Origin of the sequence: Stenotrophomonas sp. I18B00994, assembly GCF_014145825.1 — a bacterium.
Taxonomy (GTDB): domain Bacteria; phylum Pseudomonadota; class Gammaproteobacteria; order Xanthomonadales; family Xanthomonadaceae; genus Stenotrophomonas; species Stenotrophomonas maltophilia.
In genome coordinates this window covers 1-57544 of the sequence record NZ_JACIUW010000012.1, presented here as the reverse complement: position 1 = coordinate 57544, position 57544 = coordinate 1, and the positions used below count along the sequence as shown (strand labels likewise).

Annotated in this window: 46 protein-coding genes; 24 read left to right on the top strand and 22 right to left on the bottom strand. The window is 68.3% G+C overall.

Features of this window, described 5'->3' with window-relative positions; genetic code table 11:
• The first annotated feature begins 133 nt into the window (after nucleotides 1–133).
• From H4O10_RS14415 to H4O10_RS14375, 9 genes are read left to right on the top strand one after another with little or no spacing between them, the layout of a single operon-like run.
• On the top strand, nucleotides 134–1765 hold the full coding sequence (locus H4O10_RS14415) for a TldD/PmbA family protein (RefSeq protein WP_180845674.1): 1632 nt from the start codon (nucleotides 134–136) through the stop codon (nucleotides 1763–1765).
• 30 nt (nucleotides 1766–1795) lie between these two features.
• Entirely contained in the window at nucleotides 1796–3430 is a 1635-nt protein-coding gene (locus H4O10_RS14410) for a TldD/PmbA family protein (RefSeq protein ID WP_033834597.1), read from the top strand.
• Between the two features lie 21 nt (nucleotides 3431–3451).
• Nucleotides 3452–4786: a TldD/PmbA family protein gene (locus H4O10_RS14405; protein WP_005407529.1), complete on the top strand. Its 1335-nt coding sequence runs from the start codon at nucleotides 3452–3454 to the stop codon at nucleotides 4784–4786.
• The gene (locus tag H4O10_RS14400) at nucleotides 4786–5493 is read left to right on the top strand and encodes a DUF4159 domain-containing protein (protein WP_033834596.1); all 708 of its coding nucleotides are present in this window, start codon (nucleotides 4786–4788) and stop codon (nucleotides 5491–5493) included. The genes H4O10_RS14405 and H4O10_RS14400 overlap by 1 nt, the downstream gene beginning before the upstream one ends.
• Before the next feature lie 16 nt (nucleotides 5494–5509).
• A complete protein-coding gene (locus H4O10_RS14395; RefSeq protein ID WP_049455019.1) occupies nucleotides 5510–6493 on the top strand; it encodes a MoxR family ATPase in 984 nt (327 codons plus the stop codon).
• 7 nt (nucleotides 6494–6500) lie between these two features.
• Nucleotides 6501–7397 (top strand): DUF58 domain-containing protein, encoded by an 897-nt coding sequence (locus H4O10_RS14390; RefSeq protein ID WP_033834594.1) that lies wholly within the window; start codon nucleotides 6501–6503, stop codon nucleotides 7395–7397.
• Nucleotides 7394–8515 (top strand): BatA domain-containing protein, encoded by a 1122-nt coding sequence (locus H4O10_RS14385; protein WP_049455022.1) that lies wholly within the window; start codon nucleotides 7394–7396, stop codon nucleotides 8513–8515. Before H4O10_RS14390 ends, H4O10_RS14385 begins: the two co-directional genes overlap by 4 nt.
• Complete coding sequence (locus H4O10_RS14380; RefSeq protein ID WP_049455024.1) at nucleotides 8512–10677, top strand: membrane protein; 2166 nt, start codon at nucleotides 8512–8514, stop codon at nucleotides 10675–10677. Before H4O10_RS14385 ends, H4O10_RS14380 begins: the two co-directional genes overlap by 4 nt.
• The gene (locus H4O10_RS14375; protein WP_049455026.1) at nucleotides 10674–12482 is read left to right on the top strand and encodes a hypothetical protein; all 1809 of its coding nucleotides are present in this window, start codon (nucleotides 10674–10676) and stop codon (nucleotides 12480–12482) included. The genes H4O10_RS14380 and H4O10_RS14375 overlap by 4 nt, the downstream gene beginning before the upstream one ends.
• Nucleotides 12483–12541: 59 nt before the next feature.
• Here the strand turns inward: H4O10_RS14375 and H4O10_RS14370 are convergent, their stop codons facing one another.
• Nucleotides 12542–13216, bottom strand: a complete 675-nt coding sequence (locus H4O10_RS14370) for a hypothetical protein (RefSeq protein WP_033834590.1) — start codon at nucleotides 13214–13216, stop codon at nucleotides 12542–12544.
• Nucleotides 13217–13256: 40 nt separating this feature from the next.
• Nucleotides 13257–13775: a hypothetical protein gene (locus tag H4O10_RS14365; protein WP_049402868.1), complete on the bottom strand. Its 519-nt coding sequence runs from the start codon at nucleotides 13773–13775 to the stop codon at nucleotides 13257–13259.
• Between the two features lie 211 nt (nucleotides 13776–13986).
• Here H4O10_RS14365 and H4O10_RS14360 point away from each other — a divergent pair, with 211 nt between their 5' ends.
• The 3 genes from H4O10_RS14360 (at nucleotide 13987) to H4O10_RS14350 (ending at nucleotide 17876) form a co-directional block, all read left to right on the top strand.
• Nucleotides 13987–16476 carry a DEAD/DEAH box helicase gene (locus H4O10_RS14360; protein ID WP_049402869.1) on the top strand — a complete coding sequence of 830 codons (2490 nt, stop codon included), beginning with the start codon at nucleotides 13987–13989 and terminating at the stop codon, nucleotides 16474–16476.
• Nucleotides 16473–17495: a ribonuclease H-like domain-containing protein gene (locus tag H4O10_RS14355; RefSeq protein WP_049455028.1), complete on the top strand. Its 1023-nt coding sequence runs from the start codon at nucleotides 16473–16475 to the stop codon at nucleotides 17493–17495. The genes H4O10_RS14360 and H4O10_RS14355 overlap by 4 nt, the downstream gene beginning before the upstream one ends.
• Before the next feature lie 66 nt (nucleotides 17496–17561).
• Nucleotides 17562–17876 (top strand): I78 family peptidase inhibitor, encoded by a 315-nt coding sequence (locus tag H4O10_RS14350; RefSeq protein WP_005407518.1) that lies wholly within the window; start codon nucleotides 17562–17564, stop codon nucleotides 17874–17876.
• A 67-nt stretch (nucleotides 17877–17943) separates the two neighbouring features.
• On the opposite strand, the gene H4O10_RS14345 is transcribed toward H4O10_RS14350, so the two are convergent.
• Both H4O10_RS14345 and H4O10_RS14340 read right to left on the bottom strand, forming a co-directional pair.
• Nucleotides 17944–19932: a M56 family metallopeptidase gene (locus tag H4O10_RS14345; RefSeq protein ID WP_049455030.1), complete on the bottom strand. Its 1989-nt coding sequence runs from the start codon at nucleotides 19930–19932 to the stop codon at nucleotides 17944–17946.
• Nucleotides 19933–19935: 3 nt separating this feature from the next.
• Nucleotides 19936–20322, bottom strand: coding sequence for a BlaI/MecI/CopY family transcriptional regulator (locus tag H4O10_RS14340; protein WP_019661969.1), 387 nt, complete (start codon nucleotides 20320–20322; stop codon nucleotides 19936–19938).
• Nucleotides 20323–20514: 192 nt separating this feature from the next.
• Between H4O10_RS14340 and H4O10_RS14335 the strand changes: the two genes are divergently transcribed.
• A complete protein-coding gene (locus tag H4O10_RS14335) occupies nucleotides 20515–21612 on the top strand; it encodes a serine hydrolase domain-containing protein (RefSeq protein WP_049455037.1) in 1098 nt (365 codons plus the stop codon).
• Here the strand turns inward: H4O10_RS14335 and H4O10_RS14330 are convergent.
• The 3 genes from H4O10_RS14330 to H4O10_RS14320 all read right to left on the bottom strand — a co-directional run bounded on the left by H4O10_RS14330 (nucleotide 21571) and on the right by H4O10_RS14320 (nucleotide 25044).
• Entirely contained in the window at nucleotides 21571–22212 is a 642-nt protein-coding gene (locus H4O10_RS14330) for a hypothetical protein (protein ID WP_229295605.1), read from the bottom strand. The genes H4O10_RS14335 and H4O10_RS14330 overlap by 42 nt on opposite strands.
• 174 nt (nucleotides 22213–22386) lie before the next feature.
• Nucleotides 22387–23802: an XVIPCD domain-containing protein gene (locus tag H4O10_RS14325; protein ID WP_033834583.1), complete on the bottom strand. Its 1416-nt coding sequence runs from the start codon at nucleotides 23800–23802 to the stop codon at nucleotides 22387–22389.
• Nucleotides 23803–23925: 123 nt separating this feature from the next.
• Complete coding sequence (locus H4O10_RS14320) at nucleotides 23926–25044, bottom strand: SDR family oxidoreductase (RefSeq protein WP_033834582.1); 1119 nt, start codon at nucleotides 25042–25044, stop codon at nucleotides 23926–23928.
• 218 nt (nucleotides 25045–25262) lie between these two features.
• On the opposite strand from H4O10_RS14320, the gene H4O10_RS14315 reads away from it, so the two are divergent.
• Nucleotides 25263–25571, top strand: a complete 309-nt coding sequence (locus H4O10_RS14315) for a hypothetical protein (protein WP_005407511.1) — start codon at nucleotides 25263–25265, stop codon at nucleotides 25569–25571.
• On the opposite strand, the gene H4O10_RS14310 is transcribed toward H4O10_RS14315, so the two are convergent.
• The gene (locus tag H4O10_RS14310; protein WP_049455033.1) at nucleotides 25549–26604 is read right to left on the bottom strand and encodes a DNA topoisomerase IB; all 1056 of its coding nucleotides are present in this window, start codon (nucleotides 26602–26604) and stop codon (nucleotides 25549–25551) included. The two genes, H4O10_RS14315 and H4O10_RS14310, sit on opposite strands and share 23 nt — an antisense overlap.
• 111 nt (nucleotides 26605–26715) lie before the next feature.
• Here H4O10_RS14310 and H4O10_RS14305 point away from each other — a divergent pair, with 111 nt between their 5' ends.
• The 3 genes from H4O10_RS14305 (at nucleotide 26716) to H4O10_RS14295 (ending at nucleotide 33265) form a co-directional block, all read left to right on the top strand.
• Nucleotides 26716–27105: an I78 family peptidase inhibitor gene (locus H4O10_RS14305; RefSeq protein WP_005407509.1), complete on the top strand. Its 390-nt coding sequence runs from the start codon at nucleotides 26716–26718 to the stop codon at nucleotides 27103–27105.
• Nucleotides 27106–27279: 174 nt separating this feature from the next.
• Nucleotides 27280–31734: a glutamate synthase large subunit gene (gene gltB / locus H4O10_RS14300; RefSeq protein WP_049455035.1), complete on the top strand. Its 4455-nt coding sequence runs from the start codon at nucleotides 27280–27282 to the stop codon at nucleotides 31732–31734.
• 85 nt (nucleotides 31735–31819) lie between these two features.
• Entirely contained in the window at nucleotides 31820–33265 is a 1446-nt protein-coding gene (locus tag H4O10_RS14295; protein WP_033834580.1) for an FAD-dependent oxidoreductase, read from the top strand.
• On the opposite strand, the gene H4O10_RS14290 is transcribed toward H4O10_RS14295, so the two are convergent.
• Nucleotides 33251–35659 (bottom strand): response regulator, encoded by a 2409-nt coding sequence (locus H4O10_RS14290; RefSeq protein WP_049432634.1) that lies wholly within the window; start codon nucleotides 35657–35659, stop codon nucleotides 33251–33253. The two genes, H4O10_RS14295 and H4O10_RS14290, sit on opposite strands and share 15 nt — an antisense overlap.
• A gap of 167 nt (nucleotides 35660–35826) precedes the next feature.
• Here H4O10_RS14290 and H4O10_RS14285 point away from each other — a divergent pair, with 167 nt between their 5' ends.
• A complete protein-coding gene (locus H4O10_RS14285; RefSeq protein WP_033834579.1) occupies nucleotides 35827–36693 on the top strand; it encodes a methylglyoxal synthase in 867 nt (288 codons plus the stop codon).
• Between the two features lie 402 nt (nucleotides 36694–37095).
• On the opposite strand, the gene H4O10_RS14280 is transcribed toward H4O10_RS14285, so the two are convergent.
• The 3 genes from H4O10_RS14280 to ttcA are packed head-to-tail and all read right to left on the bottom strand — an operon-like array spanning nucleotide 37096 to nucleotide 39797.
• Nucleotides 37096–37875 carry a SprT family zinc-dependent metalloprotease gene (locus H4O10_RS14280; protein WP_033834578.1) on the bottom strand — a complete coding sequence of 260 codons (780 nt, stop codon included), beginning with the start codon at nucleotides 37873–37875 and terminating at the stop codon, nucleotides 37096–37098.
• A gap of 59 nt (nucleotides 37876–37934) precedes the next feature.
• Complete coding sequence (locus H4O10_RS14275; RefSeq protein WP_005411825.1) at nucleotides 37935–38840, bottom strand: recombination-associated protein RdgC; 906 nt, start codon at nucleotides 38838–38840, stop codon at nucleotides 37935–37937.
• A gap of 36 nt (nucleotides 38841–38876) precedes the next feature.
• On the bottom strand, nucleotides 38877–39797 hold the full coding sequence (gene ttcA, locus H4O10_RS14270) for a tRNA 2-thiocytidine(32) synthetase TtcA (protein ID WP_171956739.1): 921 nt from the start codon (nucleotides 39795–39797) through the stop codon (nucleotides 38877–38879).
• A gap of 90 nt (nucleotides 39798–39887) precedes the next feature.
• Here ttcA and H4O10_RS14265 point away from each other — a divergent pair, with 90 nt between their 5' ends.
• Nucleotides 39888–40091 (top strand): DUF465 domain-containing protein, encoded by a 204-nt coding sequence (locus H4O10_RS14265; RefSeq protein WP_005411823.1) that lies wholly within the window; start codon nucleotides 39888–39890, stop codon nucleotides 40089–40091.
• An 88-nt stretch (nucleotides 40092–40179) separates the two neighbouring features.
• Here H4O10_RS14265 and plsB read toward each other — a convergent pair whose 3' ends face one another.
• The 4 genes from plsB to H4O10_RS14245 form a co-directional block, all read right to left on the bottom strand.
• On the bottom strand, nucleotides 40180–42816 hold the full coding sequence (gene plsB, locus H4O10_RS14260; RefSeq protein ID WP_111118775.1) for a glycerol-3-phosphate 1-O-acyltransferase PlsB: 2637 nt from the start codon (nucleotides 42814–42816) through the stop codon (nucleotides 40180–40182).
• Nucleotides 42816–43769 (bottom strand): hypothetical protein, encoded by a 954-nt coding sequence (locus H4O10_RS14255; protein ID WP_049402878.1) that lies wholly within the window; start codon nucleotides 43767–43769, stop codon nucleotides 42816–42818. The genes plsB and H4O10_RS14255 overlap by 1 nt, the downstream gene beginning before the upstream one ends.
• Before the next feature lie 424 nt (nucleotides 43770–44193).
• Nucleotides 44194–44919, bottom strand: coding sequence for an orotidine-5'-phosphate decarboxylase (pyrF, locus tag H4O10_RS14250; protein WP_049452366.1), 726 nt, complete (start codon nucleotides 44917–44919; stop codon nucleotides 44194–44196).
• The gene (locus H4O10_RS14245; protein WP_049432499.1) at nucleotides 44916–45839 is read right to left on the bottom strand and encodes a 5'-nucleotidase, lipoprotein e(P4) family; all 924 of its coding nucleotides are present in this window, start codon (nucleotides 45837–45839) and stop codon (nucleotides 44916–44918) included. Before H4O10_RS14245 ends, pyrF begins: the two co-directional genes overlap by 4 nt.
• A gap of 101 nt (nucleotides 45840–45940) precedes the next feature.
• Here H4O10_RS14245 and H4O10_RS14240 point away from each other — a divergent pair, with 101 nt between their 5' ends.
• Nucleotides 45941–46597 carry a DUF480 domain-containing protein gene (locus tag H4O10_RS14240; RefSeq protein ID WP_088470644.1) on the top strand — a complete coding sequence of 219 codons (657 nt, stop codon included), beginning with the start codon at nucleotides 45941–45943 and terminating at the stop codon, nucleotides 46595–46597.
• 77 nt (nucleotides 46598–46674) lie between these two features.
• Here the strand turns inward: H4O10_RS14240 and H4O10_RS14235 are convergent, their stop codons facing one another.
• Together H4O10_RS14235 and H4O10_RS14230 are read right to left on the bottom strand one after the other, a co-directional pair.
• Complete coding sequence (locus H4O10_RS14235; protein ID WP_033834574.1) at nucleotides 46675–47199, bottom strand: GNAT family N-acetyltransferase; 525 nt, start codon at nucleotides 47197–47199, stop codon at nucleotides 46675–46677.
• 338 nt (nucleotides 47200–47537) lie between these two features.
• Nucleotides 47538–49514, bottom strand: a complete 1977-nt coding sequence (locus tag H4O10_RS14230; RefSeq protein WP_049402880.1) for a UvrD-helicase domain-containing protein — start codon at nucleotides 49512–49514, stop codon at nucleotides 47538–47540.
• Nucleotides 49515–49613: 99 nt separating this feature from the next.
• On the opposite strand from H4O10_RS14230, the gene H4O10_RS14225 reads away from it, so the two are divergent.
• Genes H4O10_RS14225 through H4O10_RS14215 form a run of 3 tightly spaced genes read left to right on the top strand, consistent with a single transcriptional unit; the run spans nucleotide 49614 to nucleotide 51744 of the window.
• Nucleotides 49614–50342 (top strand): SEL1-like repeat protein, encoded by a 729-nt coding sequence (locus H4O10_RS14225; protein ID WP_049452518.1) that lies wholly within the window; start codon nucleotides 49614–49616, stop codon nucleotides 50340–50342.
• A 40-nt stretch (nucleotides 50343–50382) separates the two neighbouring features.
• Nucleotides 50383–51114 (top strand): sel1 repeat family protein, encoded by a 732-nt coding sequence (locus H4O10_RS14220; RefSeq protein WP_049452519.1) that lies wholly within the window; start codon nucleotides 50383–50385, stop codon nucleotides 51112–51114.
• Nucleotides 51115–51123: 9 nt separating this feature from the next.
• On the top strand, nucleotides 51124–51744 hold the full coding sequence (locus H4O10_RS14215) for a thymidine kinase (RefSeq protein ID WP_033833540.1): 621 nt from the start codon (nucleotides 51124–51126) through the stop codon (nucleotides 51742–51744).
• A gap of 534 nt (nucleotides 51745–52278) precedes the next feature.
• Here the strand turns inward: H4O10_RS14215 and H4O10_RS14210 are convergent.
• The 4 genes from H4O10_RS14210 to H4O10_RS14195 form a co-directional block, all read right to left on the bottom strand.
• Nucleotides 52279–53883: a glucan biosynthesis protein D gene (locus H4O10_RS14210; protein WP_049452588.1), complete on the bottom strand. Its 1605-nt coding sequence runs from the start codon at nucleotides 53881–53883 to the stop codon at nucleotides 52279–52281.
• 105 nt (nucleotides 53884–53988) lie between these two features.
• Nucleotides 53989–54801 carry a bifunctional DNA-formamidopyrimidine glycosylase/DNA-(apurinic or apyrimidinic site) lyase gene (gene mutM, locus H4O10_RS14205; RefSeq protein ID WP_005407488.1) on the bottom strand — a complete coding sequence of 271 codons (813 nt, stop codon included), beginning with the start codon at nucleotides 54799–54801 and terminating at the stop codon, nucleotides 53989–53991.
• Nucleotides 54802–54820: 19 nt separating this feature from the next.
• Nucleotides 54821–55153 carry an EF-hand domain-containing protein gene (locus H4O10_RS14200; protein WP_049452586.1) on the bottom strand — a complete coding sequence of 111 codons (333 nt, stop codon included), beginning with the start codon at nucleotides 55151–55153 and terminating at the stop codon, nucleotides 54821–54823.
• The gene (locus H4O10_RS14195; protein WP_049452585.1) at nucleotides 55150–56352 is read right to left on the bottom strand and encodes a fatty acid desaturase; all 1203 of its coding nucleotides are present in this window, start codon (nucleotides 56350–56352) and stop codon (nucleotides 55150–55152) included. Before H4O10_RS14195 ends, H4O10_RS14200 begins: the two co-directional genes overlap by 4 nt.
• A gap of 151 nt (nucleotides 56353–56503) precedes the next feature.
• Here H4O10_RS14195 and H4O10_RS14190 point away from each other — a divergent pair, with 151 nt between their 5' ends.
• Nucleotides 56504–57325, top strand: coding sequence for an ATP-binding cassette domain-containing protein (locus H4O10_RS14190; protein WP_049452584.1), 822 nt, complete (start codon nucleotides 56504–56506; stop codon nucleotides 57323–57325).
• Nucleotides 57326–57544: the final 219 nt, after the last annotated feature.

Here is a 57544-nt window from a genome sequence, read left to right as displayed (position 1 = left end):
GCAGCCCTGCCGAAACACCCCCAACCATGACTGCAGTCACTTGTCCCCACGCCCCGCGCTGGCGAAAGTCGAGGAGTTGACGTGATCGGTCCGGCCCATTGCCAACCGCACGCAAGCGAGAGAGAGAAACGCTGTGCAACGACGTGAGTTCCTGGCTTTTTCCGGTCTGGGCCTGGCGGGCCTGCTGCTGCCGCATTCCCGTGCCATCGCCGCCGAGCAGCTGCTTGCCCCGGTCGATACCGCCCAGCGCAGGCGCCTGGCGGACGTGGCGCTGGCCGCCGCACGCACCGCCAAGGCCAGCTACTGCGATGTCCGCATCGGCCGCTATCTCAACCAGTCGGTCATCACCCGCGAACACCAGGTCGGCAATGTGACCAACCGCGAGTCGTCCGGCGTGGGCGTGCGCGTGATCGTCAACGGCGCCTGGGGCTTCGCCGCGACCCATCAGCAGACCGAGGCCGCCGTACGCGCTGCGGTCGAGCAGGCTGCGGCGATCGCCCGTGCCAACGCCAGCATCCAGACCCGGCCGGTGCAGCTGGCGCCGACACCCTCGGTCGGTGAGGTGCGCTGGCAGACGCCCGTCCGCAGGAACGCAATGGCGGTGCCGATCCAGGACAAGGTCGAACTGCTTCTGGCGCTCAACGCCGCCGCGCTGAATGCGGGTGCCGACTACATCAATTCCACCCTGTTCCTGGTCAACGAACAGAAGTACTTCGCCTCCAGCGACGGCTCGTTCATCGACCAGGACATCCACCGCATCTGGCTGCCGTTCACCGCCACCGCCATCGACAAGGCCAGCGGCAGGTTCCGTACCCGCGCTGGCCTGTCCTCGCCGATGGGCATGGGCTACGAGTTCCTCGATGGCGATGCGAGTGGCAAGGTGCAGCTGCCCGGCGGCATCACCGCCTACCGCGATTCCTACGACCCGGTCGAGGACGCCATCGCGGCCGCCCGCCATGCCCGCGAGAAGCTGAAGGCGCCGTCGGTAAAGCCCGGCAAGTACGACCTGGTGCTGGACCCGTCCAACCTGTTCCTGACCATCCACGAGAACGTCGGCCACCCGCTGGAGCTGGACCGCGTGCTCGGCTACGAAGCCAACTACGCCGGCACCAGCTTCGCCACCCTGGACAAGCGCGATGCGCGTTTCCGCTGGGGCAGCGACATCGTCACCTTCTTCGCCGACAAGACCCAGCCGGGCAGCCTCGGCGCCGTCGGCTACGACGATGAAGGGGTGAAGACGCAGCGTTGGGACCTGGTGCGCGACGGCATCCTGGTTGACTACCAGGCCACCCGCGACGAGGCCCATATCCTCGGCCGCGATGCATCGCATGGCTGCAGCTATGCCGATTCCTGGTCCAGCGTGCAGTTCCAGCGCATGGCCAATGTCTCCCTGGCGCCGGGCAAGCAGCCGTTCAGCGTCGAGGACATGATCAAGGACGTGGAGAACGGCATCTGGATCCACGGCCGCGGTTCGTATTCGATCGACCAGCAGCGCTACAACGCGCAGTTCGGCGGCCAGCTGTACTACCAGATCAAGGACGGAAAGATCGCCGGCATGGTCGAGGATGCGGCCTACCAGATCCGAACGCCGGAATTCTGGAATGCCTGCACCGCCATCTGCGATGAACGCGACTTCCGCCTGGGCGGTTCGTTCTTCGACGGCAAGGGCCAGCCCGGCCAGGTCTCGGCGGTCTCGCACGGTTCGTCCACCACCCGCTTCAACGGCATCAACATCATCAACACCGCGCGCAGTCTCGGCGCTTGAGCCACCCATCCTTCGACATGGAGAGCAGCCTTGCAAAGACGTGACTTCCTGGCCCTGACCGGGCTTACCGCGGGCGGGCTGATCGTGCCCTCCTTCTTCGGCAAGGTGATCGCCGCCGAACAGCTGCAGAGCTCGCTGGACCTGGGGCTGAAGAAGCGCCTGGCCGATGCGGCGCTGGCCGCCGCCCGCCAGGCCGGCGCCACCTACTGCGACGTGCGCATCGGCCGCTACCTGCGGCAGTTCGTGATCACCCGCGAGGACAAGGTGCAGAACGTGGTGAACACCGAGTCCACCGGCGTGGGCATCCGCGTGATCGTCAACGGTGCCTGGGGCTTTGCCGCCACCAATGCGCTGGGTACGGCCGATGTGGCCAAGGCCGCGCAGCAGGCGGCGGCGATCGCCAAGGCCAATGCCGGCGTGCAGACCGCGCCGGTGCAGCTGGCCAAGGCGCCGGGCGTCGGTGAGGTGAGCTGGCGCACGCCGATCCGCAAGAATGCGATGGACGTGCCGATCAAGGACAAGGTCGGCCTGCTGCTGGACGTCAACGCCGCCGCAATGGGCGCCGGTGCCAGCTTCGTCAACTCGATGCTGTTCCTGGTCAACGAGCAGAAGTACTTCGCCTCCACCGACGGCTCCTACATCGACCAGGACGTGCACCGTATCTGGGCGCCGATGACGGTCACCGCCATCGACAAGTCCAGCGGCAAGTTCCGCACCCGTTCGGGCCTGTCCTCGCCGATGGGCCTGGGCTACGAGTACCTGGATGGCGCCGCCGCGGGCAAGGTGGTCGGCCCCAATGGCGTGGTCAACTACAGTTCTTCCTACGACATGAAGGAAGACGCCATCGCCGCTGCCAGGCAGGCGCAGGAAAAGCTGAAGGCACCGTCGGTGAAGCCGGGCAAGTACGACCTGGTGCTCGACCCGTCGCACACCTGGCTGACCATCCACGAGTCGATCGGCCATCCGCTGGAGCTGGACCGCGTGCTTGGCTACGAGGCCAACTACGCCGGCACCAGCTTCGCCACCCTGGACAAGCGCGAACAGCATTTCCAGTACGGCAGCGAACTGGTCAACATCTTCGCCGACAAGACCCAGCCGGGCAGCCTCGGCGCAGTGGCGTACGACGATGAAGGCGTGAAGTGCAAGCGCTGGGACCTGATCAGCAACGGCAAGCTGGTGGACTACCAGACCATCCGCGACCAGGCCCACATCCTCGGCAAGACCGAGTCCGACGGCTGCTGCTATGCCGACTCGTGGTCCAGCGTGCAGTTCCAGCGCATGGCCAACGTGTCGATGGCACCGGGCAAGAAGCCATTGAGCGTGCCGGACCTGATCAAGGACGTGGAGAACGGCATCTACATCATCGGTGATGGTTCGTTCTCGATCGACCAGCAGCGCTACAACGCGCAGTTCGGCGGCCAGCTGTTCTACGAGATCAAGAACGGCCAGATCACCCGCATGCTGGAAGACGTGGCCTACCAGATCCGCACGCCGGAGTTCTGGAACGCCTGCACCGCCGTGGCCGACGAGCGTGACTACCGCCTGGGCGGTTCGTTCTTCGACGGCAAGGGCCAGCCGGGCCAGGTCTCGGCGGTCTCGCACGGTTCGTCCACCGCGCGCTTCAACGGCATCAACGTCATCAACACCGCACGCAGCCTCGGCTGATCGGTCAGGAGCCCTTACACCATGAGTATCTTCACCGAAGCCCAGGCCAAGGCCATCCTCGACAAGGTCATCGCCCTGTCCAAGGCCGACGAATGCACCGCCGTGCTGGCCGGCGCGATCGACGGCAACATCCGTTTCGCACTGAACAATGTCTCCACCAGCGGCATCGTCGACAACACCGAACTGGCGGTCACCGTTGCCTTCGGCAAGCGCGTCGGCACGGCCTCGATCAACGAGTTCGACGATGCCGCGCTGGAACGCGTGGTGCGCCGTGCCGAAGACCTGGCCCGCCTGGCCCCGGAAAACCCGGAGTTCATGCCGGCCATCGGCAAGCAGACCTACCGCGCCAGCCCCACCTTCAGCGAATCCACTGCCGCGATCGATCCGGCGTTCCGTGCCAAGGTTGCCGCAGATTCAATCGCGCCCTGCCGTGGCCATGGCCTGATCGCCGCCGGCTTCCTCGAAGACGGCCAGGGCTTCCAGGCCACTGCCAACAGCAACGGCAACTTCGCCTACCAGCGCACCACCAACTTCAATTACACCTGCACCGTGCGCACCGAGGATGGCCGTGGTTCGGGCTGGGTCGGCCGCAACCTGAAGGATGCGGCTGACTTCAAGGCGGACCAGGACATCCGCATCGCCATGCGCAAGGCCACCGAATCGGCCGAAGCCAAAGCGCTGGAACCGGGCAAGTACACGGTGATCCTGGAGCCGGCTGCGGCGGCCGGCCTGATCAGCTTCATGATGAACTTCTTCAGCGCACGCTCGGCCGATGAAGGCCGCAGCTTCCTGTCCAAGAAGGGCGGCGGCAACAAGCTGGGCGAGCAGGTCTACGACCCGCGCGTGACCATGATCGCCGACCCATGGCACCCGGACGCACCGGTGCTGCCGTGGGACAACGAGGGCCTGCCCCGCGAGCGCATGGCCATCATCGAGAACGGCAGGATCGCCAACCTGGACTACTCGCGCTTCTGGGCGCAGAAGCAGGGCAAGACCGCCAAGGCGTCGCCGGGCAACTTGCTGATGAGCGGTGGCGACAAGAGCACCGCCGAACTGGTTCGCGGCACCCAGAAGGGCATCCTGGTCACCCGCACCTGGTACATCCGCATGGTCGATCCGCAGACCGTGCTGCTGACCGGCCTGACCCGCGACGGCACCTTCTACATCGAGAACGGCCAGATCAAGCATCCGGTGAAGAACTTCCGCTTCAACGAATCGCCGGTGATCATGCTCAACAACATCGAAGAGCTGGGCAAGCCGGTGCGCGTGGCCGGTGATGAATCCAGCTACGTGATGATGATCCCGCCGATGAAGCTGCGCGATTTCACCTTCACTTCGCTGTCCGACGCGGTCTGATGGATCGCCGGGCCTGCCTGCGCTGGTTGGCCGCTGCCGCTTCGGCGGCGGCGCTGCCAACCTGGGCACAGGCAGGCCCGCGCAGTTCGCGCTACGACTTCTGGTTCACCCGCCTTCAGTACGACTCCGGTGACTGGGACGTGGACGCGCGCATGCCGTCCAACCTGATCACCTCGCTGATCGACTACACCTCGCTGCGCGTGGACCCGCAGGAACACGTGGTGGCGCTGGCCGACCCACGCATGCTGGAAGCGCCGTTCTGCTACCTGGCCGGGCACACGCTGGTGGAGTTCAACGCCGCCGAGCGGCAGAACTTCGTGCGCTACGTGCGCAATGGCGGCTTCGTCTTCGTCGACGACTGCAACCACGATATCGACGGCCTGTTCGCTACCTCGTTCGAGGCGCAGATGGGTCGCCTGTTCGGGCCCAGGGCATTGCAGAAGCTGCCCAACAGCCACCCGCTGTACCGCAGTTTCTTCCGCTTCCCGGATGGCCCGCCTGCCACCAGCTTCGAACTCAACGGCTGGGGCGACGACCTGGTGCACGACTACCTGAAGGGCATCGAGGTCGACGGCCGCCTGGGCCTGCTGTACAGCAACAAGGACTACGGCTGCGAGTGGGACTACGACTGGCGCAACAAGCGCTTCCTGGCCGAAGACAACACCCGCTTCGGCGTCAACATCGTGATGTACGCGTTGAACAACTGATAGGACCTGCACGCCCATGACCTCCCCCGACCTCGATTCCCTGCTGCCGCGCCTGGATGAGCTGCGCGCCGCGCTCGCACGCGCCGTGGTGGGCCAGAACGCCGTGGTCGAGCAGCTGCTGATCGGCCTGCTGGCCGGCGGTCACTGCCTGCTGGAAGGCGCACCCGGGCTCGGCAAGACCCTGCTGGTGCGCTCGCTCGGCCAGGCACTGGAGCTGCAGTTCCGGCGCGTGCAGTTCACCCCCGACCTGATGCCCAGCGACATCCTCGGCACCGAGCTGCTGGAGGAAGACCACGGCACCGGCCATCGCCACTTCCGCTTCCAGCAGGGCCCGATCTTCACCCACCTGCTGCTGGCTGACGAACTCAACCGCACCCCACCCAAGACCCAGGCCGCACTGCTGGAAGCGATGCAGGAACGCACGGTCAGCTACGCTGGTACCACCTACGCGCTGCCCGCGCCGTTCTTCGTGCTGGCCACGCAGAACCCGATCGAGCAGGCCGGAACCTACCCGCTGCCGGAAGCGCAGCTGGACCGCTTCCTGCTGCACGTGCTGGTGGATTACCCCAGCGAAGACGAGGAGCGGCAGATCCTGGAACAGACCACCGGCGGTGCCACCGACGCGGTGCCGAAGGTGATGGATGCCGACGCGGTGATCGCGCTGCAGGCCGCGGTGCGCCAGGTGCATGTCAGCCCGGATGTGCTCGCCTGGATCACCCGCGTGGTGCGCGCCAGCCGGCCCGGCGACGGTGCTCCGGCGGCGATCAACCAATGGGTGAAGTGGGGCGCCGGCCCGCGTGCCGGCCAGTCGCTGGTGCTGGCAGCGAAGGCACGCGCGCTGCTGCAGGGCCGTTTCGCCGCCACCCGCGAGGACGTGCAGGCGCTGGCCGCGCCGGTGATGCGCCATCGCCTGCTGCTGTCGTTCGCCGCCGAGGCCGAGCAGAAGCGTGCCGACGACGTGGTCGCCGCGCTGCTGCAGGCCGTGCCCTTCCCGGGTTGAGCCACGCGTGAACGCAGGTACGCCGTTGACCCTGCCGCCGGAACTGCGTGCGCGCTTGCGCATGTTGCGGCTGCGACCGCGCCTGGCCAGCGGTGCCAGTGGCATCGGCCAGCACGCCAGCCGCAGCCGCGGTGCCGGCCTCGAATTCGCCCAGTACCGTGCCTATGAGCCTGGTGACGAACTCCGCCAGATCGACTGGAAGCTGTATGCACGCTCGGACCGCTTCTTCGTGCGCGAGTCCGAGCGCGAAAGCCCGATCACGGTCTGGCTGCTGCTCGATGCCACCGCCTCGGCCGGCCAAGCTGATCGCGCGGTACCGCAGCGCACGCGCCTGGACCACATGCGTGGCGTGGCCGCGTGCCTGGTTGAACTGGCCCTGCAACAGGGTGATCGCTTCGGCCTGCTGGCGATCAATGGCGCTGGCCTGCAACTGGTGCCTGCGGCGAACGGCGCGCGCCAGCGTGATCGCGTGCATCTGCAACTGCACGCCCTGCAGGCGCGCGGCGCCTGGCCTGCGGCCGATCGCCTGCGCCCGCTGTGGGAGCGCGTGCGCCCGGGCGACCTGCTGCTGGCAATCGGTGATGGCTTCGACGACGCCGGCATCGTGCTGCTGGAACAACTGGCCAGCGCGCGCCGCGAAGTGGCACTGCTGCAGATCCTCACCGCCGACGAGCGCGACTTCCCGTTCGACGCCGGCCACCGCTTCCGCGACCCGGAGACCGGCGAGGAACTGCTGGGCGATGGCGCCGCGATCCGCGCTGACTACCTGCAGCGCTTCGCCGACGCACGCAGCGCATTGCACGCGCGCCTGCAGGCCAACGGGATTGCCAGTGCCACAGGCTGGCTCGACCAGCCGCTGGACCAGGCGCTGCAGGCGTTGTTTGGCCGTGGGGGCGATGCATGACCCTGCTGTTCCCGCTCGGCCTGGCCGCGCTCGCTGCAGGGTTGCTGCCGCTGCTGATCCACCTGGCCCGCCGCCATCCCTACACGCCACTGGATTTCGCCGCGCTGCGCTGGCTGCGCGCGCAGATACGGCCGCGCCAGCGCATCCGCTTCGATGACTGGCCGTTGCTGCTGGTGCGCCTGCTGTTGCTGGCCGCGCTGGCCCTGCTGCTGGCACGACCTGCGTTGACTGGCCCGACGGCGCCTCCCGCTGCATGGACCGTGGTAGCGCCGGGACTGGATGCTACGGCCCTGCGTGGAACGGCCGAGGATGGCAACTGGCACTGGCTGGCACCCGGCTTCCCCGGCATCGATCAGGCGCCATCTGCATCAACCGCCCCCCTGCCCAGCCTGTTGCGCGAACTGGACGCGCAGCTGCCCGTTGGCACCGCATTGACCGTGCACGTGCCCGATCCCCTGCCCAGCCTGGATGGGGCCCGCCTGCAGCTGTCGCGCGACGTGCAATGGCACACGCAGCCGATACCGGTCACTGCGCAACCGAGTGCCGCGACGTCGCCGCGCCTGCGCGTGCACAGCGATGCTTCGGCCACTGCCCAGCGCTGGTTGAACGCACTGCAGCGCGGGTGGGGCGTGCAGGCACCGCTTGCTCCGCTGCCGGCGGATGCCCTGCCGGAGCGCGGCGAGATCGGCGTGTGGAGCCGCAGCGATGCACTGCCGGCGAACTGGCAGGCGTGGCTGCGCGGCGGCGGTCGTGTCATGACTGCCGGCAAGCCTGCTGCCAGCGCGAGCATCCTGCTGCGCGATGCCGAGGGCGCACCGCTGCTGTGGCAGCAACGCATCGGCCACGGCTATCTGCTGGCGCTGCCGGGTGGCTGGAATGCCGCCAGCAACCCTGCGCTGCGCGATCCGCGCCTGCCACGTGCCCTGCTGCTGGCGCTGCAGCCGCCTACGGCCCCGCGCCTGGGCGATGCACGTGACCAGGCACCGCAGCGGGCCGCATTGTCTGCTGCAACACCACCGCTGCGTGAGCCCACGCCTTGGCTGTTGCTGGCCGTCGTGCTGCTGTTCGCGCTGGAACGCTGGATGGCCAGCAGCACCCGGCGCAGGGTGGCCGCATGAACACCCTGCAGCACGCCTGGCAACGCGCACGCCGCCGCCGTGCGCTCATCACCCTGCTGTTGGGCCTGCCATGGGCATTGGCCGCCGCGGTGCTGGCCCTGCGTCTTGCAGGCTTCGATATCGCCTGCGTCGTCGGCACGGTCAGCCTGCTCACCTGCGCGGTCTTCGTCACTGCGCGTGCCCGCCAGCTGGACCGGCAGTGGCTGCAGCGCCAGCTCGATGGCAGCGGTGCCAGCGAGGACAGTGCCGATCTGCTGTTCGCCGATGCCGCCACGCTCAATCCGCTGCAGCAGCGCCAGCGCACGCATGTGCTGGCCATGCTGGAATGCGCGATGCCGGAGCTGCGTCCACGCTGGCCGCGTGGGGCATTGGCGCTGTGCTGGATCGCAGGCCTGGCCATTGTTGTGCTGGCATTCGGCTGGCCACGTTCCAGCCCCGGCTCCGTGCCTGTCCGCACGCCGGCGCCTGGCAGCGCTGCTGCTGCGGGCCCGCTGCGCCTGCAGTCCACCCGCCTGCGCATCGACGCGCCAGCCTATACCGGCCAGGCCACGCTCACCCAGAATGCGCTGGATGCGAAGGTTGCCGCCGACAGCCGGCTGTCCTGGTCCCTGCGCTTCGACCGCGCCCCGGACAGGGCATGGCTGCAGTTCCACGATGGTCGCCGGTTGCCACTGAGCGAGCGCGAAGGACAATGGCAGGCGCAGGATGTGGCGCGTATGCCGCTGCTGTACCGCGTGGTGAGCGAACCGGCACTGGCAGAGACCGGCCTGCATCGGCTGGATGTGGTGGCCGACCGTGCACCCGGCGTGCGCGTACTGGAGCCCACGGCCAGCCTAGTGCTGGGCACGCCGGGGCAACGGCAGTGGGCACTGCGCTTCGAGGCCAGCGACGATTACGGTGTCGCGGCGCAGGCAACGCTGTCGATCACCACTACCCAGGGCAGCGGTGAGAACATCACCTTCGTAAAGCGCAGCGTCACGCTTGCCGGCAGCGGCGAAGCCACCGCGCGGCGTTTCGCCCACACCCTTGATCTGGCTGCGCTGGGCGCGCAGCCTGGCAACGATGTGATCGCCCAGCTGGAGGTACGCGACAATCATGCACCCACGCCGCAGACCGGGCGCAGCAGCAGCGTGATCCTGCGCCTGCCCAGCGCCGAAGTCGCGCTCGGTGCAGAGCTCGAGGGCCGCATCAAGAAGACCCTGCCTGCGTACTTCCGCAGCCAGCGGCAGATCATCATCGACGCCGAAGCGCTGATCCGGCAGCGACGCAGCCTGGCCGCCGAGGACTTCGTGAAGCGCAGCGATGCGATCGGTGTCGACCAGCGCATCCTGCGCCTGCGCTACGGCCAGTTCCTGGGCGAGGAAAGCGAAGGTGCGGCGAAGCCGCCGCCGACCAGCGACCTGCCCACCAGCGATGCGCCGACCGCAGACGGCCACAACGACGATCACGAACACGACCATGGCGCGCAGGCCGGCGCGCAAGACGACCATGGCCACGATCATGGCAGTACAGCCAACGCAGATATCCCGCCGGTGTTCGGCAGCGAGACCGACGTGCTTTCCGAATACGGGCACACCCATGACCACGCCGAGGCGACCACCCTGCTCGATCCGCAGACCCGCGCCACGTTGAAGGCCGCGCTGGACCAGATGTGGTCGGCCGAAGGCGAGCTGCGCCAGGGCCGCCCGGAGCAGGCGCTGCCATTTGCCTACAAGGCGCTGGGCTTCATCAAGCAGGTGCAGCAGGCCGAGCGCATCTACCTGGCCCGGGTCGGGCCGGAGCTGCCACCCATCGATGAAAGCCGCCGGCTGGGCGGTGATCGCGCCGGACTGGCCAGTCGTGAACTGCCGTTGGCCGCGCGAACCCCGCCGGACCCGGCCATCGTTGAAGCCTGGCAACGCCTCGGTGATGACAACGGCGCACCGGATCTCGATGCGCTGGCGGCCTGGCAGCAGCGCAACGCCGCCTACCTGCCCGATGCACTCGATCTGGCTGCGGCCATCGAGCAGCTGCGCATCGAGCCCGACTGCGGCGACTGTCGCCAGCGCCTGCGCGCACAGTTGTGGCGGGCGCTGCAGCGTCCGCTGCCACAGGCGATGCGGCGCAGTGCCGCCGATGTGATGGGCCAGCGCTACCTCGACGCGCTGGAGGCGCAGCCATGAACGCCTCCGCTGTGAACCTGTGGATTGCACCGGTACTCGCTCTGATCGTGGTCATCGCCAGCGTGCGCCAGCTGCGTGCGGACACTGCGCACCCCGGCCGCCGGTGGGTCGTGATCGCACTGCAGATCGTCGTCGCCACGCTGCTGTATTTCTGCCTGGCGCCCCCCACCCGCCAGCAGCCCGCAGGCGGGCTGGTCGTGCTTGGCGTCGATGCGGGCAAGGCCGGCGTACTCCCGGCCAGCGAAGGCCCGCTGTTGCTGTTGCCGGAAGCTGCCGATGTGCCCGGCGCACAGCGCGTACCCGACCTGGCCACCGCGCTGCGCCAGCATCCGGCCGCCACGCTGACGCTGGTCGGTGCGGGCCTGGTCGCACGTGACCGCGACGCGGTGCTGCCGCCGGATGTGCGTTGGCAGGCTGCACCGGAGCCGCGCGGCTGGATCGCGCTGCAGCCGCCGGCCGATGTCGCACCCGGTGCCCGCTTCGACGTGCAGGCACAGGCGCGTGGCGCGGCCAAGGCGAAGGCCGAACTGCTCGACCCGGCCGACAGCGTGGTCGATCGCACGGAGGTTGCCGACGACGGCCGCGTGCAGCTGAGTGGTGTCGCCCGCGCCGAAGGCCGCAGCGTGTTCCAGCTGCGCCTGCTCGATGCCGACGGCCATGTGGTGGACAGCGTACCGGTGCCGCAGCAGACCCTGCCGTCCGCACCGCTGCGCCTGCTGGTGCGCGCCGGCGCGCCAGGTCCAGAGCTGAAGTACCTGCGGCGCTGGGCAGCCGATGCAGGCATCCGTGTGCAGGTGCAGGCGGATACCGGGGCCGGACTCAGCATCGGCGATGGCGCGGTGTCGATCGATGCAGCATCGCTCACGCGCAGCGATCTGTTGCTGCTGGACGAGCGCAGCCTGGCGGCATTGAGTGCGGGCCAGCTGGCCGCCGTGCGCCAGGCGCTGCGCGATGGACTGGGCGTGCTGGTGCGCAGTGCGGGCGCACCTTCGGCCAGCGCGCGGCAACGCCTTCGCGATCTGGGCCTGCCAGTGCAGGGTGATGGCAGCAGCCACCCCCTCGAACTTCCCGGCGATGGCGAAAGCGCGATCCTCGCCGCACGCCGTGGCCCGCTCGCCGCTGGCACATTGCCGACCGGCTACGGCGAAGAGGCCGACCGCAGCTCGCACAGTGCCGCGCTGCCTTCGCTGGAAGCACTGGCGTTGCAGGCGCCGGGCAGCAATGCGCTGCTGCACGATCGGGGCGGCCAGGCCGTCGGCGGCTGGCGCGCGGTCGGCAAGGGCCGCATCGGCCAGCTGCCGCTGACCGACAGCTGGCGCTGGGTGCTGGCAGGCCGCGATGACCGCCACGGCGAACTGTGGAGCGACGTGGTTGCGACGCTGGCACGCGCGCAGGGCAGCGGTGATGCGCTGTGGTCACCACAGCCCATCAGCTGGGCAGGCGAACGGCAGGCGCTGTGCGGCGTGCAGGCGCCGCTGCAGGCCTTCAACCCGCGTGGCGACAGCGTGCCGCTGATCGCCGATGGTGCAACGTCGGCGCTGCGCTGCGCCGGCTGGTGGCCCCGTGAGGCAGGCTGGCAGCGCCTGCAGCATGGCGACGGCGTTGTCTGGCGCTATGTGTTCGACCCGAAGGACGCACCCGCACTGCATCGACAGGCGATGATCGATGCGACCACGCAGGCGTTGGCCTCCAGCACGTCGGCGAACGCGTCGGTGATGCAGCCCGTGCCGGGCTCACGCTGGCCGTGGTGGCTGGCGTTCGTGTTGTGCGCATCGCTGCTGTGGTGGCTGGAACGGCGGCGCTGACCCGGGGTCGGATCCCTTTCGCCCGCGAAAGGGCTCTGACCCCCTCCGTCAGGCGTTCTTCAACGCGAGCCCGCGCGCCGGTACACGCCGTTGAAGCGCACGTTCATGCCACCGCATTCGCTGTTGTCGGCCACGATCAGCACCTCGCCCAGCGAATGCACGCGTACCTTGCAGGTATCCTCGACGAACTCGACGTCGGCACCGCGCGGCGCGGCGCGCGCTTCCACCTGGCCCATGTTCGGTCCGTAGGGACGCTGCTCCGGCGTGGGGTTGGCGGAGGGCCAGTAGGCGTCCCCCTCCACATGCAGTTGCCCACCCTGCACGGTGATGCGCAGGCCGTTGTCGCCGTCCTTCCAGTTACCCGCCCAGTCCTGCAGCGACGGCACGGCCACCGGCAATGGCTGCAGCTTGCTGCGGTCCACCCAGCCGGCACTGCCACCCACCCTGTTCGGGAAGAACGCGCAGCGATAAGCGCCCAGGTCGCGCCCGGTCACCACCGTATCGCCGTTGACCACATAGCTGCGCTGTCGGCAGGCCGGCTCGCCCTTGGCCGGGCAGCCGTCCATGTCGCCAAGCAGGTACAGGCGCGGTGCATCGACCACCCGCGCCAGTGCAAACCGGCTCTGTTCGGACGGGAACGCGCCATTGCGGCAGGCGCCGTCATCGGCGATGCCGGAAGCGAAGGCGGAGGCCGGCAGCAACGCGGCCATCAGGCAGATCGAACGCAGGAACATGGCAGCACTATTGGTGGGGAAGCCGGCAGGATATACCGGCCTACTTCACCGGCGACGCATCACCCGCACCTTGCTCCTGGGAGAACCGCAGCGCACGCTGCTGCTGTTCGGCACTCAGCTCCGGCGGTGGCCGCGCCACCGCGGCCTGGATCTGCGAAGGCCCGCCGGTGAGTTTGTTGATCCCCTTGGCCGCCGCCATCACACCCTTGACCACGCCCATCATGATGTAGCCGCCACCCATGCTCACCTGCTCCGGCGATGGCGGTTCGCTCCAGTCACGGCTGAAGCGGTTGTCGCCGAACTTCACCGGGTTCTTGAAGCGGTAAAGATCCAGCGGCTCCTCTTCCGGCTTGAGCGCACGCACTTCGCCGAGGGTGGTGACGTTGTCCTGCGGCAGAGCGGTGGAGATCGGTGCGGTGGTTGCCGCCGAAGCATCCACCGGGGGAACGGGCGCAGGATCGGGCACCGCCACCGGCGTGGCCTGCTGCGCCTGCGCGATGCCGGCCAGCAGCATGCCGGCCAAGAGGGCTCCCTGCGTTCCACGTCGTGCCACAGCCATCCACCTGTTGGTTGCGTCCAGCGCCCAAGGATACGGATGCCGGCTTCAGATTTCGTTGCTGCACTGGCAGCTGTTCAGCCAGGGGAGATGCGGCGACGCCACGGGACGCGGGCACTGAACGGTTCACGCCCTCCGTGTGCGGTGTCTCACATCCTGAGACGTGAGTGTGGTGCCATGTGACCCCTCGCAATCCGTCCCGGCTCCATCTTCCATGGCCTACGAACTCGCCAAGCGCACCGCCGATGCCGAGCAGAAGCTCGCCACGCGCGACGGCCTGCCCGCCCGCGACGGCGCCCTGCTCAGCGCGCGCCTGCAGCGCCGCTACCAGGACCGCATCACCGGCAGCTTTGCCATTCCCGGCCGCGAAGGCCGCTATGCGCCCATTCCCGATTCAGTTCCGCCTGCCCTGGCCGCCGCCCTGAAGGCGCGTGGCATCGAACAGCTCTACAGCCACCAGGCCGAAGCCTGGGAGGCCAGCCAGCGCGGCGAGCACGTGGCCATCGTCACCCCCACCGCCAGCGGCAAGTCGCTGTGCTACACCCTGCCGGTGGTCAGCGCGGCAATGCAGGACAAGGCCAAGGCGCTGTACCTGTTCCCGACCAAGGCACTGGCCCAGGACCAGGTGGCCGAGCTGCTGGAACTCAACCGCGCCGGCGATCTGGGCGTAAAGGCCTTCACCTTCGATGGCGACACGCCCGGCGATGCACGACAGGCCATCCGCCTGCATGGCGACATCGTGGTGTCCAACCCGGACATGCTGCACCAGGCCATCCTGCCGCATCACACCAAGTGGGCGCAGTTCTTCGAGAACCTGCGCTACATCGTCATCGACGAAGTGCATACCTATCGCGGCGTGTTCGGCAGCCACGTCACCAACGTGCTGCGCCGGCTCAAGCGCATCTGCGCGTTCTACGGCGTGAAACCGCAGTTCATCCTGTGCTCGGCCACCATCGGCAACCCACAGGCGCATGCCGAGGCGCTGATCGAGGCCCCGGTGACTGCCATCACTGAATCCGGTGCGCCCAGCGGGCCGAAACAGGTACTGCTGTGGAACCCGCCGGTGATCAATCCGGACCTGGGCCTGCGCGCCTCGGCGCGCTCACAGAGCAACCGCATCGCGCGCATCGCGATCAAGTCCGGGCTGAAGACCCTGGTGTTCGCGCAGACACGTTTGATGGTGGAAGTGCTGACCAAGTACCTGAAGGACATCTTCGACCACGACCCGCGCAAACCGCCGCGCATCCGCGCCTACCGCGGTGGCTACCTGCCCACCGAGCGGCGCGAGACCGAGCGCGCGATGCGTGCCGGCAACATCGACGGCATCGTCAGCACGTCGGCGCTGGAACTGGGCGTGGATATCGGCAGTCTGGACGTGGTCATCCTCAACGGCTACCCCGGCAGCGTGGCGGCCACCTGGCAGCGCTTCGGCCGCGCCGGCCGCCGCCAGCAACCCGCACTGGGAGTGATGGTGGCCAGCTCGCAGCCGCTGGACCAGTATGTGGTGCGCCACCCGGACTTCTTCGCCGAGGCCTCGCCCGAGCACGCGCGCATCGCGCCGGACCAGCCGCTGATCCTGTTCGACCATATCCGCTGCGCGGCCTTCGAGCTGCCGTTCCGGGTCGGCGATGGCTTCGGCCCGATCGATCCGGAGGTATTCCTGGAAGCGCTGGCAGAGACAGAAGTGATCCACCGCGAAGGCGAGCGCTGGGAATGGATCGCCGACAGCTATCCGGCCAACGCGGTCAGCCTGCGTGCGGTGGCCGACGGCAACTTCGTGGTGGTCGACCGCAGCGATGGCCGCCAGCAGATCATCGCCGAGGTCGATTACTCCGCCGCCGCGCTCACCCTGTACGAGGGCGCCATCCACATGGTGCAGTCCACCCCGTACCAGGTGGAGACGCTGGACTGGGAGGGGCGCAAGGCCTACGTCACCCGCACCCACGTGGACTACTACACCGACAGCATCGACTTCACCAAGCTCAAGGTGCTGGACCGTTTCGATGGCGGCGTGGCCGGCCGGGGCGATTCGCATCATGGCGAAGTGCACGTGGTGCGCCGCGTGGCCGGCTACAAGAAGATCCGCTATTACACCCACGAGAACATCGGCTACGGGCCGGTGAACCTGCCCGACCAGGAACTGCACACCACTGCGGTGTGGTGGCAGCTGCCGCAGGCGCTGCTGCTGCGCGCGTTCGCCAGCAAGCAGGATGCGCTGGATGGCTTTCTCGGCGCCGCGTATGCACTGCACATCGTTGCCACCGTGGCGGTGATGGCCGATGCGCGCGACCTGCAGAAGTCGGTGGGCAACGGCGATGGTTCCTGGTTCGCGATCGCCGACCAGAGCGGCCGCGGCCAGCTGCGCGGCAGCGAGGGCGATCCCGGTGGGGTGGAGCTGCTGCAGGAGTTCGTGCCCACCGTGTACCTGTACGACAACTTCCCCGGCGGCGTCGGCCTCAGCGAACCGCTGTGGCAGCGCCAGGCCGAACTGGTGCAGCGCGCGCGCGAACTGGTGCAGCGCTGCGACTGCAGGGCCGGCTGCCCGGCCTGCGTGGGCCCGGTGCTGGCCGCGCAGGAAGACGATGAGACTTCGCCGCGCGCGCTGGCGCTGCGTGTGCTCGACCTGTTCGATGCCGACGCCTGCCAGCACGTGCCCGACGTGGTGGTGACCACGCGCGACCCGATGGAGCTGCTGGCACCGTGAGCCTGAGCCTGGACAAGCTGCGCCTGCTGCGCCGGCAGGCCGGCGACCCGAAGGCGAGCACACCGGCCGCGCCGGACGTGCCCCCTGCGCCACCGGCACCCGTGGCCGCGAACGATGCGCGGCGAACACCGGCCGAACGTTCGGTGTTCGCCTGGGTCGAACAGGAGATCCGCCACAAGCCGACCGGCGCTGCGGTCTCCACACCGGCACCCGCACCGCTGCGTCGGCCGGAAGTGGGCGGTCTGCATCGCCTGCTCGGCCTGCGTTCGCGCGGTGGAGCCGCGCCGGCGCGCGCCAGTGCACAGGATCGTCAGCTGCCCGGCGAGGAGATCGCGCCGGGCCTGTTCCTGATCGAATCGCTGCAGCCGCAACCAATCCCGACTGCGCCGCTGTCGTTGGCCTTCGCCAAGCGCGAGGACCAGCACGTAGCTGCGCGCGACCTGCTGTTCTTTGATACCGAAACCACCGGCTTGGCCGGTGGCACCGGCACGCGTGCCTTCATGATCGGCGCGGCCGACTGGCACGTGTGCCCGCAGCGTGGCGAAGGCCTGCGCATCCGCCAGCTGCTGATGTCCACCATGGCTGCGGAAGAAGCGATGCTGGCCACCTTCGCCAGTTGGCTGCAGCCCTCCACCGTGTTCTGCAGCTACAACGGCCGCAGCTACGATGCGCCGCTGCTGAAGGCGCGCTACCGGCTGGCGCGCCAACGCGATCCGATCACCGCGCTGGACCATGTGGACCTGCTCTACCCCACCCGTCGCCGCTATCGCGGCACCTGGGAGAACTGCAGGCTGTCCACCATCGAGCGCCAGCTGCTGCGCGTGGTGCGCGAGGACGACCTGCCCGGCTCGGAAGCGCCGGGCGCATGGCTGCGCTTCCTGCGCGGCGGCGACGCGGTGAACCTGCGCCGGGTGGCCGACCACAACCACCAGGACGTGGTGACCCTGGCCCTGCTGCTGCAACGGCTGGTGCACGAGGAGCAGCGCGAGCGCGAGACGCTGGCGCTGGTCGGGCAATAGGCCTTGACGCGGCCTGACGGTGGCAGCGGCGACACTGCCGCCACCATCCACGCCTGGAGCCCAACGATGCGCCTCAATCCCCTGGTCCTGCTCGCCATCCTGCCCTTGGCCGCCTGCAGTCATGCCGGCAGCAGCACCTCCCGTGATCCCGCGCCAGCGCCCGTGGCCGATGCCGCGCACGAATGCAAACCGGAGGCGCTGGACGCCTTCACCGGCAGGACCGCCGACGAAGCCACGATCAAGAAACTGGTGGCTGACAGCGGTGCGCGCAATGCACGGGTGGTCAAGCCGGGCATGGCGGTGACCATGGACTTCCGCCAGGACCGCGTGACCGTGCAGGTGGATGCGCAGAACCGCATCGAGCGCGCCAGCTGCGGTTGATGTTCCCAGGGTAGTGCCGGCCGCTTGCCGGCACCCCCCATTGCCGGCCAGCGGCCGGCACTACCGATCAGAGTCGCTCGGCCTTGCCACTGGCCAGTGCGCGCGCGATCACCTGCTGCGCCTGCTGCGATGCCTGCGCATGCACGCGTGCCTGGCGCTCGCCCAACGCGGCCTGTTGGCTGCCCAGCGCCGCCTGGCGGCTGGCCAGTTCAGACTGCTGGCTGGCCAGGCGCTGCATGGCGCGGGTGCGGCTGGCACGCGCGGTTTCGTTGTCCACTTCCTGCATCGCACGACGCGCCTCGGCGGCAGCCTCACGTGCGGCCTCACGTGCAACCGCCGCGTCGTTGGTCGCGCCCCGCGCCGCCTTCGCCGCTTCGGCCGCCGCTTCGCGGTTGATGTCATGCGCGGCCATCGCACTGCGCGCGGCCTCCGCTGCGGCCAGTGCCAGGCGGCGCGCCTCTTCACCCTGCAGACGCCCCATCTCACCCATCTGCTTGCCCAGGTCGCCCTGCTGGCGGCCCAGCGCACTCTGCTGGCGGCCCAGTTCGCTCTGCTGGCGACCAAGGTCCGCCGCACCGGCATAGGCGCGCTGCAGCGACTGGATCAACATCGGGTCGCGCACCACATAGCGCTTGTCGCCCTGGCGGAACCACAGCGCCGGGCCCTTGCCGAGCTGCCGGCGGGCCACCATCACGTCGTCCATGCCGCCGTTGGCGAAGGTCGAATCACCATCGACCAGCACGAAGGCCTCCCGGGGCGACTTGCCCAGATCGAGGCGACCGTAGGTCGTGATGGAGGAGGTGGTGGTCGTGCCGTCATGGTCCTCATCCATGCCAGCGGCATCGTCGACATCGGCCACATCGGCATCGTCAGGACCGGAGGGTTCTTCCATATCGGCCGGTTCTGCGGGCGGTGCGGGAGCCACCGGCTCGGCCGGAACGCGCGCGGCCGAGGCTGATGCGGGCGGCGCTTCCGGGGCCTTCGGCGGCCGCGGCACAGCAACCTTCGGTGCGGCCGGAGGCGCAGGCGGTGCCGGCGGCACCGGCGCTGCGACCAGCCGCATCGGCGCCACGCCCACCACCACCACGACGGCGGTCAACGCCACCGCCAGCAGACGCGGGCAGGACCGGTGCGACTGCAGCGAAAGCAGGCGACGCTTGAGGCTGGTGGTGCTCGGTGCGGCGCTGGCCACGCCCAGATGCGGCTGCGGGGCCACGCCCAGCTGCAGCAACAGGCGGCCATAGGCCTGGCGGCTGGCGCCATGCTGGCCGACCACCGCCGCATCCACGGCTTCCTCGCGGGCCTGCGCGTATTCGCGCACCGACAGGCGCAGCAGCGGGTGGAAGAAGAACAGGTGCTGGGCCAGCGCGGGCAGCAGGCCCCATTGCAGGTCACGGCGCTGCAGGTGCTGCAGTTCGTGGGTCAGTGCCAGGTCCAGCGCGTCACCCTGCAGGGCGTTGTCGCCGGCCGGCAGCAGCAGCACCGGGCGGAACGGCCCGACCAGCTGCGGCGAGTCCACCTGCGCGCTCATCCACAGCCGCGGCGCAGGGCGCACGCCGTGCGCGTCGGAGGCCAGCTGCAGGGCCTGCACCAGCGCCTCGTCCTCGCAGGGATACGCCGCAGCCAGCAGTGCGCGGCAGCGGCGCCACTCACCGAAGGTGCGCAGCCCCATCATCAGCACGCCGGACAGCCACAGCGCGGCCAGTGCGACCGCCCACCATGCAACTGCCGGTACATCGGCCGTGGGCAGCGGCATCGCGGCCAGCAACTGCGCAGAGGCCTCCGGGGCCAGCGGGTAGACGATGTCAGCGGCCACGTCGGTCGCGGTCATCGCCACCGCCTGCGGCGCCGGCAGCCAGGCCAACTGCAACGGCTGGCTCCAGAACAGGCCGAGCACGGCCTGCAGCGAGACCAGCCACCACAGGCGGCAGCGGGTCGCCGCCGACAGCGACGGCAGCGCGCGGCACAGGCCGTACACCAGCGCCACCAGCAGCACGGTCTGCAGGCTGGTCCAGCCCAACCGTTCCAGCATCGGAATCAGCATCGTGGTGTCCATGGCTCAGCCCTCGTGGCGACGCGATTGGAGTTGGGCGACCAGCGCTTCCAGCTCGGCCAGCTCGTTGTCGCTGACCTGCTGGCGCTGCGACAGGTAGGCCACGAACGGCGACACCGAGCCCTGCAGGGTGTTGTCGACGAACTGGGCCACGGCACCCTGCAGCACGCTCTGCGGGCCACGGGTGGCCTGGTAGCGGTAGACGCCGTCCTGCTGCCGGCGCTGAAGATACCCCTTCGCCCGCAGCCGCTCCATCATCGTCAGCACGGTGGAACGGGCCAGGCCGCGGGCCTCGCCGTAGCCACTGGCGACCTCGCCGACGCTGGCCGGCGCATGTTCATCGATGTACTGCAGCAGGGCCAGTTCCTGGTCCCCGATGGTCTTGCCACGCATGACACCACTCCCTTGACTACACGTGTCGTCACTGTCAGCTTGACGACAGCTGTAGTCAACCCCCCCGGAAGTCATGGGCCGACGAACGGTAGGCACCACCGAGTGCTTAAACCTTTGACCCGCCCGCTGCATCCGATCCGCAACGCCCCGCTGGAATTCCGCATGTCCCGCCCAATGCTCCGAGTCCTGCTCATGCTCATCAGTGCACTGCCCTTCGCCGCCGTCTCTGCCAGCCAGGACCAGGCCAACGACCAGACCCGCCGCCTGATCCGCCAGATCATGCTGGAGCAGCGCATCCCGGGATTGCAGATCGCGGTGGTCAAGGACGGGCAGACCGTGTTGTCCGAGGCCTACGGGCTGGCCAACGTGGAGAACGGTGTGCTTGCCTCGCGCGACACCCGCTTCCCGCTCAATTCGGCCACCAAGGCGTTCACCGGCGTGGCCGCCGCGCAGCTGGCCCAGCAGGGGCAGCTGGATCTGGACGCGCCGGCCTCGCGCTACCTGGATGACCTTCCGCCAGCGTGGAGCGACGTACGCGTACACCAGCTGCTGGCGCATACCTCCGGCCTTCCGGACATCCTTGATGCGAACGGACTGCTGGGCGGTGGCTCAGAAGCGCAGGCGTGGGCGGCCGTCACTGCGCAGCCGCTCGAAGCCGAACCCGGGCAGCGCTTCGCCTACAACCAGACCAACTACGTACTGCTGGCACGAATCATCGCAAAGCAATCCGGCATGCCCTACGAACGTTTCCTCGCCACCGGCCAGTTCAGCAGCGCGCGCATGGCCCGCACCACCTTCGGCGACAGCTACGACCTGATTCCCGATGCGGCGACGATGTACAGCCTGGCCCCGCGTGCCACCGACGCTGCGGATGCACCGTCCCGCCTGTCGCACTGGTTCTACGACATACCGCCTTCGCTGTGGGCCGGTGGCGGCATCCTCACCACCGCCGACGACACCGCGCGCTGGCTGGTCGCGCTGATCGAAGGCCGCCTGCTGCCGGAGACGGCCCTGCGGCGGATGTGGAGCGCAGAGCGCCTGGCGGATGGCCGTGCCGGCCCGTGGGCGGGGGGCTGGCCGGTACTGCGCGCATCGCCCGACCTTCAGGTGGCCGGTATCGGCGGTGCGCGCTCGGCGTTCGTGGTCTATCCCGAGCGCGGCGTGGCGGTGGTGGTGCTGACCAATCTTGTCGGTGCCAATCCGCAGCAGTTCATTCCACGCATTGCCGATTTCTATGCGCGCGATGCCTCAACGCCCAGTCACGAACGGGTCGCCCCTGCACGGCAATAACGGGCTGTCATCGCAGGGCCATAGCCCGGCCGGCACGGTCCTGGCCACTTCGAAGTGATCCTGGTTCCAGCGCAGGAAACCGCCGTGGATGGCATTGCCATGGTCGAAGCTGCGCGCATCGTCGGCTAATGGCTGCTCAGGGTCGGCTTCGGCCACCCAGCGCACCACCGGTACCTTGTCCAGCTGCGCGATGAAGGCGAACAGATCGCCCGCGCCCCTGTCCTGGTAAGCCGTCATCGTCGCCGCATCAGGCAGCTCGGCCTGCGCCAGCAACGACGCGGTGACATCCTGCAGCGGTGCGGCTCCCTGTGCGATGTAGGCGCGCATGCCCGTGGTGGTTGCTGGGCAGTCCTGCAGCTGCACGAGATACCCGGTGGTACCGCCACTGCTGGAGAACGAGCGCATCCAGTAGCGGAAACGCGGACCGCTGCGATCGGTGACCATGAAATCCTGCTGGCCACCCTGCGCGGGAATGGAAAGCACCTGCGCATTGCCGGCACTCTCCACGTTGCACTTCAACTGCGCCAGCACCCGCCTGGCCGGTTCGGGCAGCACAGCGTAGCGGCCGCCGGGATGGGCGCTGCCGGAAGCTTCCGGCAATGCAGGCAATCCGCGTTCAGTGGGTCGTGCCTGCGCAGGCAAGGTCTCCGGTTTCGCCTCAGGCTTCGCTGCGCGTGCGACCGGCACGGTGTGCTCCCCGGCGGGTGCACATGCGCTGCACGCCAGCAGCAACACCCACGGCAAACCGGACATCAAGGGTAGACGGACCATCCTTCAACGTACTCCCATCGCGGGTGTTTCGTGCTGCTGTGCCGGCGCGGGCACGGGTGCACCCTGTTCGCGCGCTTGCTGCTGCAGCTGGCGCAGGCTGGTTTCCACCGCAGTCTCGCGCACCTCGGCTGCGTTGACGCCTGCGCGCACGGCCGCCGGGTCGCCCGGAGTGCCCTGCACCAGGAACAGTGTCTCACCCGCAGCGCGGCCGCCACTGGGATTGCTGGCCACGATCTGGTCGACCCGGGTGATGCCTGCGGCCTTCGCTTCGCGCAGCATCACCAGGCTGTAGTCATCGGCGTGCTCGGCGTAGCGCCCGCCCAAGGCCTGCAGGTGCGTGCTGATCTGCTGCTGCAGGGCGTGGTCGCGATGCTGCGGCTGCCGGGGATCGTCATTGGCCGCGAGCGGTGTGTCCTGTCCCAGCCCGCGCGCCTGGCCCGGCGCAACCGAGGTCAGCACATACTGCCAACGGTTCTGCCCGGGGGTGCCGCGTACCGTCGCCACGAAGTCGTCGTACTCACCGCCGCCGATGGTCTGGCAGCCCGCCGAATCGGTATTGGACCGGCTGCCACGATGGATCTTGAAGGTGTCGTTGAGGTCCTGCACGCCCTGGGTATCGCGCGCATCGAACCAGCCATCACCATTGCTGTCGCGCTCCACCCGTCCAGCGCCGGCGGTGATGGCCGCCTGCGAAGGGCGCAACGCGAACTCATCGGGATGGCCGTTGCGCGGATGCGTGGTCGCGCGCATCTCGGTGGTGCCTTCGCCCAACCGTCCAAGATCCTTGACCCGGTCGCCGTTGACGTCCTCGCCCTCGGTCTTGGTACGCGGCGCCACGTTGCCGAAGCCAGGGCTGCGTGGCGTGGTCTTGGCGTGTCCGTCGTACTGGGCGGTCGGTTCTGTCGTGGCCTGGTTGAACTCGCGCACATGGCCGTGGCCCTGCGCATCCTTCCACAGCACCACGATGCGGTCGTCGTAGACACCACGTCCTCGCGCCTCGGTGGTGCGGTTCTCGTCGCGCAGCCCCAGCACCACGCGATCCTGCGTGGCCATCGCATCGTTCGCGGCGGCGTTGCCGCGCTGGGCCACGATGCTGCCATACACGTCGTACTGCTGGGCCTGGCTCAGGCCCGCAGTCTCCGCGGCGTCGGGCATGCGCGGTGGGCGCGTCGCGTCGCTCAGGCGATCCAGCATCGGGTTGACCGTGGCCGCGTCGGTGGCGGATACGCCACCGCTCTGTCGCAGCGCCTCAAGCTCGGTGGCGCCCCGCGCCGCGATGTAGCGATCCAGCGATTCCTGCACCACCGCACGCTGGCCGTTGTGCAGGGCCTCCAGGCGGGCGGCCGCGCCACGGGCATCGTTCTGCCGCAACAGGGCGACGACTTCATCGGCCGCTGCGTTGATATCCATCTCCGGCATGATCTTTCCCTGAACGTGATCGGTATGGGAGTCCAGCCTACCCCACCGCACCGGCGCAGCCGTTGACACACGCCACACGCCTGCGCGAAGCCCCGTTCAGCAGACGCCACGCCGTAGTGCTGTTCACCCTCGTGGCCCGCCCATCACCGGCAGGATCACCCCGCTGATGTAACTGGCACAGGCCGGCGAGGCCAGGAACACGTAGGCCGGCGACAGTTCCTCGGGCTGTGCAGGCCGGCCCATGTCGCTGTCCTTGCCAAATTCCGCCACGTCCTGCGCCGGCTTGTCGGCCGGGTTGAGCGGCGTCCATACCGGCCCCGGCGCCACGCAGTTGACCCGGATGCCGCGCGGCAGCAGCTGGCTGGCCAGCGATTTGGTGAACGCGTGGATCGCGCCCTTGGTCGCCGAGTAATCGATCAGCGCCTTGCTGCCGAAGATTCCCGTTTCCGAACCGGTGTTGATGATGCTGGCGCCCTCGCCCAGATGCGGCAGCACCGCGCGCGCCATCTGGACGTACCCGCCGATGTTGGTCTGCAGGGTCTCCTGCAGGTGCGCGTCTTCCAGGTCTTCCAGCCGCTCGCAGTGCAGCTGGAACGCGGCGTTGTTGACCAGGATATCGATGCCGCCGAAGGCCTTGGCCACCTGCTTCACCGCTTCGTCGCAGAAGCGCGGATCGCGCACGTCACCGGCGATCACCACGCAGCGACCGCCTTCGCGCTCCACGTGCTGGCGGGTGATGTCCGCGTCCTCGGCCTCGTCCAGGTGCAGCACGGCCACGTCGGCACCTTCGCGTGCGAACAGCACCGCCACCGCGCGGCCGATGCCGGAATCGCCACCGGTGACGATCGCACGCATGCCCTGCAGTTTGCCGCTGCCGGTGTAGTCGGGTGCAAGGAAACGCGGCGCCAGCTCCAGTTCGTGTTCGTGCCCGGGCTTGGCCAGCTGCTGCGCCGGCATCGCCTCCGGCTGGCGTCGTGCTCCGGCCTGGGTCGCGGTCTTCTTTGTTGCCTTCTTGGTTGCCTTCTTGGCCGCACGGGCGTCCTTGGCCTTCTCCTGGTCCTGCAGGCGCCGCTGCCGTGCCGCAACGCGGGCGGCGCGGGGATCGCTGGCGGCTGCCTTGCGGGTTGCAGTCTTCACCACGCGCGGGCGATCGGGGTCGGCGATGGTCCTGGTTGCAGTGCTGCCTTTGCGCACCTTGGGTGAGGCTTTGCGGCGGGCGGGGGTTTTCCTGGTGGTGGCCATGCAGGTCTCCTCGGGGGGGGGAATGGGATTGCCGGCCAGCGGCCGGCACTACCGGGCGCATGCGCCGCAGTACCGGGGGCGGCATCCGCCGCTCCTGCAGTGTCTCCACCCCTGCTGTTGGCGGCAGTGAGTGCGCCGTGTCCATGATGTGCACGGCATTCATTCCGCCACCACGTGCGCCGTCGCACCCTGCACGCAATCACACAAGGAACGCCTTCATGAAACACGCCATCGCCACCGCCGCCGTCTGCTTTGCCCTCGCCGCCTGCAGCAGCACACCGGTGGCCCAGGTACAGCCGATCGACGGTGTGATTTCCGGCCAGTGCCACAGCGACAGGGTGCGCGGTGCACTTGGCCTGGCCGCGTCGGACGCCACCGTCGCACGCGCACGGGTGGACAGCGACAGCCTGCACGTACGGGTGCTGCGCCACGACGGCCCGCGGGTGCCGCCGGCCAGCGAAGGCGGCGACCGCCTGACCATCGAAAAGGGCCGTACCAACAACATCACCGCGATCTACTGCGGCTGAGCCGGCGCGCCCTGCGCAGCACGCGCAGGGTCGCCTGTTCCCACTGGCGCGGCCCACGCAGGCCGGCCAGCGTGGCCAGTTCGCCGCGCTCCCAGCCGGCGAACACGCAGGGGTCGATATAGGCCTTGCGGCACACCGCCGGGGTATTGCCCAACAGCGACGCCACTTCGCACACCACCGCGCGCTGCGCCTGCGCCAGTGCGCGCTGGCTGGCCGGTTCCGGCAGTTCGGTGGCGGCGAACGCCTGCACCGCCGCAACCGTCCCGCCCCAGGTGCGGAAATCCTTGGCAGTGAAGTCCTCGCCCATCACCTCGCGCAGGTAGTCGTTCACCGCGCCGGAGTCGACCGGCTGCAGCGCACCGTCGTCATCGCGGTACTGGAACAGGGCCTGCCCCGGCAGCTGCTGCAGGCGCCGCACCAGCAGCCCCAGCCTGCGGTCGCCCACGGTGACCTCCTGCAGCTGCCCGGACTTGCCACGGAAGCGCATGCGCACGCGGCCACCGCGCAGCAGCTCCAGATGCCGGTTTCGCAGTGTGGTCAGTCCGAACGAACGGTTCTGCTGCGCATAGGTCTCATTGCCGACCCGCACCAGCGTGTCCGCCAACAGTGCGACCACCATGGCCAGCACCTTCTCCTTCGGGAAACCGGGGCGCTTGAGATCCCGCGACAGCCGCCGCCGCAGCGTAGGCAACGCCTCGCCAAAGGCGATGATGCGGTCGAACTTGCCGGCATCGCGCTCCCGGGCCCAATCGGGGTGGTAACGGTACTGCTTGCGACCGCGCGCATCACGACCGGTGGCCTGCAGGTGGCCGTTGGCATGGACGCAGATCCACACCGCGGTGTAGGCCGGTGGGATCGCCAGTGCGCGGATGCGTTGCAGGGTGGTGGCGTCGCGTATCGCGTGGCCATCAGCATCGCGGTAGCTGAAGCCCTTGCCGGCGCGGCGCCGGCTGATGCCCGGCTGGGTGTCGTCGACATAGCGCAGGCCGGCCGCGCGCGCTGCCTGTCGTTCGGGGGTGGAGGGAGTTGGCATGTCTCCAGTGTCGCCGTCGCCATGCCGCGATCCTGTCGATAACACAAGACAAACACGTGAGGGCCGGTTCGCCGCTATGCTCGGGTCTTCACAACCCCTTCCGGAGTCATGATGTCGTTCCCGATTCGCGCCCGTTCGCTCTCCGCCCTGTTGCTGCCGGCCGTGCTGGCCCTGACCGCCTGCCAGGCACCGGCGCTGGATGAACAGGATTCGGCCACCGCCCACGCCCAGCAGGCCGCCGAAGCAGCCAAGGCGCCGGCCGACGACGCCGGCAAGGCTACCGAGGCTCCGCCGGTCGGCACCTGCGATGCCAGCCAGGTACAGAGCCTGGTCGGCCAGGCCTACACCGATGCCCTCGGCAAGCAGGCACAGGAAGATGCAGGTGCCAGCCAGGTGCGCGTGCTCAAGCCCAATGATGTGGCCACGATGGAGTTCCTCGGCGACCGCCTGAACATCGAAGTGGACGACAAGGGCGCCGTCAGCGGCGTGCGTTGCGGCTGAGTCCCGCCCCGCGCCGGCACTGGGTTGCCGGCGCGTTCCGTTGCACCTGCAACCGTGTATTGCGGCGTTGCAGCAACCTGTGATCTAGTCGAGGCATCCGGTGGCCTCACGATGCGCTCCAGGGAATGAGCGGGGACGAGTGTCGCCGCCAACCCTATACGCATCGAGGTAGAGATGGCCCCCCGCAACCGCCAAGGGCTTTACGACCCGCGCTCCGAGCGCGATGCCTGTGGCTTTGGCATGGTCGCCCAGCTCGACGATCAACCATCGCGCCTGTTGGTTGATACCGCCATCGCCGCGCTTTCGCGCATGACCCACCGTGGCGGTGTCGCCGCCGATGGCCTGACCGGTGATGGCTGCGGCCTGCTGCTGCGCCGCCCCGATGCGTTCCTGAAACTGCTGGCCAGCGAAGCCGGCTTCACCACCGCCGCGCGTTTCGCCGCCGGCCTGGTATTCCTGCCGCATGACGCCGACGCTGCGCAGGCCTGCCGCGCGCAGCTGCAGGCGCAGGTGGAAGCGGTGGGCTGCAAGGTCGCTGGCTGGCGCGAGGTACCGACCGACGACAGCGTCTGCGGCCAACTGGCGCGCGACACGCTGCCGCGCATCGAGCAGGTGTTCGTCGATGCCGGGGTTGGCCAGGATGATGCCGGCTTCGCACTGGCGCTGTTCCTGGCCCGTCGCCGCAGCGAACAGCAACTGCGCGAACAGGCCGACTTCTACGTCGCCACCCTCACCCCGGATGCGATCAGCTACAAGGGCATGGTGCTGCCGGACAAGCTCAGCCGCTTCTTCCCGGACCTGCAGCGCCGCGAGCTGGCCTCCAGCGCGATCGTGTTCCACCAGCGCTTCTCGACCAACACGCTGCCGCGCTGGCCGCTCGCCCACCCGTTCCGCATGCTCGCCCACAACGGCGAGATCAACACCATCGAAGGCAATCGCCGCTGGGCGCAGGCGCGCAGCAAGGTGTGGAAGACGCCGCGCTTTGACATCGCCGAATTCGACCCGGTGATCTCCATGCACGGCTCGGACTCGCAGAGCCTGGACAACATGCTGGAGCTGATGGTCGCCGGTGGCATGGAGCTGATCCAGGCGCTGCGCATCCTGGTGCCGCCGGCCACCCAGTCGCTGGAGTTCAAGGACCCGGACCTGGCCGCGTTCTACGAGTTCCACGGCCTGAACAGCGAGCCGTGGGATGGCCCGGCCGGCATCGTCGCCTGCGACAGCCGCTATGCGGTGTGTACGCTGGACCGCAACGGCCTGCGCCCGGCGCGCTGGATGCTGACCGCCGACCGCCACTTCCTGGTCGCCTCCGAGGCCGGCGTCTGGGAAGTGCCAACCGAGCGCGTGGTGCGCAAGGGCAAGCTCGGCCCCGGCGAGATGGTCGCCATCGACCTCAAGCGCGGCGACCTGCTCGACTCCGACGCGGTGGACCGCATCAACCGTGGCCGTGCGCCGTACAAGCAGTGGCTGCAGCAGGGCGTCACCTACCTGCAGACCGAGCTGATCGATCCCTCGCTGGTGGAGGAACCCTTCGACGAAGCCACCCTGCGCAGCTACCACAAGCTCTACCAGCTCAGCAGCGAGGAAGTGGAGCAGGTGCTGCGGCCGCTGGCCGAGACCGAGCAGGAAGCCAGCGGCTCGATGGGCGACGACACGCCGATAGCCGTGCTGAGCCAGCGCAGCCGCCCGCTGTACGACTATTTCCGCCAGGCCTTCGCGCAGGTCACCAACCCGCCGATCGATCCGCTGCGCGAAGACTGCGCGATGTCCCTGTCCACCCAGCTCGGCAAGGAGACCAACATCTTCCATGCCGGCCCGGAGACGGTGAACCACGTCATCCTCAACTCGCCGGTGCTGAGCCAGCGCAAGCTGCGCCAGCTGCTGAAGATGGAGCAGTACGTGCAGGCCAACCGCCTACTCGACCTGTCCTACAGCGAGGACGAGGGCCTGCGCGCCGGCATCGAGCGCATCTGTGCCGAGGCCGAACAGGCCGCGCGCGATGGCATGGTGATGCTGCTGCTGTCCGACCGCTACCCGGTGGCCGGGCGGCCGATGGTGCATGCGCTGCTGGCCACCAGTGCCATCCATCACCACCTGTCGCGGCTGGGCCTGCGCTGCGACGTGAATCTCATCGTCGAGACCGGCACCGCGCGCGACCCGCACCACATGGCCTGCCTGCTCGGCTTCGGTGCCACCGCGGTATACCCGTACCTGGCCTACCAGACCCTGTTCGACCTGGGCCGCCGCGGCATCCTCAAGCTGAGCAAGGGCGGTGAGCAGTCGCAGATCGGCCGCCGCTACCGCAAGGGTGTCTACAAGGGCCTGTCGAAGATCATCTCGAAGATGGGCATCTGTACCGTGGCCAGCTACCGCGGCGCGCAGCTGTTCGAGATCATCGGCCTGGAACCGGAAGTGGTGGACCTGTGCTTCCCGGATACCGCCTCGCGCATCGGTGGTGCTGGCTTCGCGCGCCTGGATGCCGACGCACGCGAGCTGTGCGTGCAGGCCTGGGACGCGCAGCAGGACGTGGACGTGGGCGGCCTGCTGAAGTACGTGCACGGCGGCGAGTACCACATGTACAACCCGGACGTGGTCACCACCCTGCAGCGCGCGGCGCGCAGCGGTGACCCGCGTGCCTGGCAGCAGTACTGCGATGCCGTGCACGCACGGCCGCCGTCGGCGCTGCGCGACCTGCTGGAACTGGTGCCGGCGGCCACGCCGGTAGCGCTGGAAGAGGTGGCTCCGGCCAGTACCCTGTTCCCGCGCTTCGATACTGCGGCGATCAGCCTGGGCGCACTGTCGCCGGAAGCACATGAAGCATTGGCCATTGCCATGAACCGCCTCGGCGGCCGCAGCAATTCCGGCGAAGGCGGCGAGGATCCCGCCCGCTATGGCACCGCAAAGCGTAGCAAGATCAAGCAGGTCGCCTCGGGCCGCTTCGGCGTCACCGCTGAGTACTTGGTCAACGCCGAAGTGCTGCAGATCAAGGTCGCGCAGGGCGCCAAGCCCGGCGAGGGCGGCCAGCTGCCGGGCCACAAGGTGAACGAACTGATCGCGCGCCTGCGCTATGCCCGGCCCGGGATCGGCCTGATCTCGCCGCCGCCGCACCACGACATCTATTCGATCGAAGACCTGGCGCAGCTGATCTACGACCTCAAGCAGGTCAACCCGACCGCGCTGGTGTCGGTGAAGCTGGTCAGCCATGCCGGCGTGGGTACGATCGCCGCCGGCGTGGTGAAGGCCGGTGCCGACCTGATCACCATCTCCGGCCATGACGGTGGCACCGGAGCCTCGCCGGTCAGCTCGATCCGCTATGCCGGCGTGCCGTGGGAGCTGGGCGTGGCCGAAGCGCACCAGGCGCTGCTGGCCAACGACCTGCGCGGGCGCACCCTGCTGCAGACCGATGGTGGCCTGAAGACCGGACTGGACGTGGTCAAGGCCGCGCTGCTGGGCGCGGACAGCTTCGGCTTCGGCACCGCGCCGATGATCGTGCTGGGCTGCAAGTACCTGCGTATCTGCCACCTCAACAACTGCGCCACCGGCGTGGCCACCCAGGACGAGCGCCTGCGCGAGAACCACTTCACCGGCCAGCCCGAACGCGTGGAGAACTTCTTCCGCCTGCTGGCCGAGGAAGTGCGCGGCTGGCTGGCGTACCTGGGTGCACGTTCGCTGGAAGAGATCGTCGGCCGTACCGACTTGCTGCGGCAGATCGAGGCCGCGCCCCGCGATGGCGTGCGTGTGGACCTGTCGCGCCTGCTGGCCGATGCCCGTTACGAGGGCAGCCACTGCGCCGCCCAGCGCCTGTACGAATCGCCGGACAGCCTGGCCACACAGATGGACGGCCTGCTTGCCCAAGCCATCGAACACAAGCGCGGCGGCGAGCATCGCTTCCTGATCCACAACACCGACCGCAGCATCGGCACGCGCCTGGCCGGTGCGGTGGCGCGCGCGCACGGCAACCAGGGCATGGCCGAGGCACCGCTGGAACTGCGCTTCCGTGGCAGTGCCGGGCAGAGCTTCGGCGCGTTCAACGTGGGCGGCCTGCATCTGGAAGTGGAAGGCGAAGCCAACGACTACGTCGGCAAGGGCATGGCCGGCGGCCGCCTGGTGGTGCGCCCGCCGCGTGGCGCGCGCTTCGAAGCGCGCAGCACCGCGATCATCGGCAACACCTGCCTGTACGGCGCCACCGGTGGCGAGCTGTTCGCCGCTGGCCGCGCCGGCGAGCGTTTCGCGGTACGCAATTCCGGCGCGCTGGCGGTGGTGGAAGGTGCCGGTGACCACTGCTGCGAGTACATGACCGACGGCGTGGTGCTGGTACTGGGCAAGGTCGGCCTGAACTTCGGTGCCGGCTTCACCGGTGGCCTGGCCTACGTGCTGGACGTCGACCGCGATTTCGTCGACCGCTACAACCACGAGCTGATCGACATCCATCGCGTCTCCGCCGAGGGCTTCGAGAACTACCGCCAGCACCTGCACCGCCTGATCGGCCGCCACCGCGAGCTGACCGGCAGCATCTGGGCGCAGCAGATCCTGGACGAGTTCCGCGATTACATCGGCAAGTTCTGGCTGGTCAAACCGAAGGCCGCCAGCATCGAGTCGCTGACCGAAACCCTGCGACGCGCCGCGTAACGGTAGTGCCGGCCGCTGGCCGGCAACCCAGGACCACGTAGTGCCGGCCGCTGGCCGGCAACCGCAAAACACCACAGAGCCCGCCATGAGCCGCAAGCACGCCTTCCAGTTCCTCGACCTGCCCCGCAGCATGCCGCAGCGCATTCCGGTGGAACTGCGCACGTCCGGCGACTGGGGTGAGTTGTACGGCAAGTTCGGTAAGGAAGATGCCCAGTACCAGGCCGGTCGCTGCCTGGACTGCGGCAACCCCTACTGCAGCTGGAAGTGCCCGGTGCACAACGCCATTCCACAGTGGCTGCAGCTGGTGCAGGAAAACCGCATCCACGAAGCGGCCACGCTGTGCCACAGCACCAACCCGCTGCCGGAAGTGTGCGGACGGGTCTGCCCGCAGGACCGGCTGTGCGAAGGGAGCTGCACACTGGAGGAATTCGGCGCAGTCACCATCGGCGCGGTCGAGAAGTACATCGTTGATACCGCGCTGGCCACGGGCTGGCGCCCGGACCTGGGCGCGGTGCAGCCGACCGGCCACAGCGTGGCGGTGATCGGCGCCGGCCCGGCCGGGCTGGCCTGTGCCGACCGTCTGGCGCGCGCCGGCATTGCCGCCGTGGTCTACGACCGCTACGAGCAGATCGGCGGCCTGCTGCAGTTCGGCATTCCCAGCTTCAAGCTGGACAAGGATGTGATCCACCGCCGCCGCGAAGTGCTCGAGGGCATGGGCGTGCAGTTCCGCCTCGGTGTGGAGATCGGCCGTGACCTCAGCGTGCAGCAGCTGCTGGACGGCCACGATGCGGTGTTCGTCGGTACCGGTGCCTACCGCTATACCGACGGTGGCCTCGACGGCCAGGACCTGAAGGGCGTGCTGCCGGCACTGCCGTTCCTGGTGCAGAACAGCCGCATCGTCGGCGGCGATGATCCGAAGGGCCGGCCGATTGCCGGCTGGGAAGACAGCATCGCCCTGCCCGACCTCAACGGCAAGCGCGTGGTGGTGCTGGGCGGCGGTGATACCGGCATGGACTGCGTGCGCAGCGCGGTGCGGCTGGGCGCGGCCAAGGTCACCTGTGCCTACCGCCGCGACGAAGCCAACATGCCCGGCAGCGCGCGCGAAGTGGCCAATGCGCGCGAGGAAGGCGTGCGCTTCCTGTTCAACCGCCAGCCGCTGTCGATCGAAGCCGGCGCCGACGATGAGGTGATCGGCGTGACCGTGGTCGAAACCCGGCTGGGTGAGCCCGATGCCAATGGCCGCCAGAATGCGGTGCCGATCGACGGCAGCGAATCGCTGCTGGAGGCCGATGTGGTGATCATCGCCTTCGGCTTCTCGCCAACCGTGCCGGCGTGGCTGGCCGAGCACGGCGTGGAAGGCCGGTCCAACGGCCGCATCGTGGCTGGCGGCAAGGACCGCCTGCCATTCCAGACCGCGCACCCGCGTCTGTTCGCCGGCGGTGACGCAGTGCGTGGCGCCGACCTGGTGGTGACCGCCGTGGCCGAAGGTCGCGACGCCGCCGCCAGCATCATCCGCCTACTGGCGCACTGATTCCGGCGCCAGCAGCACGGCCAGCAAGCCCCGCAGTTCCTGCGCCGCCACCGGCTTGGCCAGGAAATGATCGATGCCCGCTTCGCGGCAGGCCTCGCGGGTGCGATCCAGCGCGCTGGCCGTGAGCGCGATGATCGGGACCTGCGCGCGAACCGCGCAGGCGTCGGCGCGGATGGCCCGTGCCAAGGCAAAGCCATCCATGTGCGGCATGTGGCAGTCGGTGATGACCAGGTCGAACGCCCGCGCCTGCCAGGCCTCGAAGGCCTGGCGACCATCGGTGCAGGCGTGCACCTGCAGACCCAGATCATGCAGGCGCTGCTCCAGCAGATGCAGGTTGGTGGGGTGATCTTCAGCTACCAGCACCCGCGCCGACGACAGTGGCCGCGCCGCCTCTGCCGGAAGCGGCAATGCCTCGGCAGGCAACTCACAGGCGTCCAGATCCAGTTCCAGCCACACGGTGGTGCCCTTGCCTGGCGCGCTGCGCAGGCACAGTTCTGCTTTCATCGATGCAGCCAGTTCACGGCAGATCGCCAGGCCCAGGCCGCTGCCGCCGAAACGGCGCGTTGTCGATGCCTCGGCCTGGGTGTAGGCAGCGAACACCGCCTGTTGCCGTTCCGGGCTGATGCCCACCCCGCTGTCACTGACCTGCAGGCGAAGACGTTGGCCGCGATCGTGCTGCTGCAGCACCTGCACCTGCAGATCCACGCCGCCATGCTCGGTGAACTTGAGCGCGTTGCCGGCAAGGTTGAACAGGATCTGGCGCAGACGCAGGCCGTCGGCCAGCGATCCGGCCTGCAATTCCGGATCAAGTTCGATCCGCAGATGCAGGCCCCGGCTGGCCGCCACCGGCATCAGCAACTGCTGCACCGCGCGCACCAGTGCCGCCAAGCTCGTGGGTCGCAGCTGCAGCGGCAGTGCCTGCAGCCGTTGGCTGTGCAGCACGTCGTCCAGGATCTGCCGCAGCATCTGGGCAGCATCACCCACGGTCACCAGGACCTGTTGCTGGCGATGATCCAGATCGCTGTCCTCCAACCGCTCGAGCATGCCCAGCAGGGTGCTCATCGGCGTACGGATCTCGTGGCTCATGGTTGCCAGGAAGTGGGCCTTGGCCAGCGCTGCCTGCTCGGCCGCACGGCGCGCCTCGGCCAGCGCATGGGTGCGCGCCTGCACTCCGCTTACGTCGATCCAGTAGCCACTCCACTCGACGTCGCCGCTGTCCAGGGACAGCGGCCGTCCATGCGAGTGGACCCAGCGCCAGCCTAGTGGCGAGCGCGTGCGGAAGGTGACATCGATCGGGCCCCGCGCCAGGGCAGCGGCGTCGACGGTGTCCATCAGCCGCGAGCGATCATCGGGATGAACCGCTGCCAGCAGGCGCTGATGATCGATCAGGGCGGTTTCCACGCTGATTCCGAACAACGCCTGCACGTCGCCTGCGATCTGGGGAAAGCTGTAGTGGCCGGTGGCAGAGCGACGCGCCTGATAGACCACCGCTGGCAGGTTCGAGGTCACCTCCTGCAGGCGTTGCGCAGCCACGCGGCGACGCTCGCTCTCGCGATGCACGCGCCAATAGCCGAAGGCGTACACCAGCATGAGCGCCAGCAGGGTCAGCGAGGCCGGCACCAGCCAGCGCAGGGGGGACGCAGGGGGCGGGTGTCGCGGCTGGTTCGGCAGCCAGGCCGTGCGGATCGCCTCGCGTTCGTTCGCGGTCAGCTGCGACACGGCCCGCTCGAACACCGGGATGACGTCGGCGCAGGCGGGCACGGTGGCCAGCACCGGCGCGTCGTCGATTCCGGCCGGCGCAGCGATTACCAGCGGCTCGCCCCGATAGTGGCGCAACGCGGCCTCGACCTCTCCAAGATTGGCGACCACGGCATCGACCAGGCCCGTGCCCAGCAGTGACAGGGCGTCGTCGATGGGGGCGGGGGGCAACAGCTGCACGCCAGATGCCTGTTCGGTCAGCGCCCCGACCAGCGACAGCGGGTCGGGACTGGCCACGGTGCCTCCGCGCAACGCCTCCAGACCCAGCACCGGCGATGCATCCCGGCGCCGCACGATGACCTGTGGCAGCTGCACGTAGGGCGCACTGGCCACCCACCCCGTCGGCAACTGCGAGCGCGACCAGCCCAGCAGTGCCTGGACGTCGGGCGGCACCGTTCCCTCGGCGATGGCGGCGGTTGGCAATGGCTGCATCTGCAGTGGTCGCTGCGCGCCCAGCAGCTTCAGGTACTGCGCGCTGAGCCCGCGCGGCTGGCCCTGCTCGCTGGAGGACAACGGCGCGCGGTCGGCGGGCCAGGCAATGCGCAGCGGCGTCCTGCAATCCGCAGCGGCGGCCAGGGCAGGCAACAGCAGGCCGGCCACGACCGCGGTGGCGGCACGCAGGCCAGCGGCGTTCACGATGGGCATCCTCTTCTGGCGGGCGGAATGAACGGCCGCGCAGCGGTACCGCTGCCTCTTACGCTAGCGGCGCGTGGACGGGGCGCAATGAAGAAAGTTGTAGAAACGCCAAGATAGGTGAATGGCGACATACACTGCCGCTTTCACCCGTCTCTGCGGAGCATTCGATGCGCATCGGCCTGGCTGCCAACCGTCTCCATCACCACGACGCGCGCGCCGCCCTGTTCCGCTGGCTGCGCGTCAGCGAACCCGGCCTGCGCGAGCTGGGCGTGTCGCTGCACGCGGTCGGCCGCACCCATGACGCGATACAGCGTCAGGGCTTCCTGACCGGATACGCGGGCCTGCATCGCTACCCCTACGGTCGCGAGGGTGGCTTGATGAAGCTGGTGGCCGAGGTGGTTGGCATGGGGCCGGATCGGACACTGGATGGCGCGGTCTACCTGATCGATCCGGTCGATCCATCCTCGGTGTTTCCGGAAGCCACGGCGCTGAAGCGGCAGTGCGTGATCCACGGCAAGCCTTTCATTTCCACCGTGGCCACCGCGCGCGACTGGATCGAGGTGGAACGCATCCATGCCGGACTGGTTGCCGATGCTGGCGCCGACGACCTGCATGCGTTCGAAGGACAGACGCTGGCGCTGATCGCGCACGACGCGATGAAGCCGGCGATGCTGGCCTTCGCCGATGAGCACTTCGATGTGCTGGCGCGGTTCGGTGAGCGGGTGGCAACCGGAACCACCGGCCAGCGCTTGAACGAGCTGGCGTGGAGCCGTGGCTGGCCCAGCGATACGCCCTGGGTGACGCGCTACCAGAGCGGCCCGATGGGCGGCGATGCGCAGATTGCCGACCGGGTACTGGAAGGGCGCTGCCAGCGCGCGATCTTCTTCGAGGATCCGCACGTGGCGCGCCAGCATGAGGCGGATATCCAGCTGCTGGAGCGCGCGGTGACGACGGTGACCGACCAGGCGGTGTGCATTACGGCGCCGCGGGTGGCGGCGCGCTGGGCGGCGGCGGCGGCGTTGCGGGCGAGGTGAGGATTTCGGCCAACGGCTGAGTCCCTCGTGGTGGGTGGTATCCGAAGGCAAAGCCCTGCTTGGCCGGGCGGGGTGGATTGCGCAGGGGTCGCTGCAAGTACGTCCTTGTAAGCTCGGTCGCCGCATCCATGCGGCTCACGCCCCTGCGCAACCCACCCCGCCCGGCCACGGACCGATTCCGGTGTGCCCACCACGGAAGAAAGAAAAGAAGAGCAGGCGCGGGTCGCGCGCTGCGCGCGCTCCATGGCGCGTTGCCATGGTGGGGAATGCCCATTCTTTGCGCAGCATCGGGCTTGCTCGACCGCTCAGCACACGCTCTGGAGTGAAGCCCCTTCTGTTGAAGGGGCGCGCCGAAGGCGGGGGTAGAGGAAGAATGCGTGGGCAACTCCTGTAGCGCTGGCGCTACAGCAGTTGCCGCAGCATCGCCTTCAGTCGGCGGCCTTCCAGCTGGAAGTAGTCGCGCTGTTCGCGCCAGGCGGGGAAGCGTTGTTCCACTTCGTGCCAGAACGCGGGCGAGTGGTTGGGCTGGATCAGGTGGCAGAGCTCGTGCACCAGCACATACTCGAACGCTTCCGAACGACCGAGCACGAGGGCCAGGTCCAGTGCCATGCTGCCATCGGGGGCGAGCGAGCCCCATTGCGAGGACATCACCTTCAATCGCAGGCGGCTGGGTGCGCGCGGCAGTGTGGGCAGGTACTTCGGCAGCCAGCGGCCGACGTCGGCGCGGGTCTGTGCTTCGTAGAACTCGCGCAGCAGGCGACGCAGGGTGGCGTCACCACCACGTGTCGGCCACTGCACGCAGGCGCCGTGTGCGTCGATCTCCAGGCGCGCGTAGCGGCCTTCCTGCCAGCGCAGCGGCAACAGTTCGCCGCGCAGGGGCAGCACGCCGTCTTCGCCCGGCTGCAGCGGTGCCGGCAGGTCCTGGCCCTGGTACTGGCGCAGCTGCAGTGCCAGCCAGTCGCGGTGCTGTTCCAGGAAGCGTTCGCCCATCACCAGGCTTGCGCGCGGCGGCAGGGTCAGGCGTGCACCGCGTTCGTCCACGCTCAGCTTGATCCGGCGCGCACGCGGATCACGCACGCGCAGTACCTCGATCTCGGCATCCTCCAGGCGCAGGCGAACAGTGTCGCGCTGTACGGTGGCGGGCGGGGTCGGGCTGATCAGGCGGCGCAGCAGACGGCTCATGCGCCCAGCATAGCGCCGCTTCGGGCCGCCGGATGACCGGCGGCCGTCGGGCTGCCTGTTCAGTCAGCCTTGCTGAGCTTGAAGGCTTCTTCCAGCAACAGGAACAGACGGCGGATCTCGGCGCTCTGCAGGGCGAAGCGGGCGTCGAACTCGGCGCGGCGGCCGTCTTCGTCGGCATGCTCCAGCTGGTCCAGGGCACCGTCGAGGAACTTCAGCTTGCGCACGATCAGGTCGTCGCCGATGACGAAGGACAGGTTGTCTTCGAAGATCAGCGCCAGCTTGGTCACCTGCTTGCCGGCGTCCAGGTGCTTGTCGATCTCGTCGCAGCGCAGTTCCTGGTGCTGGCACTTGACCACCGCGCCGCCTTCCACCGGGTCCTTCATCTCGCACTCTTCGCCCAGGCTCAGCCCGGTCGGCAGCGGCTCGCCGGCGATCCAGCCGGTCAGGATCGAACGCGGCGCGACTTCGGCGTTCAGCGGCATCGCCGGGAAGCTGCCGAGCAGGCCGCGGATGTCGGACATGAAGTACTCGCCGGTCTTGCGGCTGGAGGTATCCACCGCCACGTAACCGTGCTGCAGGTCGATGAAGGCGTCGTTGCGCGAGGACTTCACGAAGGCGCGCGGCAGCAGTTCATGCAGCAGGTCGTCCTTCATCCGCTTGCGTTCGCGGCCACCCGGGCGGCGGCCTTCCTTCTCCTCGATCTCCTCCAGCTTGCGCTCGAGCAGGTCGTTGACCACCGCCGCCGGCAGGATCTTGTCCTCGCCGCCCACGGTCAGCCACAGGTGTTCGGCGATGCGGTGGGAGAGCAGTTCCTTCTCCTCGCGGCCGAACGGCGAGATGAAGCCGCGCGAATTCATTTCCAGTGCGCCGACCGGCTTCAGCAGGGCGTGCGGCAGCAGCGTGTCGACTTCGGAAAAATCGGTGGTGGTCGGGAAACGGAAGAACGTCAGGTTGCGAAAGAACATGGAATTCCGGATGGCAAAGAGGAAGGGCGACCGACCTTAAACGGTGGGCGTCTCGGGATCTGCGTCGGCGTCGGCCGGGGAACCGGCCAGCCAGGCATGGGCGTCAGGCAGCGGCGCGTCGTCGCGACGGCCCAGCGCCATGAAGTCGAACAGGGTGGTGTCGGCCAGCTGCGAGGGCCGGACTTCGCCCATGGCGCGCGCGATCTGCTCGATGCGGCCCGGGTGGTCCTTCTCCCACTGCTTCAGCATCAGGCCGACCTGGCGGCGCTGCAGGTTCTCCTGGCTGCCGCACAGGTTGCAGGGAATGATCGGGAACTGGCGTGCCTGCGCGTAGTCGACGATGTCGCTCTCGCGCACGTAGGCCAACGGCCGGATCACCACATGCTTGCCGTCATCGCTGCGCAGCTTCGGCGGCATGCCCGACAGCTTGGCGTGGTGGAACAGGTTCATGAAGAACGTGGCCACCATGTCGTCGCGGTGGTGGCCCAGCGCGATCTTGGTGAAGCCGTGGGTCTCAGCGTAGTTGTACAGCGCACCACGACGCAGGCGCGAGCACAGCGAACACATGGTCTTGCCTTCCGGGATGACCCGGCTGACCACCGAATAGGTGTCCTGCTCGATGATGTGGTACGGCACGCCCAGCCCGGCCAGGTACTCCGGCAGCACGTGCTCGGGGAAGTCCGGCTGCTTCTGGTCCAGGTTCACCGCCACCAGCTCGAACGGCACCGGCGCCTTCTTCTGCAGCTGCAGCAGCACGTCCAGCAGGGTGTAGCTGTCCTTGCCGCCGGACAGGCAGACCATCACCTTGTCGCCGGCCTCGATCATGCCGAAGTCGGCAATCGCCTCGCCGACCTGGCGGCGCAGGCGCTTGGCCAGCTTGTGCTGCTCGCGCTCGGCCACGCGCGGATCGCGGGCGGCGCGCGGCTGGGGATCGGGGAGGGAAATCACGGCACTCATGGGCTCCATTCTAACGGCTCGGAGCGGCCACGGCCGGGGGTCGGGATTCCCCTCTCCCGGCGGTCATCATCGCTGTGTATCCTCGAAGCCGTGGATACCTACGACCCCGCCGAGATTGTCGAACGCCTCGCCGCCCTGCGCGCCGAGCACCGCCTGCTGGATGAACAGATCACCCGCATGGCCGCCAACGGCGAGGATGAACTGGAATCCAAGCGCCTGAAGCGGCGCAAGCTGCAGTTGAAGGACTGCATTGCCAGGCTGGAAAGCCTGCAGATTCCCGACGAACCGGCCTAAAGACCGTCCTGGTGGGTACCAACCTTGGTTGGCACGGCTGGGAGGTGTGGACCAAGGTCCACACCCACCGCATGGCCCGGCGCTGCCTTCAATCCTGCGGCGCCGGCTCGTCCGGGCGTGCCGCTTCCGGGCTGACCCGTTCGATGGTGTGGCGCAGTTCGCGGCCAAGGATGAACTTGGCGTCCTTGGCCCAGGCATCCAGGCGCTCGTCGAACAGCAGCTTGCTGTTCTCGTCCGGCCACACCAGGCGCAGTTCGCGCAGCTTCTGGATGAAGCCGCGGAACAGGGTGCGGTCGAAGAACTCCGGCGCGGCCGGTGCATAGAGCAGGCTCAGACGCTGCGCCGCCTGCTGGCACAGGCTTTCCAGCTCGGCCGCGCCCAGCACGCCCGGGCCGTTCTTCACCAGCACCGAAATGGCGATGTAGTAGCGCTCGAACGCCTGCTGCAGCGAGTGGCCGATCGCACGCAGGCGGAACACCTCGTCGGTCTGCCCGGTGTTGCGCGCCAGGATGCCGCCGTCGTCGTCATTGACGTTCTGCAGCAGGCCCTCACGCACGAACACGTTGATGGTCTGGTCGATGCGCTGTGCGAATTCGTCCTCGCTCCACGGCAGGAACAGCTCGGCCTGCAGGAATGGGTACACCGTGCGGCCCAGCTGGACCAGGCCGGTACGGCTCATGCGGCGGTTGTTCTGGAAGCAGCAGGCCACCCACGACGAGGCGGTGAACAGGTGCAGCACGTTGTTGCGGAAGTAGCTGAGCAGCACCGCGGTATCGCCGCTGACGCTGAGCACGTCGCCCAGCGGGTGCTTGATGCGGGTGAGAACGTTGATTTCCTCGGCGTGGGCGATGATCCGCTCCGGCGAGTGCGGGGTCACCGTCACCCGGTCCGAATACGGCATCTCGACCAGCAGCGTCTTGCACAGCTCGATCTGCGCGATCAGGTCGGCCTCGCCCATCGCGTGCTTCGGCGTGGACAGCAGCGCCAGCGCCAGCAGGTTGATCGGATTGACGTCGGCGGCGCCGTTGATGCGCACCTGGATGCGTTCGGCCAGCGTGTCCACCGTGGTCGACAGCCACGCCGGTTTCTCGTCCTCGGAGACCGCCTCGCCCTTCCACTCCGGCGCCTTCTCGGCCAGTACGTCGTTCAGTGCGATCGGTTCGCCGAAGTTCACCACCACCTGGCCGTAGTTCTGCTTGAGCACCTTGGGGATGCCCCACAGCAGCGACCAGATCGATTCCTTTTCCTTCGGCCGGCCGGACAGTTCGTCCAGGTAGCTGCCGCCTTCCATCAGCTTCTCGTAGCCGATGTAGATGGGCTGGAACAGCACCGGCTTGCGCGGCTGGCGCAGGAACGCACGCAGCGTCATCGAGATCATGCCGCCCTTGGGCTGCAGCAGTCGGCCGGTACGCGAGCGGCCGCCTTCGACGAAGTACTCCAGCGAGTAGCCGCCAGCCACCAGCTGCGCGACGTACTCACTGAGCACGGCCGAGTACAGCGCGTTGCCACGGATCGAGCGGCGGATGAAGAACGCACCGCCCTTCCGCAGCAGGGTACCGACCACCGGCAGGTTCAGGTTGATGCCCGCCACGATGTGCGGCGGCACGATGCCACGGTCGTACAGCAGGTAGGACAGCAGCAGGTAGTCCATGTGGCTGCGGTGGCTGGGCACGTAGACCACTTCGTGGCCCGGCGCGGCGGCCTTGAACTTGTCCAGATGGTGCACCAGCACGCCCGCATAGATGCGGTTCCACACGTGGCTGAGCATGAAGCTGGCCGAGCGCACCACCGGGCTGGAATAGTCCGCGGCGATTTCCCAGGCGTAGGCGTGTGCCTTCTTCCAGGCATCGGCCGTCTTCGAATTGTCGCGCTTGGCCTGCGCGGCGATCGCTTCGCGCACCGGTTCGGCGGCCAGCACCTGGTCCACCAGCAGGCGACGGGTCGACAGGTCGGGGCCGATCACCGATTCACGGATGCGGCGGAAATGGGTGCGCAGCACGCGCTGCAGCTTGCGTACCGTGCGTTCCGGCTCCAGGCCTTCGTCGATGATGGAACGCAGCGAGATCGGCGGCGCGAAGCGGACGATGGTGCTGCGGCCATTGAGCAGCACCGCCAGCAGGCGGCGGAAGCGGCCGACCAGCGCCCAGTTTTCCGAGAACAGCACCGCGAACCAGCCGCTCTGCTTGTCCGGCGCGCGGCCGACGAAGATCGACACCGGCACCAGGTGCACGTCCAGGTCATCGCGCACGCGATGTGCCTGCAGGACCTTGGCCAGCGAGTCGGAATGGGTCTTGGCACCGCGCTGCTCGGGGATCAGCGAATTGCTGGAGCTGCGCCGCGACAGCGCCAGGTAGGCGCGCTTGCGGCTGGTCGGGTCACCGGCCAGCGGCACCAGCGGCGACGGCAGGCCGGCCTGGCGGCAGGCCTTGTCCAGGATCAGCGCGTTGGACAGGCCGTAGTCTTCCAGCACGTACATGACCGGGCGGCCATCGTTGTACTGGCCCGGGTCTTCCGGCTCGATCTTCAGCGACAGCCACGGCTCGACCAGGCGGCCCAGCAACCGTGCCCACAGTGGGCGTCGGCCGGCCGGACGCGCGTGCGCGGGCGGCGGTACCGGGTTCGGGCCGGTACCGGTCGAGGGGGACGCCGGCACCGTATCGGCGGGCGTCGACTGGGATTCTTCGCCGGGGAACGGCAGCGGGTTCTGTTTCGACATCGGCGCCATTATGGCTTAGGCGGCGGCGTTGCCGCTTCCCCACCCTCGGCGGGGGCTTCAGCCGGTGACGGCGACGCAGCGGCGCGGGCCGCATCGGCCTTGCGCAGCAGGGCGTCGGTATCGGCCAGGGTGCGGGTCAGGTACCAATGGCCTTCGCGGCGGCTCAGCGGCAGCTGCAGGCTCATCTCGCGACCGGCGAGGTCGTAGCGCAGGCGTACCAGGGCGTTGTCACCTTCCACCGACAGCAGTTCGCCGCGCACGCTGCGCAACGCGTCGTCCACGCCCAGCCCGTAGCTGCCCAGCACCGCCTTGAGGGTGTGGATGAACGGCGCCAGCTGCGCCAGGCTGCCTTCCATGCCCGCGGCCTGCAGGCCGGCTTCGTCGTCGAAACCGACCTTGTTGGCGGCGCCGACCAGCGCGGCGATGGTGCTGCGTGCGCGGGCCCGGTCACTGATCGGGGCACCCTGCGCCCAGCTGGCCAGGGTTTCGACCAGGGCGATGTAATGCGCCTGTTGGCCAGGCGTATAGCCCTTCTGGTGGCGCAGGTACTGCACACCGAAGTTGCCCATCGATTGTGCGGCCTGGCGAACGGCGCCGGCCTGTCCGGCCAGCTGGCGATCGAAGCTGCGCTGCAGTTCGGCGCTGGCATTGGGCCTGCGCAGTGCGGCCAGCATCGGCAGCAGCTGGTCACCCAGCGGCAGTTCGGTCAGCGGCCATTGGCTGTGGCCTTCGGTCCAGGCCTGTTGCAGGCGCTGGTACTGGCTGGGCGGCACCGACAGCTTTGCGTAGCCGACCAGATCGTCCTCGGCCAGGCGCAGCGCCATGGCCTGCACCGCCGCGACCGGCTCGGCCGCCGGCTTGGCCGGGTCCTGGGCCGATTCACGACACGCCGCCACGGCCAGCAGCAGCATGGCTGCCAGCCCCCATCCACGCGCAGACCTTCCTCTCACTGCCACGCTCATGCACTCGGACTCCCCGGACCGGTCCGCATCTTGCGGCCTGTGACGTGACAGCGGCAAGCCGGGACGTCACGGTTTCCGCTGTTGCTTGTGCAAGTCACTGATGGGAATAAAAAAAGAGCCGGGATCACGGGGATCACAGGCTCTTCAAACCGACGCAGGGCCGGTGGACAGTGTTGTGGCACATGTCCGGTCCGAGGACCGGATGGCGGCGATCCTACGCTGCCGCTCAAGTTAAGGCAACACTTCACCTATCGTCGTATAAATCATTGATTTTATTGATCCACCTGATGATGGGCGTAAAAGCAATGAAATCTACGGCAGGTTTTGCGGCGATTCGGGCACAACCGCTTGCTGGACGGATGCAGAAACGCCATCCCGCGCGGGTCGGGATGGCGTTCGGGCCTGCAGCCTGCGCAACGGAATCTCAGCGCGCAGCCAGCGCCGACGCGATTTCCTGCTGGATGGCCCGCGCAGCGGCCTGCGGATCGGTGGCCAGGCGGATCGGACGGCCAACCACGATGGCATCGGCGCCATCGGCAAAGGCCTGGGCCACGCCAACGGTACGCTTCTGGTCATCGCCGACCGGGCCACCGGGGCGGATGCCCGGGCAGACGATCGAGAATCCGGCGCCGGTAGCGGCGCGGATCGGGCCGGCTTCCTGGCCCGAGGCGATCACGCCATCGATACCGGCCGCCTGCGCGGCCAGCGCGCGTTCGACCACTACGTCCACCGGTTCACGGTCGATGCCCATCTGCGCCAGGTCCGGGCGGCCCATCGAGGTCAGCACGGTCACCGCCAGCAGGCGCATGTCGCTGCTGTTGGCGGCGGCGCAGGCTTCCATCATCGCCGGGTGCCAGCCGTGGATGGTGGCGTAGCTGACCGGCCACTGCGACAGGCGCCTGATCACCGCCGCGACAGTGGCCGGGATATCGAAGAACTTCAGGTCAACGAACACGCGCTTGTCGCGGCGGGCCAGCTCGTCCAGCACCTGGAAGTACTCGCCCGACGCCAGCAGTTCCATGCCGATCTTGTAGAACGCCACGCTGTCGCCGAGGCGGTCGACCCACTCCAGTGCCTGCGCGCGGTCAGGCACGTCCAGCGCGAAGATCAGGCGCTCGTCATCGCGCAGCGGCAGCGGCGCGCGGCTCACGGCGCGTAGTCCAGGGCAGCGCGCTTGGCGTCGTGGCGGGCCTGGCGCGACTGGCTGTAGTCATTGTTGAACTGCGCCGGCTCGAAACCGCCGTAGGTCGGGTTCGGCAGCATCCACCAGCGCTCGCCGAACCAGTCGTGGTACTGCTGCAGCAGGGCGTCACGGCCTTCGTTGGTGTTGGCGGTCACTTCCACGAAGTCGCCCAGCTGGTCGCCGAACTGCATCAGCACGCGGTACTTCTGCCCGGCCAGGCGGCGGCGGCAGTTCTTCTCGCTGCCGGCCTGCTCGCAGCCTTCGACCACGGTGCCCAGGCCCAGGAACACGCTGTCATCGGCCACCGGCAGGCCCTGCTCGCGCAGGTTGGCCAGGGTCGCGTCCTTCAGGTGCACGGCGCGGTTGGAGATGTACAGCAGGGTTACGCCCTTGGCGTTGGCGGCCTTGGCGAAATCGACCACGCCCGGAATGGCCTTGGCCTTCTTTTCGGCCACCCACTGGTCCCAGCTCAGCTCGTCGTATTCCTTGCCGTCGCGCACCAGGCGCGCCTGGTAGGGCGAGTTGTCCAGCACGGTCTCATCCACGTCCAGCACCACGGCCGGCTTCAGGCCCTTGGCCTCGTTGCCGCGTTCCTCCGGCACCAGCGCATCCCAGTGCGCTTCCTTCAGCGCGGCGTCCAGGTGGTCGGCGGCGGCACGGTAGGTCTGCTCGGTGATTGCCTTGTACTCCTGCGCGCGCTGCATCCACAGCACGGCGTTGAGATTGTCGTTGGCGGTTGCATCAAGCGCGCCATCAGCCTTGGCAGCGGCGGCCGGGGCCTCCGGGGCAACGGCTTCGGCAGCAGGCGCATCCACGCGCTTGCAGGCGGACAGGCCCAGCGCCGCAGTGGCGAGCAGGGTCAGGGACAGGGAAACGGGACGACGCATGGATTCACCGGCAATCAGATATACCGGCGCATTTTACCGGCAAAGGCGGCCCCGGGACGGCTATGCTTGGCGGTTGACCCGTTGCCCTTCCGGAGGCCGCCATGACCGATTCCGTCCAGACCCCCGACGTCCCCCTGCTCGACGCCGTGCAGGCCCGCCTGCTGGGCTGCCTGGTGGAAAAGGAGGCGACCACGCCGGACACCTATCCACTGACGGTCAATGCCGCCCAGTCGGCTGCCAACCAGAAGACTGCCCGCGAGCCGGTGATGAACATCGATGCCGGCAGCGTGCAGCACGCGCTGCGCCAGCTGGAGGCGTTGGGCCTGGCCCGCCAGCACTTCTCCTCGCGCGCGGACCGCTACGAGCACCGCCTGCAGGCCGCACTGGACCTGACCCGGCAGCAGACCGTGCTGCTGGCGCTGCTGCTGCTGCGTGGGCCGCAGACGCTGGGCGAACTGATCACGCGCAGCGAGCGCCTGCACCGCTTCGCCGACGCCGATGAAGCCCGCCACGCCATCGAGCGCCTGCAGCAGCGCGCGCTGCTGGTGGTGCTGCCGCGTGCCAGCGGCCAGCGCGAAGACCGCTACATGCACCTGCTGTGCGGTGAAGTGGACGGTGCGGCGCTGGCGGCCAGGTACGCCAGCAGCGGCGGCGGCGGCAGCAGCGATGCAGCCGACCCGGGCCTGGCCGAGCGCGTGGCCCAGCTGGAAGCGGCCGTGGCCGAGCTGCAGGCGCAGCTGGCCGAACTGCGCGGCTGAGGGGGTGGGTGCCGACCGTGGTCGGCACTGCATCTGAATCGTGCCGACCAACGGTCGGCACCTACCAACATCAGGGGTCAGACCTGCGCCGCACCCGGCGTGGCATACAACCTGCTCGGGCTGTCCACGCCCGGCAGCTGGATCACCCCGCGCTCCTGCATGCCCAACCCCAGCAGGATCTTCCCGGACACCACGTTGTCCAGATCGGTGATGCCATACAGATCGTGCAGGCCCAGCCCAGCGCGCGCATGCGCGAACACCGCCCGCGCCGCCTCACCGGCATAGCCCTGCCCGGCGAATTCCGACAGCACCGCATAGCCGATGTCCGGACCCGGCAGCCCATCACGCCGTACCAGTCCGGCATTGCCCAGCCAGGCACCATCGGACAACCGCTCGATGGCATACATGCCAAAGCCATTCAACGCATAGCTGTGCAGCACACGCAGCGCGATGTAGTCCCGCGCCTGCTCCTCACTGCGCACATTGCGGTCGCCAATGAAGCGCACGAAGCCCGGATCATTCAACAGCGCCAGCATCGGCGCCGCATCGCGATCAGGCTCGATCGCACGCAGGCGCAGGCGTTCACTCTCGATCGGTTGCACAGGTGGACCTCCAGCCGAAACCCCGATTCTGCCTCAAGCCCGGCTGCTGCTTTTGATTTTCTTTTTCTTTTCCGTGGCTGGCGCGCACGGAAACTGTCAGAGGCCGGCCGGGTGGGCTGGGCGGGACCGTCCGCGGCATGGGCCCGAGGCATGCCTCGGGCGGGTTGGGCAGGACGCCCAACCCCGGTCTTGCCGTGTGCGCAGGACAGCGCACACGAGCAAGCCGCGGCCGAGCCCCCATGGATGGGTTTACGGCGTGTCCCGACCGCCCCCCCCGCCCGGCCCCCACGAATGCATTGCGAACGGCGCCAACCACGAGGGGCTGCGCCGTTCGCCGATCAGTCGAACAACGCCTCGATCGCCGCCAACCCCGCACTCGCCCGTTCCTTCTTGCGCGCCGCATCGGCCACCGGATCAGCGCCATCACGCTGGATCTCCTCGGCCGGGATCTCATCGAAGAACCGGCTCGGCTTCAGCCGCACATGCTCACCGAACTTGCGCGTCAGCTTGCTGTAACTCATCCACAGCTGAATCTTGGCGCGGGTGATGCCCACGTACAGCAGCCGCCGCTCTTCCTGCAGGTTGCCCTCGTCCAGGCTGACCTGGTGGGGCAGCACGCCATCCTCGCAGCCAACGATGAACACGTACGGGAATTCCAGGCCCTTGGAGGCGTGCATGGTCATCATGCGCACCTGGTTGCCACCCTCGTCCTTGTCGCTGCGTGACAGCAGCGCCAGCTGGCCGGCCAGGTCAGCGGCAGTGGCGCCGCGCGGGCCGCCCTCGAACCACTGCGCCAGTTCCTCGATGTTGTTGGCGCGGCGCTGGTAGCTGGCCTCTTCCTTGGCCTGCTGGCGCAGTTCGCTGAGCAGGCCCGATTCCTTGGCGACCTTGCGGATCATGTCGCCCGAGGTGACCTGACGCATCTGCGCGCGCAGGTCGCGCAGGATGTCGGTGAAGCGGGCCAGGCTGTTGGCGGCGCGCGGCGGTAGCTGCTGCAGGGCGCCGATCGCCTCGGCAGCCTGTGCCATCGGCATGTCCTTTTCCTGCGCCAGCTCGGCCAGCCTGGCCAGCGTGCCGGCACCGACGTCGCGCTTGGGCGACTGCACCGCACGCATGAACGCGGTGTCGTCGTCCGGGTTCACCAGCAACCGCAGCCAGGCCAGCGTGTCCTTCACTTCCTGGCGCTCCAGGAACATGGTGCCGCCGGTCAGGTGGTAGGGAATGCGCAGCAGCTGCATCGCCTTTTCCAGCGGGCGCGACTGGAAGTTGCCGCGGAACAGGATGCAGAAATCACTCCATGGCACGTTGCGCGACTGCGCCACGAAGGCGATCTCGGCCGCGACCTTTTCCGCCTCGTGCTCGCTGTTGCGGCACTCCCACACGCGGATGCGCTCGCCGTCGGCCTGGTCGCTCCACAGCTTCTTCAGGTGCTCGTGCGGGTTGTTGGCGATCAGCGCATTGGCGGCGCGCAGCACGCGGTTGGAGCAGCGGTAGTTCTGCTCCAGCTTGATGATCTCCAGCGTGGGATAGTCGCGCCCCATCTGCTGCAGGTTTTCCGGGTTGGCACCGCGCCAGGCGTAGATCGACTGGTCATCGTCACCCACGCAGGTGAAGTTGCCCTTGTCGCCGGCCAGCTGCTTGAGCAGCCGGTACTGCGCGTCGTTGGTATCCTGGCATTCGTCCACCAGCAGGTAGCCGATGCGCTCGCGCCACGCCAGCGCGATCTCCGGATTTTCCTCCAGGATCTGCACCGGCAAACGGATCAGGTCATCGAAGTCCACCGCATTGAACGCCGTCAGGCGCAGCTGGTAGCGCTCGTAGACGCTGGCCGCTTCCTTCTCGCGGTTGCTGCGCGCGGCGGCCATCGCTTGCTCGGGCGACAGGCCGGCGTTCTTGGCGCGCGACACCAGGTTCTTCATGTCCTCGATGTCGTCGGGCTTGGCCCCGTACATCAGGTCCTTGATCTGCGCAGCGGCATCATCGGCATCGAAGATCGAGAAGCCACGCTTCAGGCCCACGGCCGCGTGTTCGATCTGCAGGAACTTCAGGCCCAGCGCATGGAAGGTGCAGATGGTCACCTCGTCGGCGTCCTGCTCGCGCAGGCGCTTGGCCACACGCTCGCGCATTTCCTTGGCCGACTTGTTGGTGAAGGTGATCGCTGCGATGCGGCGTGCCGGGTAGCGACCGCTGCCGATCAGGTGGGCGATCTTTTCCACGATCACGCGCGTCTTGCCGCTGCCCGCGCCGGCGAGCACCAGCAACGGACCTTCGATGTGCAGGACGGCGGCGGCTTGGGGGGGATTGAGACCGTGCATGGGAATGGGATTGTAGCGGGGCCGCAGCGGGCGGACCTGACTTGCATGCACACCGTTCCTAAGCTATTGATTCGCCACCGGAGCACTGGAGCCAGGTGCATGCGCCCGACCGCCCCTGCCGCCCTGCTGGGCACCCTGCTGTTGCTGCTGGCGCCGTTGGCTGCCCGCAGTGCGGACTGCGCGCCCGATGCTGGCGCATCGTTGCGGTCGGCGCTGATGACCCCGGGCTTCCTGCAGGCTCATCCTGACCTGCACTGGCGCGAGCTGGGCCTGCAGTCGTGGCGCCAGGGCCGGCCCGATCATGCGCTGGTGCGTTTCAAGCGGGCGGCCGCGCACGCCGACAAGCTGTCGCAGTCGCTGGTCGCGCGCATGTACCAGAAAGGCACGGGTACCGCCCCTGATCCGGTGCTGGCCTACATCTGGATGGACCTGGCCGCCGAACGCGGCTACCGCGACCTGCTGCTGGAGCGCGAGCGCTACTGGAACCGCCTGGATGCCGCGCAACGGCAACGGGTGCTCGCCGAAGGGCCGGCGCTGTATGCGGCCTACGGCGATGCCACGGCCAAGCCGCGCATGGAGGCTGCCATGCGCGTGGACCGCAGCGGCATGACCGGCAGCCGCACCGGCTGGGTCAGCTCGATGCTGCAGGTGGAACTGTCCGACGGCCCGGAAGCCGGCTGGCCGACCCGCGGCGATGACTATTATCGGGATGCGTACTGGGACCCTGCAGCGTACTGGTGCATGCAGGACCGCATCTGGGAACAGGAGTTCGGCGGCCGCAGCGTCGAGGTCGGCCCACTCAGCCCCGTGGAAGGCGCGGGGCGCTGACGTTCGTATTTCATGGTCATTGCCAGGAGGGCGATCAAGTATGAAAGCGAAGCACGCTTCACGCTTCTGCCTGCTGCTGGGCCTGTCGATGGCCGCTGCCGTGACCGCCAGGGAATGCCCGGTGGAGGCCCCGCGGCAGATCCCGCCTACCGTCCTGACCGGAGGCTTCTTCGATGCCCATCCGGACCTGTTCTGGCGCAGCATGGCCCAGCGGGCCGAACGGGACAGACAGCCCGCCAGGGCGCTGGACTACTACAAGCGTTCGGCGCGCTACGCCGACAAGTTCTCCCAGGCCATGGTGGCGCGGCTGTACCAGGAGGGCGTCGGTACCCGGGCCGATCCGGTGATGGCCTACATCTGGATGGACCTGGCCGCCGAGCGCATGTATCACGACTTCCTGGTGCTGCGGGAGCACTACTGGGCACGCCTGGACGCACTGCAGCAGGCACGGGCGATCGAGCGCGGCCAGCAGGTCTATGCCGACTACGGCGACCGCGCAGCCAAGCCTCGCATGGAGCGCGCCCTCAGGGACGGCCGCCAGCAGATCACCGGCAGCCGCCTCGGGTACGTGAGCTCCGGCCTGATCGTCGTCCAGCGCCGCGGCAACGAGCAGGGCATCGTGACGCCGGGCAGCATCGTCTACGACAACGACTACTGGCGCGCCGCCGACTACTGGTGCCTGCAGGACAACTACTGGCGCCCCGCGCGGACCCCCAGCGTCGAGATAGGACGGCCGGACACGGTCCGCGACGACGAGGCGGTGGACGACTAGAATTGGCCGATGGCCAAGCTCTATTTCTACTATTCGGCGATGAACGCCGGCAAGACCACGACCCTGCTGCAGAGCGCGCACAACTACCGCGAACGCGGCATGCGGGTGGCGATCCTGACCCCGCGCCTGGATGATCGTGCCGGCGCCGGCGTGGTGGCCTCGCGTATCGGCCTGCGTGCGGACGGCATGGCCTTCGACCGTGACACCGACCTGCAGCACTGGGTCGAACAGGACCTGGCCGCCAACGGCCCGATGGGCTGCGTGCTGGTGGATGAAGCGCAGTTCCTCACGCGCGCCCAGGTCTGGCAGCTCAGCGAGGTGGTCGACCAGCTGCGCATTCCGGTGCTGTGCTACGGCCTGCGCACCGATTTCCGCGGCGAGCTGTTCGAGGGCAGCCAGTACCTGCTGGCCTGGGCCGACGAGATGCAGGAGATCAAGACCATCTGCCACAGCGGCAAGAAGGCAACGATGACGGTACGCGTGGACGAACATGGGCACGCGGTGCAGGACGGCCCGCAGGTGGAGATCGGTGGCAACGACCGCTACGTGTCGGTCAGCCGTGCCGAGTTCAAGAAGATCACCCGCGGTGAAGGGCGGATCGATCCGGCGCAGGCGCCCCTGCCGCTGTAAAGGGTGTTCTTTTGCAGGGCTTGCAGCCCTGCACCCGCGGTAGTGACGGCCGCTGGCCGGCAACAGCAACAGCAACAGCTGGCATTGCGTGGGATGGCGGGGCGGTGTCGGACTGCGGGGACGCTGCAAGTACGTCCCTGTAAGCTTGGCAGCCGCATCCATGCGGCTGACACCCCGCACTCCGACACCGCCCCACCTCTGACAGATCCCCGCGCTGTTGGTGGGTGTCGACCTTGGTCGACACATCTGTCAGATATCGAAATTCATCTGGGGTCAGAGCCCGTTGCGCAGCAACGGGATCCGACCCCGTGCTCCGACGGATCGCGGAGGTCTGTCGAAGGCGGGGTGGGTCCGGTGGCGGGAGTGTCCGCGGCATGGATGCCGCGGCCAAGCTCCCATGGACGGGTTTACGGCGTCTCCCGCCACCGGACCCACCCCGACTACCCACAGAAAACCAGCTTCTGCTTCGGCTGTTGCTGTTGCTTTGGCCTCGGCAGGTGCAGGGCTGCAAGCCCTGCAAACCCAACACCCCTCTCAGTACAGCGTGCGCTCCGGCGCACCCGCCGGCGGCGGGGTGTACTGGTACAGCCAGGTCTCGGTCAGGGTCTTGCCGCCACTGCGCAGGAACAAGCGGATGTCGATCTGCTCGGGACTGCCCTCCGGCGGCACCAGGTCGAACATCGCGCGGTAGCCGTTGATCTCGCGCAGCGGACGCGCCGACACGATCTCGACCCGGCCGCGGCTGGATTCCACCACCGCCTCGACCTCGCCCTTGTCGATCAGCCTGGCCAGCTCGCCACCTTCGAAGTCCACCGCGAAGCGCCAGCTGAAGTACTCGCGCTTCTTGCCGACCACGCCACCCAGGCCGGTGCGGCTGGCCACGCAGTGCGCCAGCGGCGGCCGTGCCGGTGGTTCGGCACCCCAGTACAGGCGGTAGCCAACCAGCAGTTCCTGGCCCGGCTGCGGTTTTTCCTTGGGGTTCCAGAACGCCACGATGTTGTCGAAGGTTTCGTCCACGGTGGGGATCTCCACCAGCTGCACCGAGCCCTCGCCCCACTCGCCCTTCGGCTCCACCCACAGGCACGGGCGCTTCTCGTAGAACACGCCGTCGTCCTGGTAATGGTCGAAGTTGCGGTCGCGCTGCAGCAGGCCGAAGCCGCGGGGGTTGCGGTCCACGAACATGTTGAAGCGCAGGTTGCGCGGGTTCAGCAGCGGCCTCCAGATCCATTCGCCGGCACCGGTCCACAGCGACAGGCCGTCGGTGTCGTGGATCTCCGGGCGCCAGTCCCAGGCCATGCGGCGGTCGTTCTCACCCACCTGGTACATGCTGGTGCACGGGGCGATGCCCAACCGCTCGATCGCCTTGCGCGGGTACAGCGCGCTGTCGATGTCCATCAGCAGCACGTCGCCATTGGTGATCGCGAAGCGATAGGCGCCGGCCACGCTGGGCGAATCCAGCAGGCCGTAGACCACGATCGTGTCCGAATCAGCCGAGGGTTGTTCCAGGTAATAGGCGATGAAGTCCGGGAATTCCTCCGGCTTGCCCATGCCGGTATCGATTGCCAGGCCACGCGCGGACTGGCCGTACTGGCCTTCCTTGCCGACCGCACGGAAGTAGCTGGCGCCGAGGAAGGCGGCGAAATCGCGATCGGTGTCCTTGCGGGTGTTCAGGCGGAAACCGGCGAAGCCGAGATCGGCCGGCAGCTCGCCGTCCTTGATGCCGCTCTTGCCGTAGTTGAAGGCCGCGCCGTCATAGGCCAGCTCCTGCGCCTTGCCGTCGACCACGTCGAACATGCGCACCGGCGAATGGAAGTACAGGCCCAGGTGGAAGAACTTGGCCTGGAACTTGCCCGGCTGGTCGGCCCACAGCGCATGGTCCTGGCGGTAACCGATCGACTGGTACTGGTCCCAGTCCAGCCCTTCCAGGCGGCCCGGCAGCACCCGCTTGTGGCTCTTGTAGGGCGCCTGTGCCAGCGCGCGCGCCTGGCCCTTCAGGGTGGCGAAGTCGAACGGCTGCGGTTGGCCGAGGCGGCGCAGGCCCATCTGGCCGCTCCTGCTGGCCGCGCACGCGGGCAGGGACGGCAGGCCGAATGCAGCCAGGGCGAGGGAGGCATTGCGGATGAAGTCGCGTCGTTGCATGCAGGCGCGTCAGGCACAGAAGGAAGGTCGGCCATCATAGGCAGACAAACGTTAACGGGCAGCGGAGACGTGCCCTGTCCGTTCAGCTGCCGCTGGCCGCCCGCCTCAGCGCTGGCAGTGGCTGCACCAGACGCTGGCGCGCTGGCCGATGGTGGCGTGCTTCAGCGCGCGGCCACAGTTCGGGCAGGGCAGCCCGTCACGGCCGTACACCAGCAGTTCCTGCTCGAAGTAGCCCGGCGCGCCATCGGGGCTGATGAAGTCACGCAGGGTGGTGCCACCACGGGTGATGGCGTAGCCGAGGATCTCCTTCACCGCATCGGCCAGCCGCTGGTAGCGCTCGCGCGAGATCTTCCCGGCCTCGCGCAGCGGACTGATGCCGGCCTTGAACAGGCTCTCGGCGGCGTAGATGTTGCCCACGCCCACCACCACCGCCTGGTCCATCAGGAAGGTCTTCACCGGCGCGCTGCGGCCACGGCTGCGGGCGAACAGGTAGTCCCCGTCGAAGGCATCGTCCAGCGGCTCCGGGCCTAGCCCCTGCAGCAGCGGGTGGACTTCGCCGGCCGGCTGCCACAGCAGGCTGCCGAAGCGGCGCGGGTCGTTGAAGCGCAACAGGCGGCCGTTGTCCAGGCTGATATCCACATGGTCGTGCGCGCGCAGCGGGGTATCGCCGGGCAGCACACGCAGGCTGCCGGACATGCCCAGGTGCAGCACGGCGCTGCCGATGGCGGTGTCCAGCAGCAGGTACTTGGCGCGACGGCGGATGTCCTCGATGCGCTGCCCCGGCAGCAGCTCGGCCACTTCCGGCGGAATCGGCCAGCGCAGGTCGGCGCGGCGCAGGATCACGCCATGCACGCGGCGCCCCTGCAGGTGCGGCGCCAGGCCGCGGCGGGTGGTTTCGACTTCGGGCAGTTCAGGCATGAACCGATTCTACGCCCGCTCAGCGTGGCGGCGCCGCCAGCTCTCGCGCATCCAGGTAGCCATCGCCGTTGGCATCCTGCTTATGGAAGCGCTGCACGATCACCTGCCGCTGCTGCTCGCGGCTAATTGCCCTGCCCTCGCCGCCGGGCAGCTCGTCAGCGCTCAGCACGCCATCACCATTGCGGTCCATGCGGTCGAAGGCATACAGCATCCACTGCACGTACTCGGCTTCGCTGACCTTGCCGTCGCCATCGCTGTCCATCCGCTGCAGGTAGCTGGCGGTATCGGTGACCTGGGCCAGCGCCGCGCCTGGCAGCAGCGCGGCCAACACAAGCCCATACCCTGCCCTCACGCGCCCACCAGGCTGTAGCCCTTCAATCGCGCAGCGTAGGCCTGCAGCGCCGCGATTCCGCTTTCCTCGGCCTCGCGGCACCAGGCCTGCAGCTGGTGCAGGCGCTCGGCGGCATCGTGGCCGCGGGCCTCGAGCAGCGCCGCCAACCGCGCGCGATACTCGACCAGGGTGTGGATGCGCGGGCGCTGTGCCACCCATGCGCTGAGCTGGGCGCGACTGTCCGGCTTCAGCCAGCGACCGTCGTTGACCAGGCCACGGCGCAGCCGGCGCGGCAGCAGGCGCCGCAGCTTGGCGCCAGCGTGGGCGGCTTCCTCGCGCAGGGCCGGCATGAACACGTTGCGCTGGTAGTCGGTCATCGCCTGGAAGCGGTGCGAGAGCAGCGCCTTCAGGGTTTCGGCATCGGGCACGGCGATGTTCGGGCGTACGTCCATGGCCGGTGCAACGCGAAGCACCTTGGCCAGGCGCAGCGCCTGCAGCAGGCGGATCGCACTCCAGCCGATGTCGAATTCCCAGCGCCGCATCGCGAAGCGCGCCGAGCTGGGGAAGGCATGGTGATTGTTGTGCAGCTCCTCGCCACCGATCCAGAAGCCCCACGGCGTCAGGTTGGTGGAGGTATCGGCCGATTCGTAGTTGCGGTAGCCCCACCAGTGGCCGAGGCCGTTGACCACGCCGGCCGCCCAGAATGGAATCCACGCCATCTGGATCGCCCACAGGGCCACGCCGGGAAGGCCGAACAGCACGCTGTTGATCGCCAGCAGCAGCACCGGGCCGAGCGTGGCGTGCGGGGTGTACAGGTGGCGCTCGATCGCATCATCCGGGGTGCCACGCCCGTACTGCTCGATGTCCGCGCGCATGCCGCGCGCTTCGCGGTACAGCTCCACGCCATGCCAGAACACCTTGCCGATGCCACGGGTGACCGGGCTGTGCGGATCGTCCTCGGTTTCCACCTTGGCGTGGTGCTTGCGATGGATGGCCACCCACTCGCGGGTGATCATCGAGGTGGTGAGCCAGAGCCAGAACCGGAACACGTGGGCCAATGCCGGGTGGAAATCGACCCCGCGATGGGCCTGGCTGCGGTGCAGGTACAGGGTCACCGAGAAGATGGTGATCTGGGTGAAGACCAGCAGCACCGCCAGCATGGCCCACCAGCCCAGGCCCAGCACACCACCGGTCAACAGGGACATCAGGGCATCGGGCATGGCGGCTCTCCGTATCGACGCGGGGATGGCAGACATCATGGGCGCTTGCGTTGCAAACTGCATCCCTGCGGCGGTGATTGCCACCGCCATCCGTGGCACCGTTCACAGTTGGGGACCTGAGTTGTCGAGCCTTGATCCACGCGCCAGCACCATGACTGCCGCCCCGCCCGTTGCGGAGCTGCCCCCCTTGATCGAACTGGACCGCGCCACCGTGGTGCGCGGCCAGGTGAAGGTGCTGCACGGGCTCAGCCTGCGTATCGCGCAGGGCCAGCACACTGCCCTGCTCGGCCCCAACGGTTGCGGCAAATCGACCTTCATCAAGCTGATCACCCGCGAGCTGTACCCGCTGGCGCAAAGCGACGGCTCGGTGGCGGTGAAGGTGCTGGGCCAGAACCGCTGGCAGGTGGACCGGCTGCGTTCGCAGCTGGGCATCGTCACCGGCGACCTCAGCAGCAATCTGGCCGACATGCCCGGGCTGACCGTGGAACAGGCGGTGCTGTCCGGCTTCTTCGCCAGCTACGTGGTGCCGGCCTTCCGCGAAGTGACCGCCGACATGCGCACGCGCGTCGGCGAGACACTGGCGATGACCGGCGCCCTGTCCCTGCGCGAACGCGCCTATGCCGAGCTGTCGGCCGGCGAGACCCGCCGCGTGCTGATCGCCCGCGCGCTGGTCAATCGGCCGCAGGCACTGCTGCTGGACGAGCCATCCACCGGGCTGGACCTGGTCGCCCGCGAGCAGCTGGTGGCGACCATGCGGGTGCTCGCCCAGCAGGGCATCACCCTGGTGCTGGTGACCCACCACATCGAAGAGATCATTCCCGAGATCGAACGCGTGGTGCTGCTGCGCGACGGCCGTGTGCTGGCTGATGGCACCCGCGCCGAACTGCTGCGCAGCGCGCCGCTGTCGGCGGTGTTCGGTGGCGCGATCACCGTGTGCGAGCAGGAAGGCCGGCTGACCGCGTACGCGGGGTGAGGCGGAGCCCTCGGGGGAAACAAGGGGCCTGGAAACCGGCGGGCTCGGAAACCTGCGGCCTCGAAAACCGACAGGCCTGGGAGACCGACGGCGGTAGAGTCGACTGTTAGTTGTGATCTCTCTGTACGTTGTTCATCCGGGACATCTTTGGAAAATGGTGGTTACCACACCTCTCCAGACCCCAAAGAGCCCGGATGAACCACTATAAAAATGCCCGTT

Excerpts from the sequence above, each read along its gene's own strand:
- H4O10_RS14280 (WP_033834578.1), bottom strand. The coding sequence starts at position 37,875 with ATGAGCCGTCTGCTGCGCCGCCTGATCAGCCCGACCCCGCCCGCCACC.
- H4O10_RS14225 (WP_049452518.1), top strand. The coding sequence starts at position 49,614 with ATGCGCCCGACCGCCCCTGCCGCCCTGCTGGGCACCCTGCTGTTGCTG.
- H4O10_RS14295 (WP_033834580.1), top strand. The coding sequence starts at position 31,820 with ATGAGCCGCAAGCACGCCTTCCAGTTCCTCGACCTGCCCCGCAGCATG.
- H4O10_RS14335 (WP_049455037.1), top strand. The coding sequence starts at position 20,515 with ATGCTCATCAGTGCACTGCCCTTCGCCGCCGTCTCTGCCAGCCAGGAC.
- H4O10_RS14320 (WP_033834582.1), bottom strand. The coding sequence starts at position 25,044 with ATGGCCACCACCAGGAAAACCCCCGCCCGCCGCAAAGCCTCACCCAAG.
- H4O10_RS14400 (WP_033834596.1), top strand. The coding sequence starts at position 4,786 with ATGGATCGCCGGGCCTGCCTGCGCTGGTTGGCCGCTGCCGCTTCGGCG.
- H4O10_RS14285 (WP_033834579.1), top strand. The coding sequence starts at position 35,827 with ATGCGCATCGGCCTGGCTGCCAACCGTCTCCATCACCACGACGCGCGC.
- H4O10_RS14210 (WP_049452588.1), bottom strand. The coding sequence starts at position 53,883 with ATGCAACGACGCGACTTCATCCGCAATGCCTCCCTCGCCCTGGCTGCA.
- plsB (WP_111118775.1), bottom strand. The coding sequence starts at position 42,816 with ATGGCGCCGATGTCGAAACAGAACCCGCTGCCGTTCCCCGGCGAAGAA.
- mutM (WP_005407488.1), bottom strand. The coding sequence starts at position 54,801 with ATGCCTGAACTGCCCGAAGTCGAAACCACCCGCCGCGGCCTGGCGCCG.
- H4O10_RS14230 (WP_049402880.1), bottom strand. The coding sequence starts at position 49,514 with ATGCACGGTCTCAATCCCCCCCAAGCCGCCGCCGTCCTGCACATCGAA.
- H4O10_RS14380 (WP_049455024.1), top strand. The coding sequence starts at position 8,512 with ATGAACACCCTGCAGCACGCCTGGCAACGCGCACGCCGCCGCCGTGCG.
- H4O10_RS14385 (WP_049455022.1), top strand. The coding sequence starts at position 7,394 with ATGACCCTGCTGTTCCCGCTCGGCCTGGCCGCGCTCGCTGCAGGGTTG.
- H4O10_RS14365 (WP_049402868.1), bottom strand. The coding sequence starts at position 13,775 with ATGGCTGTGGCACGACGTGGAACGCAGGGAGCCCTCTTGGCCGGCATG.
- H4O10_RS14310 (WP_049455033.1), bottom strand. The coding sequence starts at position 26,604 with ATGCCAACTCCCTCCACCCCCGAACGACAGGCAGCGCGCGCGGCCGGC.
- H4O10_RS14375 (WP_049455026.1), top strand. The coding sequence starts at position 10,674 with ATGAACGCCTCCGCTGTGAACCTGTGGATTGCACCGGTACTCGCTCTG.
- H4O10_RS14195 (WP_049452585.1), bottom strand. The coding sequence starts at position 56,352 with ATGCCCGATGCCCTGATGTCCCTGTTGACCGGTGGTGTGCTGGGCCTG.
- H4O10_RS14240 (WP_088470644.1), top strand. The coding sequence starts at position 45,941 with ATGACCGATTCCGTCCAGACCCCCGACGTCCCCCTGCTCGACGCCGTG.
- H4O10_RS14275 (WP_005411825.1), bottom strand. The coding sequence starts at position 38,840 with ATGTTCTTTCGCAACCTGACGTTCTTCCGTTTCCCGACCACCACCGAT.
- H4O10_RS14255 (WP_049402878.1), bottom strand. The coding sequence starts at position 43,769 with ATGAGCGTGGCAGTGAGAGGAAGGTCTGCGCGTGGATGGGGGCTGGCA.
- H4O10_RS14315 (WP_005407511.1), top strand. The coding sequence starts at position 25,263 with ATGAAACACGCCATCGCCACCGCCGCCGTCTGCTTTGCCCTCGCCGCC.
- H4O10_RS14245 (WP_049432499.1), bottom strand. The coding sequence starts at position 45,839 with ATGCGTCGTCCCGTTTCCCTGTCCCTGACCCTGCTCGCCACTGCGGCG.
- H4O10_RS14350 (WP_005407518.1), top strand. The coding sequence starts at position 17,562 with ATGCGCCTCAATCCCCTGGTCCTGCTCGCCATCCTGCCCTTGGCCGCC.
- ttcA (WP_171956739.1), bottom strand. The coding sequence starts at position 39,797 with ATGAGTGCCGTGATTTCCCTCCCCGATCCCCAGCCGCGCGCCGCCCGC.
- H4O10_RS14360 (WP_049402869.1), top strand. The coding sequence starts at position 13,987 with ATGGCCTACGAACTCGCCAAGCGCACCGCCGATGCCGAGCAGAAGCTC.
- H4O10_RS14190 (WP_049452584.1), top strand. The coding sequence starts at position 56,504 with ATGACTGCCGCCCCGCCCGTTGCGGAGCTGCCCCCCTTGATCGAACTG.
- H4O10_RS14220 (WP_049452519.1), top strand. The coding sequence starts at position 50,383 with ATGAAAGCGAAGCACGCTTCACGCTTCTGCCTGCTGCTGGGCCTGTCG.
- H4O10_RS14405 (WP_005407529.1), top strand. The coding sequence starts at position 3,452 with ATGAGTATCTTCACCGAAGCCCAGGCCAAGGCCATCCTCGACAAGGTC.
- H4O10_RS14395 (WP_049455019.1), top strand. The coding sequence starts at position 5,510 with ATGACCTCCCCCGACCTCGATTCCCTGCTGCCGCGCCTGGATGAGCTG.
- H4O10_RS14305 (WP_005407509.1), top strand. The coding sequence starts at position 26,716 with ATGTCGTTCCCGATTCGCGCCCGTTCGCTCTCCGCCCTGTTGCTGCCG.
- H4O10_RS14325 (WP_033834583.1), bottom strand. The coding sequence starts at position 23,802 with ATGCCGGAGATGGATATCAACGCAGCGGCCGATGAAGTCGTCGCCCTG.
- gltB (WP_049455035.1), top strand. The coding sequence starts at position 27,280 with ATGGCCCCCCGCAACCGCCAAGGGCTTTACGACCCGCGCTCCGAGCGC.
- H4O10_RS14370 (WP_033834590.1), bottom strand. The coding sequence starts at position 13,216 with ATGTTCCTGCGTTCGATCTGCCTGATGGCCGCGTTGCTGCCGGCCTCC.
- H4O10_RS14340 (WP_019661969.1), bottom strand. The coding sequence starts at position 20,322 with ATGCGTGGCAAGACCATCGGGGACCAGGAACTGGCCCTGCTGCAGTAC.
- H4O10_RS14345 (WP_049455030.1), bottom strand. The coding sequence starts at position 19,932 with ATGGACACCACGATGCTGATTCCGATGCTGGAACGGTTGGGCTGGACC.
- H4O10_RS14215 (WP_033833540.1), top strand. The coding sequence starts at position 51,124 with ATGGCCAAGCTCTATTTCTACTATTCGGCGATGAACGCCGGCAAGACC.